This window comes from Neisseria dentiae (assembly GCF_014055005.1).
In the GTDB taxonomy this organism is placed as follows: domain Bacteria; phylum Pseudomonadota; class Gammaproteobacteria; order Burkholderiales; family Neisseriaceae; genus Neisseria; species Neisseria dentiae.
Genome location: NZ_CP059570.1, coordinates 1,669,876 through 1,727,546, shown reverse-complemented (window position 1 = coordinate 1,727,546; position 57,671 = coordinate 1,669,876). Strand labels below are relative to the sequence as shown.

The following is a 57,671-nucleotide window of genomic DNA, read 5'->3' as shown; positions in this document are numbered from 1 at the left end:
CGATAAACACTTGGTGGCCGAGCCGTTGCCCCATCAGCGCCAGGCGGATGAAATCGCGGTCTTTGTAGCCGTTGCACACGATGGTGCCGCCTTTGGGGGCGAACGCCAAAACAATCATCAGCTCGGGTTTGGAGCCGGCTTCGAGACCGATGGAAACCTCGTTGTTTTTCGGCACGATGATGTTTTTAACCACGCTTTCCTGTTGGTTGACCTTAATCGGATAAATCGCCGTGTATCTGCCCTGATAACTGTTTTTGCGTATGGAGCGGTTGAACGCCGCGCACAGCCGCGCCACGCGGTCTTGCAGGATATCGGGAAAGCGGAACAGCATGGGCAAATCCTGCCCGCGTTCGTTGAGTTGCGCCACCAAGCCGTATAAATCGACTTCTGCGCTGCTTTGGTCGTTCGGCCGCACCATCACGTGGCCGTTTTCACCCACCGAAAAATAGCGGTCGCCCCAATGGCGGATACCGTAAAGCGAAGCGCTGTCTGCTGCCGACCAAGACATAGTTTTGTCCTTCAAAAACAGGGTTGATAAACGGCGTGAATCATAGCACAAGCGGTTGTGGCGGCGGGGAAAATTCGGGCGGTTTTGGCGCGGCAACCAAACTTTTTTACAAAGCTTTCAGACGGCCTGAGGCCTGTGCAAAATTAGTCGATATTTAAAAGCCCTTACGTCATGCCCGGGCTTGACCCGAGCATCTCATTGTTTCGAAAGAAATAAAATAGAAGATACTCGGGTCAAGCCCGAGTATGACGACGGTTGGGTGTTTCAGACGGCTTTAACCGCTTGAATTGACAATCTAAGTGCAACAAATGCGAAGAGGTGCCCATAAAGCAGTATGATTTTGTTACCACACAAAAAGCATACAAGGAGGCTTTATGAACACCTACCGGCATCTTACACCATTGGAGCGCGAAAGTATCATGCTGATGCTCAACCAAGGCGTCAGCATCAGCCACATGGCACGGGTGCTTAACCGCAACAAATCCACCATTTCACGCGAGTTGCGGCGCAATGCAGCTGCCCGGCCATACAGTGCCTGCGAGGCAGAAGAACACTATCGGCAACGGCGAACCCGTTGCCGTCCCAAACCCAAGTTCGCCTGTACACTTCGCTTGGCCTGCGTACAGGAAATGCTGCTGGACCGGCAATGGTCACCCGAGCAGATTGAGGCGCGCATGAAACAGGAAAACAGTGCCCTCAGTGTGAGCTATGCCACCATTTACCGCGCCATCCGACAAGGTCGCCTGGATCGGGACGGGCAACAAGCCCGATGGCATCTGCGCCACAAAGGCAAACGGCGGCGCAAGTCTGCAGAGGTGGAGAAACGGGGCAAAATCGCCATCAGCCATCCATTGGCAAAACGCCCGGTTTCGGCACACAACCGTTCGCGCTTTGGCCATTGGGAAGCGGATACCGTAGCCGGCAAACAAGGAGGAGCGGTCTTGTTAACCCTGGTGGAACGCAAAAGCCGGTATTTGATGACGGTTTGGCTGCCCAAGAAAAATGCACAAGCGCTCAAAGCAGGAATGCTCGACGTACTGCGTGATATGCCATTGCGCTCGATTACGCCGGACAGGGGTAAGGAGTTTGCCTCGCATGCACAGCTGAGTGACGAATTGCAGGTACCGTTTTATTTTCCGGAGCCTGGCCAGCCGTGGCAGCGGGGCAGCAATGAAAACACCAACGGTTTGCTGCGTCAGTATTTTCCCAAGCGTCAGGACTTGGGCCAATACAGCGCAGCGCAGATTCAAGCGGTTACCGACAAAATCAACCTTCGCCCCAGAAAATGTTTGGGGTGGAAATGTGCTTATGAGGTGCTGTTTCGAAAAACGTTGCGCTTGGTTTGACAATTCAAGCGTAAAAAACGGCAGGGCGGTATTTTGCAGATAAAAAAAACCATTCATACCAAGGGAGAAGTATGAATGGCCAATACATTGCGGGAAAACGTCTTACCGGCACCCGCCTCAAGGGAGAGAAAAGGCGTTAGCGGTGCCAGCGGTTTGCATTCTAAACCAGTTAGCTTTAAATGGCGTTAATCTGTGCAATTATTTTCATAATTTACGTTCATTGTTGTTTGTTTGCAAACGGCATAACCGTTTTGAATATAATTTTCAGGAAGTTTTTGTGTTGTATGCGGTTTATTCAGACGGCTTGTTAAGGGCCGTTTGCAGGCCGTGCGCGGGGCAGGGCGGCGTTATTGGTTTTCGCGTATCCATTTCAGCCATTTTGTAAACAATTCATCCTGCAAACCCGCAATCACCGAACGCTTGAACACATGCTCGCCGCTCCAAAAGTCGTCGCCTTCCAGAGTGGCCAGTTTGCCGCCGGCTTCTTCAAAAATCAGCGCGCCGGCGGCGTAGTCCCATAACTTTTGGCCGCCGTGCACATAAATATCATAGCGGCCCGAAGCCAGATAGCACCAATCCAGCGTGCTGCTGCCCATGCTGCGTATGCTGCCGAACGGAGCCAAGGTGTTCATGCGGCTGGAAAGTTTGCCCGAGCGCAGGTATTTGATTTCCACGCCGGCGATGGCTTCGTGCAGCTGTTTACCCACATTGCGCAGCGGCAGCGGGCGGCCGTTGAGAAAAGCGCCGCCGCCGCGTTCGGCGTAAAAGCATTCGTCGCTTACAGGGTTGTAAATCACGCCCAGTTGCGGGCGGCCGTTGCGGATAAAGGCGCACGACAAAGCGAAATGCGGCAGGCCGTTGATGAAGTTGTTGGTGCCGTCGATGGGGTCGACCACCCATAATCCTTGCCCGTTGTGCCGCCACAGCTCGGTTTGGCGTTGCGCGGTCATTTCTTCGCCCAGCATGGGGCAGTCGATAATTTCGGGCAGTTTGGCTGCAAATGCCGCCTGTGCGGCCAAATCGGCTTCGGTCAGCAGCGAACCGTCGGCTTTGCGGCTGATGCCCACGTCGAGAAAACGGGGCATCACTTCGGTTTGCGCCACTTCACGCACCAGCATATGCAGTCTGTTTAACACGATGTATCCTTAAATATTAAATGCTTGCTATTTCGGCCTGAAAACGACAATATTAACTTTTTTCAGCCGACGATACCAACAGAATGCCACGCTTTTACGTCTCCGATACCTTGTCTTCCGGCCAACTGCTTGATTTGCCCGATAATGTGGTGCGCCACCTGAATGTGCTGCGCACGCGCGCGCATGAAGAAATCGTGCTGTTTAACGGCAACGGCAAGGCTTATCCCGCCCGTTTGGCACTTTTGGAAAAGCGCCGCGCGCAGGCCGAGATTTTGCGCGAAGAAGGGGCGGACAACGAATCGCCGCTGCGTATTACGCTGGTGCAGGCCGTTTCCAGCGGCGAGCGTATGGATTTCACCCTGCAAAAAAGTGTGGAATTGGGCGTTGCCGAAATCAGGCCGGTGTTGAGCGAGCGTTGCGTGGTGCGTTTGAGCGGCGAGCGGGCCGACAAGCGTTCGGCGCGTTGGCAGGATATTGTGGTGTCGGCCTGCGAGCAAAGCGGGCGCAACGTGGTGCCGAAAGTGCTGCCGCTGTTGCCTTACCGCGAAGCCTTGGCAGGTTTGCCCGAGGGTTCGCGCCTGCTGATGAGCCTTAACCGGGCACGCAGTTTGAACAGCATCAAGCCTGATCCGCAGGGTATTGTTTTGATGGCCGGCCCCGAAGGCGGTTGGACGGCGGCGGAAGAGCAGTCGGCGTTTGATGCCGGTTTCGAATCGGTCAAACTCGGGCCGCGCGTTTTGCGCACCGAAACCGCCGCGCTGGCCGCCATCGCCGCAGCGCAGGCATTATGGGGCGATTTCGCCTGAATTTTGTTTGAATGTTGCCGTTAGGTTTGCAGGCCGTCTGAAAACTTTTCAGACGGCCTGCTGCCTTTGTAAACCCCCCATCTGCGGCGCATTTCTGCGTTGTGTGTTTATGCCCTTTTAGGGTGCTGCCCGCCTGCTTGCCTAACTCCATGTTATGTCTGCGCCCGCTGCGCTGCTGCGTCTTGAACTGTATCCGCATCTGGGGGCAAAGGCTTCAGCCTCAAAGCAGATTATTCGTTTCATGAAAAATATGACGGGCAAACGGTTTGCGTTTAACCCAAATCCAGCAGCATTTCTTCTTTCACTTCTTCCATCACCACATAACTGCGGCTTTCTGCCGCTGCGGGCAGTTGCAGCAGGATATTGCCGAGCATATCGCGGTAGGCCGACATATCGGGCAGGCGCAGTTTGATTAGATAGTCGTATTCGCCCGAAACCAAATGGCATTCGAGAATCTGCGGGATTTTCGACACTTCGCGGCGGAAGTCTTCAAAAATATTGCCCGATTTGGAGCGCAGTTTGATTTCCACGAATATCAGCAGGCTTTGCCCCAACGCGTGCGGGTTGAGGCGTGCGTGGTAGCCGCTGATGATGTTTTCGCGTTCGAGGCGGCGCACGCGCTCGGTTACGGGCGTGGTGGATAGGCCCACTTTTTCGGCCAGCTCGGTCATCGGAATGCGGGCGTTTTGCTGCAACAGCTTCAAAATCTTGAAATCGGTTTTATCCAAATCTTTCATGTTTGATTTTTCACTTTTCTATGGATTATTTTAAGGATATTAATCTTTTTAAATATATAAATAAAGTGAAAAATGCTATTTTAAATGGGTTAGGCTTTACAATCTCACTACACATAAAAAAGAGGGCGGAAATGAAAGTGATCGTGTTGGGCGCGGGCATCGCGGGCGTATGCACGGCCTGGTATCTTTTGGAAGCAGGGCACGATGTTACCGTTATCGACCGCGCCGATGCGGCGGCGATGGAAACCAGTTTTGCCAACGCCGGCCAGCTTTCCTACGGCTACACCACGCCGTGGGCCGCGCCGGGTATTCCGAAAAAAGCCGCAAAATGGCTGCTGCGGCAGCATTCGCCGCTGATTTTCAGACCCGACGGCAGCCTTTTCCAACTGCAATGGCTGTGGCAGATGCTGGGCAACTGCAATAGCGGGCGTTACCACCAAAATAAAGAGCGCATGGTGCGGGTGTCGGAATACAGCCGCGAAATGTTCCGCCACTTTCAGGCGGAGCACGTTTTGGATTTTGAAGGGCGCAACAAAGGCACGTTGCAGATTTTCCGCACCGAAAAAGAAGTGAGCGCGGCAGAGGGCGACATCGAAGTGCTGCAAGCCTACGGCGTGCCGTATCAAAGATTGCAGCCCGAAGCGTGCCTGCAATACGAACCCGCGCTGAAAAACGCGCTGCACAAAATCGCCGGCGCGCTCCACCTGCCCAACGATGCCACCGGTGACTGCCACCTGTTTGCCCGCAAACTCGCGCAAATGTGCACGGAAAAAGGTGCGGATTTTAAATTCAACTGCGAAATCAGCCGCATCGAGCATTCAGACGGCCTGATTAAAGCCGTGCATGCGGGCGGCGGGCGTTTCGAGGCCGACCGCTTCGTGTGCGCGCTCGGCAGCTTCAGCCGCCCCGTGCTGGCCGGGCTGGGGTTGGATCTGCCCGTTTATCCCGTTAAAGGCTATTCGCTCACCGTGCCGGTTACCGACGGCAGCGCCGCACCCGTTTCCACCATAATCGACGAAACCTATAAAGTGGCCATTACCCGTTTTAACGAACGCATTCGCATCGGCGGTATGGCCGAGCTTTCCGGCTACAAGCTGCAACTTGCCCCCGAGCGCCGCGAAACGCTGGAGCTGGTGGTGAACGACCTCTTCCCCGGCAGCGGCGATTTGCGGCGCGCCGTTTTCTGGAGCGGCCTGCGCCCGATGACGCCCGACAGCACGCCCATCATCGGCGCCACCCGTTTTGACAACCTGTTTATCAACACCGGCCACGGTACGCTGGGTTGGACGATGTCGCTGGGTTCGGCCAAACTTACCGCCGATTTGGTGTGCGGCAGGGAAACGGAAATCCGCAGCGATGATTTGGGGCTGGCCCGGTACGAAAAATAAAAGCAGGATGGAGTCTTTGCAACACCACTATTGGTTTAAAACTCTTTTGTCATGTTTGGGGTAAGTTGAGAGCGACGGTAAATAAACTTCTTGTGCTATTTTTTGAGTTCTGCAAAAGCCCCGGGTCGTTTGAAAATTTCAGATGGCCTGGCTGCTCGAAAGAAATTGTAAAAAGCGAGGCACAGCCCCCGCTTTTTGCTGACAAATATTCAATGTTTGGCTTGAAGTTGTTTAGCGGCTTCTAAAGCGTAATAAGTCAGAATGCCGTCGGCGCCTGCGCGTTTGAATGCCAGCAGGCTTTCCAAAATCACCTTGCTGCCGTCAAGCCAGCCATTTTGGATGGCGGCCTGTAACATGGCATATTCGCCCGACACCTGATAAGCGTAGGTCGGTACGCCGAATTCGTCTTTTACGCGGCGGATAATGTCCAAATAGGGTAGGCCGGGCTTTACCATCACCATGTCCGCGCCTTCCTGGATATCCAGCGCCACTTCCTGCAAAGCTTCGTTGGCATTGGCGGGGTCCATCTGGTAAGTATATTTGTCGGCCTTGCCCAAATTGGCCGAACTGCCCACCGCATCGCGGAACGGCCCGTAAAACGCCGAAGCATACTTGGCCGAATAAGCCATGATGCGGGTGTGGATATGGCCGTGCTCTTCCAGTGCTTCGCGGATGGCACCGATGCGGCCGTCCATCATATCGGAAGGCGCCACCACCTGTGCGCCGGCTTCGGCATGGCAAAGCGCCTGCTTGATCAGCACGTCAATGGTTTCGTCGTTCAGCACATAACCTGTTTCATCGGTTAGGCCGTCTTGCCCGTGAACGGTGTAGGGGTCGAGCGCCACATCAGTCATGATGCCTAATTCGGGGAAGCTTTCACGCAGCTTGCGGACCACCGTCGGCACCAATCCGTCGGGGTTGTAAGCCTCTTCCGCCGTTTCGGTTTTATTCTGAGTTACAACAGGAAACAAGGCCAGCATGGGAATACCGAGTTTAACGGCCTCTTCTGCCGTATATAGTAGTTTGTCCAAACTCTGGCGTTTCACGCCCGGCATAGAAGCAACCGGTTCTTCTTGGTTGCAGCCCTCCAATACAAAAACCGGATAAATCAAATCATCGGCAGTGAGCGAGTGCTCGCGCATCAGGCGGCGGGAAAAATCATCTTTACGCATACGGCGCAAACGGGAAGAGGGAACAAAACGGTGGGGAAAATTCATAATGAATGCCTTAAAATTGTCGAACAGGCAGATTATACGTTCTTTTGCCTCTGAAGAGATGCCTCTGAAGAGAGGGGGCTGGTAGGCCGTCTGAAACCATTTTCAGGCGGCTTATTGTTTTCGGCGGGGTTGTGTCGAATTAAATATTAATTAAATATTGTTGTGAAACAGCCGGTTGTTGTTTTTGTTGTGGGATTTTTCGGTTTTTGTGTTGACTGTTTTGTTGGAGGTTGTGTATAGTTCGCGTTCTTCGCTGCTTTTGCGGCTGTTCTTTAACAACACAGATTACCGATAAGTGTGAGTGCCTTAGTGCCTCACACTGCGACAAAAAACAGACAAGATGTAGATATATCTATTCTTTGTCGGTTTCTTTGAAGCAGACCAGAAGTTAAAAGTTAGAGATTGAACATAAGAGTTTGATCCTGGCTCAGATTGAACGCTGGCGGCATGCTTTACACATGCAAGTCGGACGGCAGCACAGAGAAGCTTGCTTCTTGGGTGGCGAGTGGCGAACGGGTGAGTAACGCATCGGAACGTACCGAGTAGTGGGGGATAACTGTCCGAAAGGATGGCTAATACCGCATACGCTTTGAGAAGGAAAGCGGGGGCTCTTCGGGCCTCGCGCTATTCGAGCGGCCGATGTCTGATTAGCTGGTTGGTGGGGTAAAGGCCTACCAAGGCGACGATCAGTAGCGGGTCTGAGAGGATGATCCGCCACACTGGGACTGAGACACGGCCCAGACTCCTACGGGAGGCAGCAGTGGGGAATTTTGGACAATGGGGGCAACCCTGATCCAGCCATGCCGCGTGTCTGAAGAAGGCCTTCGGGTTGTAAAGGACTTTTGTCAGGGAAGAAAAGCTTCGGGTTAATACCCCGGGGTGATGACGGTACCTGAAGAATAAGCACCGGCTAACTACGTGCCAGCAGCCGCGGTAATACGTAGGGTGCGAGCGTTAATCGGAATTACTGGGCGTAAAGCGGGCGCAGACGGTTACTTAAGCAGGATGTGAAATCCCCGGGCTTAACCTGGGAACTGCGTTCTGAACTGGGTGACTAGAGTATGTCAGAGGGGGGTAGAATTCCACGTGTAGCAGTGAAATGCGTAGAGATGTGGAGGAATACCGATGGCGAAGGCAGCCCCCTGGGATAATACTGACGTTCATGCCCGAAAGCGTGGGTAGCAAACAGGATTAGATACCCTGGTAGTCCACGCCCTAAACGATGTCAATTAGCTGTTGGGGTACTTGATACCTTAGTAGCGTAGCTAACGCGTGAAATTGACCGCCTGGGGAGTACGGTCGCAAGATTAAAACTCAAAGGAATTGACGGGGACCCGCACAAGCGGTGGATGATGTGGATTAATTCGATGCAACGCGAAGAACCTTACCTGGTCTTGACATGTACGGAACCCTCCAGAGACGGAGGGGTGCCTTCGGGAGCCGTAACACAGGTGCTGCATGGCTGTCGTCAGCTCGTGTCGTGAGATGTTGGGTTAAGTCCCGCAACGAGCGCAACCCTTGTCATTAGTTGCCATCATTTGGTTGGGCACTCTAATGAGACTGCCGGTGACAAGCCGGAGGAAGGTGGGGATGACGTCAAGTCCTCATGGCCCTTATGACCAGGGCTTCACACGTCATACAATGGTCGGTACAGAGGGTAGCCAAGCCGCGAGGCGGAGCCAATCCCAAAAAACCGATCGTAGTCCGGATTGCACTCTGCAACTCGAGTGCATGAAGTCGGAATCGCTAGTAATCGCAGGTCAGCATACTGCGGTGAATACGTTCCCGGGTCTTGTACACACCGCCCGTCACACCATGGGAGTGGGGGATACCAGAAGTAGGTAGGCTAACCGCAAGGAGGCCGCTTACCACGGTATGCTTCATGACTGGGGTGAAGTCGTAACAAGGTAGCCGTAGGGGAACCTGCGGCTGGATCACCTCCTTTCTAGAGAAAAGAAGGGGTGCTTGGGCATTCACACTTATCGGTAAACTGTGAGACGAAGATGCGGGCAAGGGTTTCGGATGGCGGATGGAGACATTTGTTGTTCGAGGCACGACCTGGGTTTGTAGCTCAGCTGGTTAGAGCACACGCTTGATAAGCGTGGGGTCGGAGGTTCAAGTCCTCCCAGACCCACCAAGATTGGGGGCATAGCTCAGTTGGTAGAGCACCTGCTTTGCAAGCAGGGGGTCATCGGTTCGATCCCGTTTGCCTCCACCAAAAAACGCTGCAAATGAAAGCGAATTGAAGAGTTTGCTTTGATTTGCGCCGTTAGGAATAAAGCATTCCGAATAACGCATCGATCTTTAACAAATTGGAAAGCCGAAATCAACAAACAAAGACAATGTTGGTCGGATTGGGAAGCGTCAAAGCGCGGCCCGCAGGCGGTTGAAGCCGTCTGAAAAGAATCCGGCCACAGTATTTGGGTGATGATTGTATCGACCGTATCCTGAAAGACAAAAGGCGGGATACGGTACACAACAAAGCAGTAAGCTTTATCAGATTAGGGAATCTAAGCTAGCCGGCTAGTCAACGGTTGGGTTAGCGAAGTCAGAAGGTTCTTCAAATGATAGAGTCAAGTGAATAAGTGCATCAGGTGGATGCCTTGGCGATGATAGGCGACGAAGGACGTGTAAGCCTGCGAAAAGCGCGGGGGAGCCGGCAATAAAGCAATGATCCCGCGATGTCCGAATGGGGAAACCCACCGTATTCTGTACGGTATCCTTATCTGAATACATAGGATAAGAGAAGCGAACCCGGAGAACTGAACCATCTAAGTACCCGGAGGAAAAGAAATCAACCGAGATTCCGCAAGTAGTGGCGAGCGAACGCGGAGGAGCCTGTATACGATAGCCGTTGGGATAGAAGAACAAGCTGGAAAGCTTGGCCATAGTGGGTGATAGCCCCGTATTCGAAATCCGAATGGTGGTACTAGGTATACGACAAGTAGGGCGGGACACGAGAAATCCTGTCTGAAGATGGGGGGACCATCCTCCAAGGCTAAATACTCATCATCGACCGATAGTGAACCAGTACCGTGAGGGAAAGGCGAAAAGAACCCCGGGAGGGGAGTGAAAGAGAACCTGAAACCTGATGCATACAAACAGTGGGAGCCCTAAGGGGTGACTGCGTACCTTTTGTATAATGGGTCAACGACTTACATTCAGTAGCGAGCTTAACCGGATAGGGGAGGCGTAGGGAAACCGAGTCTTAATAGGGCGACAAGTTGCTGGGTGTAGACCCGAAACCGAGTGATCTATCCATGGCCAGGATGAAGGTGCCGTAACAGGTACTGGAGGTCCGAACCCACGCATGTTGCAAAATGCGGGGATGAGCTGTGGATAGGGGTGAAAGGCTAAACAAACTCGGAGATAGCTGGTTCTCCCCGAAAACTATTTAGGTAGTGCCTCATGTATCACTTCCGGGGGTAAAGCACTGTTATGGCTAGGGGGTCATTGCGACTTACCAACCCATGGCAAACTAAGAATACCGGAAAGTGCAATCATGGGAGACAGACAGCGGGTGCTAACGTCCGTTGTCGAGAGGGAAACAACCCAGACCGCCAGCTAAGGTCCCCAATGACAGATTAAGTGGTAAACGAAGTGGGAAGGCCCAGACAGCCAGGATGTTGGCTTAGAAGCAGCCATCATTTAAAGAAAGCGTAATAGCTCACTGGTCGAGTCGTCCTGCGCGGAAGATGTAACGGGGCTCAAATCTGTAACCGAAGCTGCGGATGCGCTTGGCGCATGGTAGGGGAGCGTTCTGTAGGCCGTAGAAGGTGTGTTGTAAAGCATGCTGGAGGTATCAGAAGTGCGAATGTTGACATGAGTAGCGATAAAGCGGGTGAAAAGCCCGCTCGCCGAAAGCCCAAGGTTTCCTACGCAACGTTCATCGGCGTAGGGTGAGTCGGCCCCTAAGGCGAGGCAGAAATGCGTAGTCGATGGGAAACGGGTTAATATTCCCGTACTTTGATTCAATGCGATGTGGGGACGGAGAAGGTTAGGTTAGCAAACTGTTGGAATAGTTTGTTTAAGCCGGTAGGTGGAGTGTTTAGGCAAATCCGGACGCTCATAACACCGAGAAGTGACGACGAGTATCTACGGATACGAAGTAACCGATACCACGCTTCCAGGAAAAGCCACTAAGCTTCAGTTGGATCAGAACCGTACCGCAAACCGACACAGGTGGGCAGGATGAGAATTCTAAGGCGCTTGAGAGAACTCGGGAGAAGGAACTCGGCAAATTGATACCGTAACTTCGGGAGAAGGTATGCCCTTCGATGTTAAGCCCTTGCGGTGTAAGCATTGGAGGGTCGCAGAGAATCGGTGGCTGCGACTGTTTATTAAAAACACAGCACTCTGCTAACACGAAAGTGGACGTATAGGGTGTGACGCCTGCCCGGTGCTGGAAGGTTAATTGAAGATGTTAGCGCATCGGATCGAAGCCCCAGTAAACGGCGGCCGTAACTATAACGGTCCTAAGGTAGCGAAATTCCTTGTCGGGTAAGTTCCGACCCGCACGAATGGCGTAACGATGGCCACACTGTCTCCTCTCGAGACTCAGCGAAGTTGAAATGGTTGTGAAGATGCAATCTCCCCGCTGCTAGACGGAAAGACCCCGTGAACCTTTACTGTAGCTTTGCATTGGACTTTGAAGGCACTTGTGTAGGATAGGTGGGAGGCTGAGAAGCAGAGACGCTAGTCTTTGCGGAGCCGTCCTTGAAATACCACCCTGGTGTCTTTGAGGTTCTAACCCAGGTCCGTGATCCGGATCGGGGACCGTGCATGGTAGGCAGTTTGACTGGGGCGGTCTCCTCCCAAAGCGTAACGGAGGAGTTCGAAGGTTACCTAGGTCCGGTCGGAAATCGGACTGATAGTGCAATGGCAAAAGGTAGCTTAACTGCGAGACCGACAAGTCGAGCAGGTGCGAAAGCAGGACATAGTGATCCGGTGGTTCTGTATGGAAGGGCCATCGCTCAACGGATAAAAGGTACTCCGGGGATAACAGGCTGATTCCGCCCAAGAGTTCATATCGACGGCGGAGTTTGGCACCTCGATGTCGGCTCATCACATCCTGGGGCTGTAGTCGGTCCCAAGGGTATGGCTGTTCGCCATTTAAAGTGGTACGTGAGCTGGGTTTAAAACGTCGTGAGACAGTTTGGTCCCTATCTGCAGTGGGCGTTGGAAGTTTGACGGGGGCTGCTCCTAGTACGAGAGGACCGGAGTGGACGAACCTCTGGTGTACCGGTTGTGACGCCAGTCGCATCGCCGGGTAGCTAAGTTCGGAAGAGATAAGCGCTGAAAGCATCTAAGCGCGAAACTCGCCTGAAGATGAGACTTCCCTTGCGGTTTAACCGCACTGAAGAGTCGTTCGAGACCAGGACGTTGATAGGTGGGGTGTGGAAGCGCGGTAACGCGTGAAGCTAACCCATACTAATTGCTCGTGAGGCTTGACTCTATCATTTGAAGGACTTTGGACGGAAACGTAAACAAAGCATCAAAGAGAAAGCTTACTGATGAAGATACTTCGTCACCGAAAAGTTGATTAAAGAATAAATAAGCGGAGCAAAAGCTCCGTAACGGCTTACCGATTTGTACAGTTTAAGTCTGGCGGCCATAGCGGGTTGGTCCCACGCCTTCCCATCCCGAACAGGACCGTGAAACGACCCAGCGCCGATGATAGTGTGGATACCCATGTGAAAGTAGGTCACTGCCAGACACCCATTCAGAGCCCCCGGTACGGAAGTATCGGGGGCTTGTTCCATGGGAAGTGTTGCCGGGCGGCGACAACGGTTACCATAGTTATTAATTGAGGGGGTGGAAGTGTTTGAAAAGCGGCAGTCATCGCTTATGATAGACGGCGTGCCGGAAAAGACCGGCACGGTTTAGAGACATTCATTACGGAGGAAAAGCATGAAACTGAAACATTATCTCTTCGGTGCCCTGGCGGCACTGGCGGCACCGCTGCTGCTGGCGGCGGTGAACATCAACACCGCGACGGCGGAGGAGCTGAAGGCGCTGCCGGGGATAGGGCCGTCGAAGGCGGCGGCGATCGTGGCGTACCGTGAGCAGAACGGGCCGTTCAAGAGCGTGGACGATTTGCAGAACGTGAAGGGGATAGGCGCGGGGATACTGGCGAAGCTGCGTGAGGAGGCGACGGTGGGGGCCGGGGCGGCGAAGAAGGCGCAGCCCGCGGTGAAAAAACCGGCCGGTAAGTAGTGAAGCTGCCGGCAGGCTGCGTATGGTAACAGATGCTGAGGCCGTCCGGACGTATCGTTTCGGACGGCATCTTCGCAGTTATATTTTGTATATGAGACTTTTGTAAAATTCACTCAGGCCGTCTGAAAAATATCTCACTGCCGTTATTCCTGTCTATACGGGAATAACGGCAAATAAGTTTTTAGGGATATGCTCTGAGTTTGGCAAAGGTTTTACAAGTGCAGGCGGCCGTGCGTGCTTTGGGATGCTATTATGTTTTCGGTTTTAGGGTGATTGCTTTTATCCAGCAATGATATCATTTTTTAAGCAATGAAATTAGGAGAGGATATGGATCAGCACATCAATTTCATCACGTTGGGGTGGCCGATATTCATGTTTCCCGTTGTTTTTATCGGGATGTTTTCGGTTGGGAACCAAACGAAAGCAGCAATGAGCATATTGCGTTTTATCAAACGGGTAGTGCGCTGCTTTTTGCGTTGTTCGGCAAGCATACTTTGGCAGAAGATGCGGGGGTAAGTGCGGAAGGTAGTGGTTTTGCACGTTTCACGCTGGCGCATAATGTTAGCAGTGAAGCTGAAGTAGACGAGTTGTTTCGCACTTTTTCTAAGAAAAACGTTACGGTTGTGAAGCAGCCGCAAACGGTATTTTGGGGTGGTTATAGCGGCTATATTGTCGATCCGGACGGCTTTTTATGAGAAATCTGTTACAACCCGTTTTTAGAAAAGTTGCGTTAAGGCGGAATTCGGGAGAAATGATAAGTTATAAATAAAAATTTATTTACCCCTTTCGGTTGAGCATATCAGCGATTACAATACACTACATTCAAACGGCCTGAGGCCGTCTGAAAAATAACAGTTAGCTTTGAACGCTGTTTAAACAAGAAAAATATTCACAAAGGATTAAACTCATGAGCACCAACCAAATCTACCGCAAACCCCTGCCCGGCACTAATTTGGAATACTACGACGCGCGCGCGGCGTGCGAAGCCATCAAACCGGGTTCTTACGATACCCTGCCTTATACGTCGCGCATTTTGGCTGAAAACTTGGTCAACCGCGCAAGTGATGTTGACTTAGAAACGCTTAATTCCTGGCTCTCGCAATTAATCGAACGCAAACAGGAAATCGATTTTCCGTGGTTCCCTGCGCGCGTGGTGTGCCACGATATTCTGGGGCAGACGGCATTGGTGGATTTGGCCGGTTTGCGTGATGCGATTGCCGAAAAAGGCGGCGATCCGAGCAAGGTCAATCCTGTTGTGCAAACCCAATTGATTGTCGACCACTCGTTGGCGGTGGAATGCGGCGGTTACGATCCCGATGCCTTCCGCAAAAACCGCGAAATCGAAGACCGTCGTAACGAAGACCGTTTCCATTTTATCAATTGGACCAAAACCGCCTTTGAAAATGTGGATGTGATTCCGGCGGGCAACGGCATCATGCACCAAATCAATCTGGAAAAAATGTCGCCCGTTATCCAAGTGAAAAACGGCGTCGCTTTCCCCGATACCTGCGTCGGCACCGACTCGCATACACCGCATGTGGATGCGCTGGGCGTGATTTCGGTGGGCGTGGGCGGTTTGGAGGCCGAAACCGTGATGCTCGGTCGCGCTTCGATGATGCGCCTGCCCGATATTGTGGGCGTGGAATTGACGGGCAAACGCCAGCCCGGCATTACCGCTACCGATATCGTGCTCGCGCTGACCGAATTTTTGCGTAAAGAGCGTGTGGTCGGCGCATTTGTCGAATTCTTCGGCGAAGGTGCCGACAGTTTGTCGATCGGCGACCGCGCCACCATTTCCAACATGACGCCCGAATTCGGCGCCACTGCCGCGATGTTCTCCATCGACCAGCAAACCATCGACTATCTGAAACTCACCGGCCGCGACGACGAGCAAGTGAAACTGGTAGAAACTTATGCCAAAACCGCCGGTTTGTGGTCTGATGCACTGAAAACCGCCGTCTATCCGCGCGTGTTGAAGTTCGATTTATCCACCGTTGTGCGCAATATGGCCGGCCCCAGCAATCCGCACGCCCGTTTCGCCACTGCCGACTTGGCTGCCAAAGGCATTGCCGCGCCTTACGAAGAGCCTTCAGACGGCCAAATGCCCGACGGCGCGGTGATTATCGCGGCGATTACCTCGTGCACCAACACTTCCAACCCGCGCAACGTGGTCGCTGCCGCCTTGCTGGCGAAAAAAGCCAACGAATTGGGCTTAACCCGCAAACCGTGGGTGAAATCATCGTTTGCCCCGGGTTCCAAAGTGGCGGAAGTCTATCTGAAAGAAGCCGGTTTGCTGCCTGAATTGGAAAAACTCGGCTTCGGCATCGTTGCCTTTGCCTGCACCACGTGTAACGGTATGTCGGGCGCGTTGGATCCGAAAATCCAACAGGAAATCATAGACCGCGATTTGTACGCCACTGCCGTATTGTCGGGCAACCGCAACTTCGACGGCCGCATCCACCCCTATGCCAAGCAAGCGTTCTTGGCGTCGCCACCGTTGGTGGTGGCCTATGCGATTGCCGGTTCAATCCGTTTTGATATTGAAAACGATGTACTCGGTATTTCAGACGGCAAAGAAATCCGCCTGAAAGACATTTGGCCGAGCGATGAAGAAATCGACGCCATCGTGGCCGAATATGTGAAACCGCAGCAGTTCCGCGATGTGTATATCCCGATGTTCGACACCGGCGCGGCGGAAAGAGCACCATCGCCCTTATACGAATGGCGGCCGATGTCCACCTATATCCGCCGCCCACCTTACTGGGAAGGTGCATTGGCGGGCGAGCGCACGCTCAAAGGCATGCGCCCGCTGGCGATTCTGCCCGACAACATCACCACCGACCACTTGTCGCCCTCCAATGCCATTTTGCCGACCAGCGCGGCCGGCGAATATCTGGCCAAAATGGGCTTGCCTGAAGAGGACTTCAACTCTTACGCCACCCACCGCGGCGACCACTTAACCGCACAACGCGCCACTTTCGCCAACCCGAAACTGTTTAACGAAATGGTGAAAAACGAAGACGGCACGGTGAAACAAGGCTCGTTGGCGCGTGTGGAGCCGGAAGGCCAAGTGATGCGGATGTGGGAAGCCATCGAAACCTATATGAACCGCAAACAGCCGCTGATTATCGTGGCCGGCGCCGATTACGGCCAGGGTTCGAGCCGCGACTGGGCCGCCAAAGGCGTGCGCCTCGCAGGCGTGGAAGCGATTGTGGCCGAAGGTTTCGAGCGCATCCACCGCACCAACCTGATCGGCATGGGCGTGCTGCCCTTGCAATTCAAAGAAGGTGTGAACCGCCACACGCTGGCACTAGACGGCACCGAAACCTACGATGTGGTCGGCAAACGCGAACCGCGCTGCGATTTAACGCTGGTTATCCACCGTAAAAACGGCGAAACGGTCGAAGTGCCCGTTACCTGCCGTTTGGATACTGCCGAAGAAGTGCTGATTTACGAAGCCGGCGGCGTGCTGCAACGCTTTGCGCAAGACTTCTTAGAGGGCAATGCGGCATAAAAAAACCGTTTGAAAATAGTGCCATCGTGCAACATAACAGGCCGTCTGAAATCATTTCAGACGGCCTGTTGTTCAAGATAAGGTGCTCAGGTTGTGGTTATAAAAAATCTTTCGTTTGTTCTTTGCCTGTATTGATCGACTGTATCAATATAAGCAGGAAGTTTTTCCAACGGTTCAAAAGCTTAATTTTGTATTGCCCCATTTGGGCATAGGCTAATATAATTACAGGTTCAGGCGGGGCTGTCGGCAACCTTAACGGGTTTTCCACAGCCCTTAGAAATTTCCATGCTGCCCGTGCGCTTTTTAAAGAAAACCGTTTTGTTTGGATGCGTTTTAAAACGGTTTTCATCAGGCAATCAAACAGCTTTATTTTCACCCTTTGCGAAACCCGTTTCGCCGGTACCCGTTATCGATTGGAGTATTGCTTATGAACGCAACCACTGCGTCTTCCACCCAGCCTTATCTGCAAATTCAAGGTTTGGTGAAAAAGTTTGGTGACAATTATGCTGTCGATCACATCGACTTAGATATTGAAAAACATGAAATTTTCGCCCTGTTGGGCAGCTCGGGCAGCGGCAAGTCCACACTGTTGCGTATGCTGGCGGGCATGGAAACGCCGAATCAGGGCAAAATCATTCTCGACGGCCAGGACATTACCCGCCTTGCACCCTATGAGCGCCCGATTAATATGATGTTTCAAAGCTATGCGCTGTTTCCGCACATGACGGTGGAGCAGAACATCGCTTTCGGTTTGAAGCAGGACAAAGTGCCCAAAGGCGAAATCATCGACCGCGTCGAAGAAATGCTGCGTTTGGTGCAAATGACCAAATTCGCCAAACGCAAACCGCACCAACTTTCAGGCGGCCAGCAGCAACGCGTGGCTTTGGCACGCAGCTTGGCCAAACGCCCGAAAATCCTGCTGCTCGACGAACCTTTGGGCGCATTGGATAAAAAACTGCGCCAACAAACCCAGCTCGAGCTGGTTAACACGCTGGAGCAAGTGGGCGTAACCTGCATTATGGTAACGCACGACCAAGAGGAGGCCATGACCATGGCTACCCGCGTGGCGATTATGTCGGAAGGCAAACTGCAACAAGTCGGCACGCCCAGTGATGTGTATGATTTTCCCAACAGCCGCTTTACTGCGGAATTTATCGGGGAAACCAATATTTTCGAAGGCGTGGTTTTGGAAGATCATGCCGATTATGCCGTTATCGAATCGCCCGAATTGGAAAACAAAGTGCGCATCGACCACGGCTTAGGCGGACGTGCCGAGCAGAATTTGTGGATCAGCATCCGCCCCGAGGATATCGACGTGCATAAAGAGCAGCCGGCAGAAGAGGGCGGCTTCAACTGGGAAAAAGGCATCATCAAAGAAATCGCCTATTTGGGCAGTTTCACCATCTACCACATACAGCTGGCTAACGGCCGCGTAATTAAGAGCCAAGTGCCTGCGCCTTATTGGTATGTGCGCAATATCACGCCGCCCACTTGGGATGAAACCGTTTATGTAAGCTGGCCTGAAAACCAACCTACCCCTCTGTTCAGCTAAGTTGCAAGGATACGCGATGAAACTGAAAAAACTGAAACGCAAACTGCTGCGCCGGCCGGGGCAGCGGGCGGTGATTGCCGTTCCGTATATCTGGCTGCTGGTGCTGTTTTTGGTGCCATTTGCGATTGTGCTGAAAATCAGCTTTGCCGAGCAGGAAATTGCCATTCCGCCTTATTCGCCGCTGATTACCACCGATCCCGATATGGGAAGGATGAATATCGCGCTGAGTTATCAAAACTATTCGGATATTTTCCAAAACTTCTGGAGCAGCTTGGGGCAGATGCTCAACCCGTTTGCAGCGGGAAACGGCAACAATATTTACCTGCTCACTTATTGGCTGTCGATTAAAACCGCGCTGACCACCACCTTAATCTGCCTTGTGCTCGGTTATCCGATTGCCTACGCCATTTCGCGTGCCAATCCCGCTTATCGGAACGGCTTGCTGCTGGCGATTATGCTGCCTTTCTGGACTTCGTTCCTGTTGCGCGTTTACGCTTGGATGGGGTTGTTGGGGCATAACGGCATCATTAACAACTTTCTGTTGAAATACGGTGTGATCAGCGAGCCGCTGAACCTGTTTTACAACTCGTTTTCGCTGAATCTGGTGATGGTTTACGCCTATCTGCCGTTTATGATCCTGCCGCTCTACACCCAACTGGTGAAGCTTGACGGCAGGCTGCTTGAGGCCGCATCCGACTTGGGCGCAGGGCCGCTGAAAGCCTTTTTCGCGATTACCCTGCCGTTGTCGAAAACCGGCATCATTGCAGGCTCGATGCTGGTGTTCGTGCCGGCGGTGGGCGAATATGTGATTCCCGAACTGGTCGGCGGCTCGGAAAACCTGATGATCGGTAAAGTGTTGTGGCAGGCGTTCTTCGATCAGAACAACTGGCCGCTGGCTTCAGCCGTTGCCGTGGTGATGGTGATCCTGCTGGTGATTCCGATCGTGCTGTTCCACCGTTATGAAAACCGTGAACTTGAAGAAGGGGCCAAATAATGTCGTCAAACAGATTGTCTTGGTTTCTCAAATTGATGCTGGGTTTGGGTTTGGCCTTCCTGTATATCCCGTTGGTGGTATTGGTGGTTTATTCGTTTAACGAATCCAAGCTGGTAACTGTTTGGGGCGGCTTTTCAACCAAATGGTATGGCGCGCTGATGAATAACAGCACCATTCTCGAAGCGGCCTGGCTGTCGTTGCGGATTGCCGTAGTGTCGTCGTTGGCCGCCGTTGTGCTCGGCACATTGGCAGGTTATGCGCTGGCACGCATCAAGCGGTTTCGCGGCAGCACCTTGTTTGCCGGCATGGTGTCGGCGCCGATGGTTATGCCCGATGTGATTACCGGCTTGTCCATGCTGCTGCTGATTATTCAGGTGCAGATGTTTTTGCAAAGCAGCGATTTGCTGAGCTGGCTGTATTTCGACCGCGGCTTTTTCACCATTTTTCTGGGACACACCACCTTGTGTATGGCCTATATCACCGTGGTGATCCGCTCGCGTTTGATCGAGTTGGACCAATCGCTGGAAGAAGCGGCTATGGATTTGGGCGCCCGCCCGTTGAAAATCTTTTTTGTGATTACCCTGCCGCTGATTGCACCGGCCATCGCTTCGGGCTTTTTGCTCGGCATTACTTTGTCGCTGGATGACTTGGTGATTACCTCGTTCCTCTCTGGCCCCGGTTCTTCCACCTTGCCGCAAGTGATTTTCTCTAAAATCAAACTCGGCCTCGACCCGCAGATGAACGTGTTGGCAACCATCATGATTACCATCGTCGGCACATTGGTGATTCTCATCAATTACTACATGATGCGCCAAGCCACCAAACGCGAACGCGAAGCCGCCGAAGCCTATCGTCAGGAAAAGCTGGCGTTGGAAAAAGTGGGCCGCTGATTTATCGATAATCTAAGTACGGATGGAAAAACCGAACCGCCTGAAGATATGGGCGGTTCGGTTTTTTTGTTGATGGGAATAAGCGGGGTAGGGCGGGAACGGTATTAATTAAACTAAGCTTAAAGAGACTTTGGGCAGACCGCAGGCCGTCTGAAAATATTTTGCAGCTTTATGGTGTTTGAGCCAAATTTATTTTCAGACGGCCTGTATTGACACGGCTTAACCTTGCTGTACAGGGTGGCCTTGCAGCAGATATTGAATGGTTTCCCGTACGCTTTTAATGGCATTGCCGAAAGGAAGCGGGTCTTTGCCTCTGAAGAACAAGCCCTTATCGACTTCGCCGCGCCAAGCGGCGGCCAGTTGGATGTCGATGCAGAACTGGCCTACTTTTTCCAAGCCGTCGCGCAAGCCGCATACCGACAAACAATTGATGCCTTGCGTGCAGCGGCGCGGGTCGGCTTTGGCATTGGCCTGAAGCTTGGCTTCACGCTTGATGTAGCTGTCGAGAAATTTGGTGCGCACACCGCGCGCAGGCAGGCCGGCCACCGACATAAACTCCACCACTTGCTCTATCGGCGCGCCCGCCAGCGTTTGTTTGAAGTTCAAATGGGCATCGCCTTCTTCGGTAACGGCGAAAGCGGTGCCGATTTGCACGGCGGATGCCCCCCAGCTTTTCAGCGCTGTGGTGATTTTTTCGAAATTGGCCATGCCGCCGGCCAGCACCAACGGGATTTTTTCGCTTTCCAACCCGAGTTTTTTAAACACTTCAAACGTTTCTTCGATCACACGTTTAAACTCGAATTTTTCATCGTTTACACCATCCACCGTCATCGCGCCCAAGTGTCCGGCGGCGTGGGCAGGGTGTTCGATAACGATGGCATCGGGCAGAATGCCTTTTTTCATCCAACGTTTCAACACGATGTTGATACCGCGCGATTCGGAAAGAATCGGCAGCAGGGCAACGTTTTTGTGGTAGCCCTCGGTCATTTCGGGCAAATCAAGCGGCAGCCCCGCGCCCATCACAATGGCATCGGCACCCGATTCGCAGGCTTGGCGCACCAGGCGCTGGTGGTCTTTCACCGCTTTCATCACATTCACGGCAATCATGCCTTTGCCTTGCGCGTCTGCCTTGGCTTTTTGGATTTCACGGTCGAGCGCAATGTGGTTGAGCTTGGCGTATTTTTCTTCGGAAGGGTTGATTTTGGATTCGGCCAGCAGGTCGTCGTGCAGATGGCGCAAGTCCACGCTGGCGATGGTGCCCAAGCCGTTTTCCCGGGCTACGGCGCTGGATAATTTGGATGCGGATACGCCTACGCCCATGCCGCCCTGTACGATCGGAATCAGCGATTTGCCGCGGATAACCAAAGGGTCGAAGCTGTGCTGCATATATATTTCCTTAGTTGTTCAATGTGTTGCAGAAACTTGAGCAGTTGTTTGCCGTTGGCCGGCAGTGCAACGCATCAATGTGTGCGTATGATGTTTAGGCATTATACTCTAGCTTTGCTTAAAATTAGAGTAAAACTATAGTTATTTTATTGCAAGTTGCAGTAAAACCTCTTTGTTCAAATAAAACAAAGGTTTTGTTGTGGTATGCGCACAAAGGCCGTCTGAAATATTTCAGACGGCCTTTGTTTGGCGGGCAGATTTGCGTTGTGCTTAAGAGCGGCGCTGCAACATCCACGATTCGATTTTGCGCGCATCGTTTACGCGGCTGAGGGAGGAAGGCGCATTCAGCAAAACGATGGTAACCGGCTGGTTTTGCACATTGGCGCGCACCACCATCGAGCGGCCTGCTTCGCGGATATAGCCGGTTTTCTGCAATTCGATATTCCAGCCGCCTTCGCGCACCAGCGAGTTGCTGTTTTTATAGCTGGTTTGGCCGCGGTTGGTGTAAACCGAGCGGTAGTTGGAAGTGCTGTCGCGGCGGATAACCGGATATTTGCTGGCGGCCTGCACCAGTTTGTTCAAATCGTTGGCGGTGGAAACGTTGCGGAAATCCAAGCCGGTCGGTTCGTAAAAACGGGTGTTGGTCATGCCGAGGCTTTGGGCTTTGCGGTTCATGGCGCTCACAAACGCGCCCATGCCGCCGGGATAGCTGCGGCCGAGTGCGTGGGTGGCGCGGTTTTCGCTGCTCATCAGGCTCAGGTGCAGCATTTCGGCGCGCGTCAGCGTGGTGCCCACGGTTAGGCGGCTGCCGGTGCCTTTGAGGCGGTCGATTTCGGCTTCGGTGATGGTGATGCGCTCGTTCATGTTTTGGTCGGCATCAAGCACCACCATTGCCGACATCAGTTTGGAAATCGAAGCGATGGGCATCACGCGGTTGGGGTTTTTCTGAAACAGGATTTCGCCGGTTTTGTTGTTCACGATCAGGGCCGATTGAGAAGCGAGCAGCGGGCCGGCATAAGCGGCTTGCGCTTCCACCTGCTCGGCGGCGTTCATGGCGGCAAACGCGCCTATCGGATCGCTTTCTACCGGAAAGTTTTGTTCCAAAAACTGGCCGAGCACATCCAAATCATCGGCGGCGGCGGGCAGGGAAAACGCGGCCAGCCCGATGCTCAGGCAGGCGGCGGCGATTTTTTTGCTGAAATTCATTTTTGCAGGATTCCGTATGTGTTTCGTGGAAAGGTTCGAAAGCAAACAGCGCGGCCAAGCCCAAAAATATATGCGGCGCAAGCGGCGGCAGGGGTGCGGGTTTATGACAAATCGGCGCTGTTTTGAAATGATTGACGGATTATCACGGAGCAGGGAATGCTTGTAAAGTAAATAAAGTATATTTTTCATTAGTTTGCGCCATTTTTTACGTTTCCGTTGCATTTTTTTATGCAAAAAAGGCCGTCTGAACGGTTTAAAAGGCAAATTAAGCGGCGCGGTTTGATAAACGGGCGGATAGTATTTATACTAAACCGTTTTGGGGCGGTTTGCGCCGGCAGGCGGCCCCGCATACAGTTAATGGTTGAAGAATAGAATATGTCTGACGAAAAACGTTATTGCTCGTTTTGCGGCAAGCCCGAGCATGAAGTAAAAAACCTGATTGAAGGCGAACACGCCTACATCTGCAACGAATGTGTGGAAACCTGCGGCATCATGCTGCAAAACCCTAACGATGATTTTATGCAGGAAGCGGGCGCGGGAGAAGACAAACTGCCCACGCCCGCCGAAATCGTGGCCAATCTCAACGACCACGTTATCGGGCAGGAACAGGCGAAAAAAGCGCTGGCGGTGGCGGTGTATAACCACTATAAACGTTTGCGCCACCCCAAAAGCAGCGACAAAGTGGAATTGTCGAAAAGCAATATTCTGCTGATCGGCCCCACCGGCTCGGGCAAAACCCTGCTGGCGCAATCGCTGGCGCGCAAACTCGACGTGCCGTTTGTGATGGCCGATGCCACCACGCTCACCGAAGCGGGTTATGTGGGTGAAGACGTGGAGCAGATTATCACCAAGCTTTTGGGCAAATGCGATTTCGATGTGGAAAAAGCCCAGCGCGGCATTGTGTATATCGATGAAATCGACAAAATTTCACGCAAGAGCGACAACCCTTCGATTACCCGCGACGTATCGGGCGAAGGCGTGCAGCAGGCGCTGTTGAAGCTGATCGAAGGCACGGTGGCTTCGGTGCCGCCGCAAGGCGGGCGCAAGCACCCGAATCAGGAATTTATCAATGTCGATACCACCAATATCCTGTTTATCTGCAGCGGCGCGTTTGCCGGTTTGGAGAAAGTAATCCGCCAGCGCACCGAAAAAGGCGGCATCGGTTTCGGTGCGGTGGTGAGCAGCAAAGACGAAAACGCCGACATCACCGCCCTGTTTGAAACCGTGGAACCGGAAGATTTAATCAAATTTGGCCTGATTCCCGAATTGATCGGCCGCCTGCCTGTGATTGCCACGCTGGCCGAGTTGGACGAAGATGCTTTAATCAATATCCTCACCGAGCCGAAAAACGCTCTGGTGAAGCAATATCAGGCGTTGTTTGCGATGGAAGGCGTTGAGTTGGAAGTGCTGCCTTCCGCCTTGCGCAGCATTGCCAAGCAGGCGATGGAGCGTAAAACGGGTGCGCGCGGTTTGCGCTCGATTGTCGAACGCTGCCTGCTCGATACCATGTATATGCTGCCTGATTTGCAGGATGTGAAAAAAGTGGTGGTAAACGAAAACGTGATTGAAAAAGGCGAGGCGCCCAAACTGCTGAAAGCGGACGGCAGCGAGTATCTGCAAACCGCCGCCTAGGCTGCAAAAACGGTATGGGCAAGCCGAGACCGTTACACAGTCCAAAAAAGCACCGCCGTTTTAAAATGCAAAAACATCAGGCCGAGACCTTTGCAAAAAAGCTGTTTTAATCCTGAATCTATGATATTTCGTCATACCCGGGCTTGACCCGGGTATCTCTTTTTCTTCTAAAACAAACAGATGCTCGGGTCAAGCCCGAGCATGACGCAAGTGTTTTAAGGTGTCTAAAAGAATTTTGCAAAGGTCTCAGGCCGTCTGAAAGGTTTTCAGACGGCCTGATGTTTTTGCAACGTATTCCGGCAATATTACGGATTCCGGTATGAAGTTTGGAGCAGGCTCAAACCGCCACATCCACGCTTTGCGGATTCAGCGTTTTCAGGGCGGCGCTCGGCACCGCTACCAAAAAACCGCGTTTGCCGCCGTTGATATAAATCGTTTCCAAATCCCAAATGCTGCGCTCCACATACACGGGCAGCGCGGTTTTTGTGCCGAAAGGGCTGGTGCCGCCCACCAGATAGCCCGTCCATTTGTTGGCCTGTTTCGGGTCGGCCGGTTCGATGTGTTTCATGCCTAATTGCCGCGCCAGATTGCGGGTGGAAATCTGTTTGTCGCCGTGCATCAGCACAATCAGCCCCTGCTTTTGCTCGTTTTGCAGCACGATGGTTTTGATAACCTGATGTTCGGGCACGTCCAAACAGGCGGCCGAATGCGCGGTGCCGCCGTGTTCTTCGTAGGGGTAAAGCTGCGGGATGAAATCTGTTTGGTGCGCGCGCAGAAAACGCACGGCAGGGGTAACGGGGTAGTCGGTTTTGCTCATAACGGGCCGTCTGAAATGAAAAGTAGCGGTTGTGGTGGAATATTTTGCCATATCGGGCGCGAAACCGTGCGGGCAGAGAAAGAGTTGCTGCCGCCTGTGCTACCATACGCTTTTTCAACACACTCTGCAAAGGAAGCAAAATGACTGTGCAATATTTCGGCCAAACAGCGCGCTTGTCGGAAGCCACCGTGGCCAACGGTTTCGTTTTTCTGGCTGGCATGGTGCCCGAGCGCACCGATGTGGGCGTAACCGAGCAAACCCGCGATGTGCTGGCGCAGATCGACGGCTGGCTGGCGCAATGCGGTTCCGACAAGGAACATATTCTGGAAGCCACTATTTTCCTGCCCGATTTGGCTGACTATGACGCGATGAACGAAGCTTGGGACGCTTGGGTTGCCCCCGGCCACGCCCCCGCCCGCGCCTGCGTGCAGGCGAAATTGGCCAAACCGGAATGGAAAGTGGAAATCAAGGTTTCTGCGGTGCAAACCGGCAAATAGGCAAATAGGCAAACATGGCTTGCATGGGGATGCGGGCGGAAATGGCGGATTTTTTGCTTGTTGATTTTCACCCAAAATCCCCCCGCAATACTTTCTGACTACACGCCCTTGATTAACCGTGTTTGATGTTGCTGACTGACGAGTCGGCAACACAGTTGCTAAAATGCGGGATAAAAATTCAGGCCGTCTGAAACATGGGTTTTCAGACGGCCTTAAGGTATTCTTGCAAAGGTCTCAGGCACAAATATTTTCAGGATTAAAGCGAATTTCGCAAGGTGTTTGATTGGTCTGCCTGCCGTATCCGGTGCCGGTTATTCCGCCGCCAGAGCCAGCATTTCTTCGGCGTGTTTGCGGGTGGTGTCGGTGATGACTTCGCCGCCGAGCATACGGGCGATTTCTTCGATGCGGCCGCTGTTGTCCAATACTTTGATTTCGCTAACGGTTTGCCCGCCTTCGCTGTGTTTGTGCACCTGCCAGTGGTTTTCGCCGCAGGCGGCCACTTGCGGCAGGTGGGTAACGGCCAGCACTTGGTGCCGTTTGCCTAGTGCGCGCAGGGCGCGGCCTACGGTTTCGGCCACGCCGCCGCCGATGCCGGTGTCCACCTCGTCGAAAATCAGCGTCGGCACTTGGGTGTACCGGCTGGTAACCACTTGGATGGAAAGACTGATGCGGGCAAGCTCGCCGCCCGAGGCCACTTTGTTGAGCGGGCGCAGGGGGCTGCCTTTGTTGGCGGCCACTTGGTACTGCACTTGTTCCAAACCGTGCGGCGCAGGCGGGCAGGGCGGCAGTTCGATGTGGAAGGTTGCGCCTTTCATCGATAAATGCTGCATATTTCCGGTGGTTTCGGCGGCCAGTTTGGCGGCGGCCTCACGACGCATGGCCGACAATTTCTGCGCGGCTGCGGTGTATTCGGCTTCGGTGCGCGCAACGGCGGCTTCGAGGGCGGCGATGTCGGCGGCTTCGTGCAGGCTTTGCAGGGTGCGGTTCAGCTCTTCGAGTTTGGCGGGCAGCTCTTCGGGTTCGACACGGTATTTGCGCGCCATACCCATCAGCTCGCCCATGCGCCGTTCTTGTTCGGCCAATTCGTTGGGGTTAATTTCGACGCGGTTGGCTACGTCGCGCATATTGGCGCCGATTTCGCCCAATTCGGCTTCGACGGCGGCAAGCATTTCTAGGCTTTCGGCAAAGCGCGGTTCGATGTTTTGCAGGCTGCCCAAGAGTTTTTGGCATTGGTAGAGTTGGCGCTGCATACCGTTGTCGCCGTCGATGTGTTCCGAAACCTGTTCGGCGGCCTGCAACAGCTCGGCGGCGTGGGCGAGGCTGTGGTGGCTTTGGTTGAGGCTTTCCCATTCTCCGTGGCGCAAATCGAGCTGGTTCAGTTCGTTATACTGCCATTCCACCCGTTCGCGTTCGATGGCGATGTTTTCGGCGTGGTTTTGCGCTTCGTGCAGGGCTTTGCGGGCGTCGCTCCAGTTTTGGTAAAGCTTTTTTACCGAGTCGGCCTGCTCTTGGGCGCCGGCGAAGGCATCGAGCAATTGCCGCTGGGCGGATTCTTGGTTGAGCGAATGGTGTGCGTTTTGGCCGTGGATATCGATGAGTTGGCTGCCGATTGCTTTCAATTGCGCCAGCGTGGCGGCCTGGTTGTTGATGAAGCTGCGGCTTTTGCCTTTGGCGTCGATGATGCGGCGTATGCTCAGCTCTTCGCCGCCTTCTTCCAGCAAACCCTGCTCATACAGTTGCGCCTGCAATGCGGGCAGGCCGCCGATGTCGAACAGGGCGGAAAGTTGGGCTTCTTGGGCGCCGGTGCGCACTTGGCCGAAGTCGGCTTTGTCGCCCAACAATAAGCCGAGCGCATCGAGCGTGATGGATTTGCCCGCACCGGTTTCGCCGGTGAGCACGGTGAAGCCGGTTTGGAAGTTGAGGTTGAGTTTTTCTACAATCACGAAGTCGCGTAATGAAAGCGCCAGCAGCATGGGTGTTCCTCGGTTGGGGCCGTCTGAAACGGTGATGGGATAGTGTGCGGGATTATAGCTAAGATTTTCCGTAGTTAAAATAAGATTTTTTATAGCTGTTTTAGAATTTGTTTATTTTTTGATTGATATGGTTGATTTTATTGTGTTTAGGCCGTCTGAAAGGTGTGTTCAGACGGCCTGAGCATATATCACTCAATCTTCACCCGTTTCAGCCGCAAAGCATTGCCGAGCACCGAAATCGAGCTTAAGGCCATCGCCGCGCCGGCAATCACCGGGCTGAGAAAGCCCAAGGCGGCCAGCGGGATGCCGAGTGTGTTGTAGAAAAAGGCGAAAAACAGGTTTTGTTTGATGTTTTTCAGGGTGGCGCGCGAAATCAGCAGGGCATCGACCATTTGGTCGACCGAGTGCTGCATCAGGGTGGCCGAGGCGGTGTGTTCGGCCACGTCGGCTCCGCCCTTCATGGCGAAGCTGACGTCGGCGGCGGCGAGTGCGGGGGCGTCGTTGATGCCGTCGCCGGCCATCGCCACGGTTTTGCCTGCGGCTTTCAGCTTCTGCACTTCGGCGGCTTTGTCGCGCGGACTCATGTTGCCGAAAGCGCGGTCTATGCCCAGTTGCGCGGCGATGTAGCCGGCCACGCCCTGATTGTCGCCGCTCATCATATACACTTCGATGCCGTGTGCTTTCAGACGGCCTATCGCTTGTTTGCTGTCGGCTTTGAGGCGGTCGGCCAGCGCGAAGGCGCCGAGGGCGCGGCCGTTTGCCGACACGGCGACGATGCTGGCGATTTGCCACACGGAATCAAGGTTTTCGGGCAGCGCGAGGCCGCAATAGGCGGGTTTGCCCACTTTCACTTCGCCGATGCCGCCGATATCGGCTTTCACGCCCGCGCCGGCTTCGGTTTGCACATTGCGGGCTTCGGGCAGGGCAATACCGCGTGCCAAGGCCGTTTGAACGATGGCGCGTGCGAGCGGGTGGGCGGCGTTTTGCTCGACGGCGGCGGCAAGGCGGTAGAGTTCGTTTTCGTCGGTGTGTTCAGACGGCCTCAGATATACCGCCGCCACTTCGGGTTTGCCTTCGGTGAGGGTGCCGGTTTTATCGAGCACCACCGCATTCACGCGGGCGGCGGCTTCCATCGCGGCGGCGTCTTTAAACCAGATGCCGTGCCGCACCGCCTTGCCCATGCCGACCATAATCGCGGCGGGCGTGGCCAAGCCGAGCGCGCACGGGCAGGCAATCACCAGCACCGCCACGGCGTTCATCAGCGCAACGTCCCAAACGCCTTTTACCAGCCATGTCGAAACAAAAGTGAGCGCGGCGATGCCGACCACGGCGGGCACGAACACCGCCGCCGCTTTGTCGGCCACCCGCGCAATCGGCGCTTTGCTGCCCTGCGCTTCGGAAAGGGCGGCCATCATGTCGCCGAGCAGGGTTTGGCTGCCGAGCTGGCGGGCGCGGTAAACGATGCTGCCGTCGGTGATCATGGCGCCGGCCAGCACTTTGCTGCCGGCGGTTTTTGCTTCGGGCTGCGATTCGCCGGTCAAATGGCTCTCGTCGGCCCAGCCGCTGCCGCTCTCGACGATGCCGTCTGCCGCGATGCGCTCGCCGTGGCTGGCGCGGATCAGGTCGCCGATCTGCACTTGGTTGAGCGGCAGGCTCTGCCACCGGCCGCCGCGTTCCATATTCACTTGGCGCGGCGTGAGTTTCAGCAGCAGACCGAGGCTGTTGAGGCTGGATTTTTTCGCGCGGTGCTCGAGAAATTTGCCCAGGCTCACAAAGCCGACCACCATCACGCCCGCTTCGAAATAAACGTGCGCCATGCCGTCGTGGCCCATCGCGCGGTGGGCAAACATCATATAGGTTGAATAAAGGTAAATCGCTGCCGTGCCGACGGTAACCAGCACGTCCATATTCGCCAGCCCGCCTTTGATGCTCGCCCATGCGCTTTTGTAAAACGGAACGGCCAGCCAAAGCTGCACCACGCTGGCCAGCGCAAACTGCCACATAACGGGCATCATCCAGTCGTGCCGGCCTGCCATCATGCCCGCCATGCCGATGAGAAACGGCACGTTGACGGCCAACAGCAGCCACAAACGCCAGCCGGTATGGTTTTCAGACGGCATAGTGGCGGCGGCATCGGTTTTTTCCACCGCTTCAAAGCCTGCTTTGGCGATGATTTCGGCCAGCGCGGCGGCGTTGGTGCGGCTGCCGTCGAACACCACCTGCGCTTCTTCGCTGGCGAAGTTCACCGAAGCCGCTTCAACGAAATCTTTTTTGTTCAACACTTTTTCGATGCGGCTGGCGCAGGCTTGGCAGGTCATGCCGCCGATTTGGAAACGGGCTTTCTGCTGCATGGTTTTTCTTTCTGCTGCGGGCGTTTCAGACGGCCTGTTGCAACGAGGCATCGAAGCCTGCGTCTTCCACCGCTTCGATTAGGGCGGCGGTTCGGATTGTGCCGGCATCGTAAGTAATCACGGCATTGGCGTTTTCCAAACTCACTTCGGCTTTTTCCACGCCGTTTAGATTTTCCAAAACTTTGGTAACGCTGCGGACGCAGCCGCCGCAGGTCATGCCGCCGATGTTGAGGGTGATGGTTTCCATGATGTTCTCCGTGAAAAGTGGGGTGTGGGTTTAACTATAAACCTTAACGTATGGTGAAGGTCAAGCGGGCAGGGTAATGTTAAAGGCCGTCTGAAAACTGTGAACTGCACCCCAAAAGTTGGACACCCCCTTCAACTTTAAAAGGTGCAGTTTTCTTATGTCCAAATATAACCTACACTTCAAATACCGAGCCGTACTCCATTACCACCAGGTGCACAGCCAACAGCGCACTGCAGAGCACTTCAACGTCTCACGCACCCACCTGCGCCGTTGGATAGCCGCCTATCGGCAAGGCGGCATCGCCGCACTCCGGCACCCGCAGGCTAACCCCATGAAGACCAAACGCAAAAACCCGTTTACCGCCGACAAACCCGACCACGAAAAAACACAGGCCGAACTGATTGAAGAATTGCGATACATGAGGGCGGAGAACGACTACCTAAAGCACATGAAAACCCTCAACGAAAAGGAAGCGGCCGCCGCCAAAGCTGCGAAACCGTCCAAACGCTGAGGGCAAAGCACCCGCTGAAATACCTGCTGCACAGTGCCGGCATTCCCAAAAGCAGTTTCTACTACCACACCGGCAAAACCGATCCCGATACGGCGGCCAAAACCGCAGTGAGCGAAGTCTACCGCCGACACAAAGGCCGTTACGGCCACCGGCGGATTGCCGCCGTATTGTCGTGGAACAAAAAGAAAGTACAGCGCATTATGGGTTTGTTGGGACTGAAAGCCAAAGTCCGCAGTAAAAAAACCTACCGTCCGCAAACAGTGGGAGAGGCTTCGGACAATATTCTCAATCGAGAGTTTACCGCCGGCAAACCGGCAGACAAATGGCTGACCGATGTGACGGAGTTCAAATGCACAGACGGGAAGCTGTACTTATCGCCGATATTGGATGTGTTTAATCGGGAGATTGTGGCCTATTCTTTAGGCCGCAGAGCAAACAGTAAAATGGTGGCGCAAATGTTGGACCAAGCATTCGGCCGTCTGAAAGGCCAAACGCCGCTGCTGCATTCCGACCAGGGTGTGCTTTACCGCACCGAGGCTTATCGAACGAAATTGGCTGAGAAAGGGATTGTGCAAAGTATGTCGCGCAAAGGCAATTGTTGGGACAATGCGCCGATGGAGAGTTTTTTCGGTACACTGAAAACGGAGAGTTTCTATCAGGAAGGTGCGCTGTCGGTGGCGGAGCTGACAGAGGTAATAGATGATTACATACATTACTACAATCATGAACGGATTAGTTTAAACTTGAAAAAGCTGAGTCCTGTCGGCTACAGAACCCAGCTTGAAAAGGCTGTTTGATAAAGATTCTTAACTTGTCCAAGTATTGGGGGACAGTTCAAAATTTTCAGACGGCCTTTCGATATCCAATCAAGATTCAGTCAGAACCCGAAATGTTGGTTTAATGCGGATTCGATAGACTGCCGTACGGCTTCGCGCTCGCGGTTGCTGTCGATAACCGCGTAGCGCTCGGGCGCGGCGGCGGCGCGGCTGAGGTAAACATCGCGCACGCGGGTGAAGAAGGCGGCTTCTTCCTGCTCGAAGCGGTCTTTTTCGCGGTTGCGGCTGATGCGTTCCATAGAAACTTCCAGCGGCACGTCGAGCAGGATGGTCAGATCGGGGCGCAGGCCGCCCTGAACCCAGTTTTCAAGCGCGGCAATGTCGGCAAGCGGCACGCCGCGGCCGCCGCCTTGGTAGGCGAAGGTGGCGTCGGTAAAGCGGTCGGACACCACGTTCACGCCGCCGGAGAGCGCGGGGGCGATAACGCTTTCGATGTGCTGGCAGCGGGCGGCGAACATCATCAGCGTTTCGGTGCGCAAGCCGGCTTGGGTGGCGGGGTTGAGCAGGATTTCGCGCAAAGCCTCGCCCACCGGCGTGCCGCCCGGCTCGCGGGTAAATAAAACCGGCAGGTTGCGGGTTTCAAACCAGTTGCGGATAACGGTGAGATTGGTGGATTTGCCCGCGCCGTCGATGCCGTCGAGCGTGATGAATTGTGCCTGCATGGTGTTCGCTTTGCGGAATGATGAAATATAGGGCGGCATTATAAAAGAAATCGCGTTAAAGGCCGTCTGAAACGTTTTGCAAGGCAAAACCAAAGTGTTTCAGACGGCCTTTGCGGCAAGATGCCTTATCTTTTCAGAATATATTTGCGCACGGCGGCGTTGTGTTCGTCGAGCGTGTGGCTGAACTGGCTCAAACCCGTGCCGTCCATTCTCGAAACGAAATACAGGTATTTTTCGGCGGAAGGATGGGCGGCGGCTTCGAGCGCGGCTTTGCCGGGCAGCGCAATCGGCGTGGGGGTGAGGCCCGCGCGGGTGTAGGTGTTGTAGGGGGTGTCGCGCTGCAAGTCGGCTTTGCGGATGCGGCCTTTATAGGCATCGCCCATGCCGTAAATCACGCTGGGGTCGGTTTGCAGGCGCATGCCGATGGCAAGGCGGTTGGTAAATACGGCGGAAACGTGGCGGCGGTCGTTTTCGTGGGCGGTTTCTTTTTCGATGATGCTGGCCATAATCAGCATTTCATAGGGGTTTTGATAGGGAAGGCCGCTTTGGCGCTCGTCCCACGCGGCTTGCAGGTTGCGCTGCATGGTTTGGTAGGCGGTTTTGTAAATCTGGATATCGCTGCTGCCTGCGTCGATTTCGTAGCTGTCGGGGAAAAACAGCCCTTCGGGGTTGCTGCTCGGCGCGTCGGGGGCGATTTCCTGCAGCAGTTTTTCATTGCTCCAGCCGCGTGTGGCGTGTTCGATGTCGTCGGTTTCGTTGATGATGCGGCGCATCTGCGAAAAACGCATGCCTTCCACGATACGCACCGTTACCGAATCGGGGCGGCCGCCGCGCAGGCGTTGCAGAATCTGCCAGGCGGAAACCTGTTTGGGCAGGCGGTAGGAGCCGGTGTGCAGGCGGTTGTGCACGCCCAACACATAAGCGGCGGCCAGCAGCGCATGGCGGCTGTAAACCACGTTGTCATTGGCAAGCTTGCGGCTCACCGAGGAGATGCCCTGGTTTTTTTCCACTTTCAGGCGATAGGTTTTTTCGTTGTTTTTCGGCGTAAACAACAGGCCGGCCCAAACGGCGGCGAGCAAAATAAAAGCGGCCGAAAGCCATTTCAACAATTTTTTCAGCATGGTAGGATTCATGTGTGTCGGTTCAGGCGGCAGTATAAAGCGAAAACGGCATTTTTTGCAGCGCCGCAGTTTAGCGGCGGCGTTAAAAGTATGAAAGGCCGTCTGAAAAAAGCGTAAAAACATTTCAAAGAACATTTATGAACAATTGGCAACAGGGCTGGTGGCTGCCCGCGCGGCGCACCGATTCCCCCAACTTTGCCCCCAGGGAAAACGGCGAAACCGTTTCGCTGGTGGTGCTGCACAATATTTCGCTGCCCCCGTTCGAATACGGCACGGGCGCGGTGGAGAAGCTGTTTACCAACCGCATCAACCCCGCAGAGCACCCGTTTTTTAGCGTGATACACGAATTGCGCGTGTCCAGCCATTTCTTTATAAGCCGCGCGGGCGAAACCGTGCAGTTCGTTTCGTGCGACGATGTTGCCTACCACGCCGGCGTTTCATCGTTTCGCGGGCGCGAAAAGTGCAACGCGTTTTCAATAGGCATCGAATTGGAAGGCTGCGATTTTGAACCTTTTACCGATGCACAGTATCAATCATTAAACACCCTTTTGCGCGCGCTGGCGGCACGCTACCCGATAGAGGCGGTTACCGGCCACCAGCACATCGCCCCGGGCCGCAAAAGCGACCCCGGACACTTTTTCGATTGGGAGCGGGCGAAGGAGGGCGGCATCGCAATCGTGCACTGAAAGATGCTGCCAGAGCAGGCGATTTTCGTTATAATCGCCGCATTAAACCAAACCCCCACGGATTAACGGATTATTACATATGAGTGAAACCACACTGATTATCGTCGTGCTCGTGCTCGCTGTTATTTTGGGCGTGATTGCCTACAATATGTATCAAGAAAACAAATACCGCCAGCAGGTGCGCGAGCAGTTCGGCCATTCCGATAAAGATGCCCTGATGGGCAGCAAAACCGATTTTGTGCGCGACGGCCAATCGCAAGACCAGGCCGGCGCGCCCATCCGCCCCTTGCGCCGGAAAGATATTTCCGAGCAGCAGGAAACCCTGCCCGCCAAAGACGATTTGTTTGCCGCCAAAGTTTCCGAAGCGGCTGCGGGCAAGCCCGACGTGGAGTTTGAAATGGAAGACGATTTCACCGAAACCGTTATCCAACCCGAAGTCAAACCCGCCGATGCCGCTTTCGATTTCAAAAAAATGGCCGCGCCGGTGTTTTCGCAAACCAAGCTGCAAGGCAAACGCAAACTGCTGCTGGATTTGAACGACCTCACCAAGCTCGAGCTGCCGTGGTTCGACCACCGTTTCGACTATATGGCCTATATCTCGCTGCACGAAGCGCAGGAGCTGCATTCGATTCCCCGCCTTTCCAGCCGCCACCGCTTCCAAATCGCCGGCTGCACCATGGACGACCGCTTCCAAATCGCCGAGCCGATTCCCAGCGTTTACTACCAGGGTTTCGTTATCGGCCTGCAAGCCATCAGCCGCAGCGGCCTGGCCACCGTGCAGGAGCTTGAAAACTTCGGCGACCAGGTGAACCAGTTTGCCGAAAAAATGAACGGCGGCCTGCTGCTCACCGATGTGGAAACATTCTTGAACGTTGCCCGCCCGCTCGACGAATTGTGCGCCCGCGTCGACCAAACCATCGCTATGCACCTCGTTTCGCGCGGCACCGTCAGCGGCACCGAGCTGCGCGCCGCCGTGGAAAACCTCGGTTTCGAGCTGGGCGTGGACGGCGCTTTCCACCTGCCCAACGAGCAGGGCGAGCCGCTGTTCAGCATCATCACGCTCGACAATTCGCCTTTCACTTCCAGCCTGCTTGCCAACCAAGCCTACCGCGGCTTCAGCATGCTGTTCGACATCACCCACGTGCCCGCAGGCGAAAAACAGTTCAACCGCTTTATGGATTTGGCGGTGAAACTTTCCAGCACGCTGGGCTTGGATTTGGTGAACGACAAACTCGAAGAGCTTTCCACCCAATGGCTCAAAGACGTGCGCAGCTATGTGCTGGCGCGTCAGGAAGAAATGCAGAAAGTGGGCATCGAGCCGGGCGGCACATTGTCGAAACGCCTGTTTTCATAACGCTGTTCCCGATATATAAAGGCCGTCTGAAAAATCTTTCAGACGGCTTCTTGTTTCAGGCGTTCCGTTTGCGCTATCGCAAACAACCCGCAGGCAGCCGCAGATGAAAACCGGCGGAGGTGTGGCAGCATGCCCCTTTTTCTATACAATACGGTTTATTTTTTCAGACGGCCTGTTTCTTCACCGCAGGCCGTCTGAAACCCGTTTCAAACCTCAAACTCAACGCTAAGGAAACGCAACATGAGCAATTCAGTGATTACCGTTATCGGCAAAGACCGCGTCGGCATCGTTTACGACGTATCCAAAATCCTTGCCGAACACAAGCTCAACATCCTCAACATCAGCCAGCAGCTGATGGATGATTTTTTCACCATGATTATTCTGGTGGATACCGCCGAATGCCCGAAATCGCGCCAAGAGATGCTGGATTTGTTTGCCGAAGAGGGCAAAAGGCTGGCGTTGGACATCCGCATGCAGAACGAAGAAATCTTCAATGCCATGCACCGCATTTAAAGGGGCTGAATCATGAGCAAAAGCATACAGTCCAACGAAATTCTCGAAACCGTGCGCATGGTGGCCGACCAGAATTTCGACGTGCGCACCATTACCATCGGCATCGACCTGCACGACTGCATCAGCAGTAATATCGACGAACTCAACCGCAACATCTACAACAAAATCACCCGCACCGGCAAAGATTTGGTTCAGACGGCCGCCTATCTTTCGGCCAAATACGGCGTGCCGATTGTGAACCAGCGCATTTCGGTAACGCCCATCGCCCAAATCGCCGCCGCCACCAAAGCCGATTCGTATGTGAGCGTGGCGCAAACCCTCGACCGCGCCGCGAAAGCCATCGGCGTATCGTTTATCGGCGGCTTTTCCGCGCTGGTGCAGAAAGGTATGTCGCCCGCCGATGAAACCCTTATCCGCTCGATTCCCGAAGCCATGAAAACCACCGACATCGTGTGCAGCTCCATCAATATCGGCAGCACCCGTGCGGGCATTAATATGGATGCGGTGCGCCTGGCGGGCGAAATCATCAAAGAAACCGCCGAAATCACGCCCGAAGGCTTCGGCTGCGCCAAAATCGTGGTGTTCTGCAACGCGGTGGAAGACAACCCCTTTATGGCGGGGGCGTTCCACGGTTCGGGCGAGGCCGATGCGGTGATCAATGTGGGGGTGTCCGGCCCCGGCGTGGTAAAGGCCGCGCTGGAAAATTCCAACGCGCGCACCCTAACCGAAGTGGCCGAAGTGGTGAAGAAAACCGCCTTTAAAATCACCCGCGTAGGCGAGTTAATCGGCCACGAAGCCGCCAAACGCCTGAATATCCCGTTCGGCATTCTCGATTTGTCGCTCGCGCCCACACCCGCAGTCGGCGATTCGGTGGCGCGCATTCTCGAAGAAATGGGCTTGAGCGTGTGCGGCACGCACGGCACCACGGCGGCTTTGGCCTTGCTGAATGACGCGGTGAAAAAAGGCGGCATGATGGCTTCCAGCGCGGTGGGCGGCTTGAGCGGCGCGTTTATCCCCGTTTCGGAAGACGAAGGCATGATTGCCGCCGCCGAAGCGGGCGTGCTGACGCTCGACAAACTCGAAGCCATGACTGCCGTTTGTTCCGTGGGTTTGGACATGATTGCCGTGCCGGGCGATACCCCTGCCCACACCATCAGCGGCATCATCGCCGACGAAGCCGCCATCGGCATGATCAACAGCAAAACCACCGCCGTGCGCATCATTCCCGTAACCGGCAAAGGCGTGGGCGAATCGGTGGAATTCGGCGGCTTGCTCGGCTACGCACCAATTATGCCCGTGAAAGAAGGCTCGTGCGAAGTGTTTGTGAACCGCGGCGGCCGCATTCCCGCGCCCGTGCAGTCGATGAAGAATTAACTGCAAGCCGGGTTCTCCAGGGATATGGGAAACCTGCCGGCAGTATGAAGAATTATCAAAATAAGGCCGTCTGAAAGCAGTTTTTCAGACGGCCTGTTAATCCGTTCAATTATCTCCCCAAAACAAAAATCCCAGCACGCTTAATCCGAAAATGTCGAATGCACCATGTGCCAGGAAGAACGGGACCAACATCGGGATTTTTCGGCGGAACAGCCAGAATGACACTCCTAAGGTGGTGATGGTCAGTGCGCCTGCCAAGCCCTGATAAGTATGGAATATAAAGCGCACGAACAGGCTGAATACAACGGCCTTGGGAAGGGTTTGCGGTTTGACGGCAAATACCAACCCCATAAAGAAGATTTCTTCGAAAAAGCCGTTAAACAGCGAAGTTATGATCAGTTGGGGGGTATAGTGCACTCTTTGGTAATAATTCTGTTCCGCTTCGGGATAGTGCTGGGGCGCGATGAAGGCTTGCAGATACTGGTATAGGTCGGTGAAAAGCCCGGCACCGAGTATCAAAAGTAGGGTTAACGGCAGTGTGTAGCGGTTTACCTTGAAATTCAGTACGCTGAAATCAAACCTGCGCCAACGCAGATACAGCCAAGCTATAACCAATAAAACCGCCTGCATGGCGGTGGTTTGCCAGCTGGCCAAATCGTTGATTGAGAGGTTTTCGGGCATCACCCGGTTTTCCTGCAGCAATTCAAAGTATCCTATTGAGGAAGAATAAGCGGCAGTGCCGAAAAAGATGAGGGCTAAAACGGCGATGTCGGCAAAAGTAAGGTGCTTTGTTTTTGATTCGGGCATAATCATTCTCTGTTATGTTATTAAAGAAAGTAAGGCGGAATCATAGGCCTTGGTAAAATTTGTCGATACCGCCCGAAACATTTCAGACGGCCCTAGTTTATTTTTAATAATAAATGTTATATTATAACAATAATAAATTAAAATTGTTTTCAACCAAGTGAGAAAATCATGAAAAAAACAGCTTTGTTTACTTTGGCCGCTTTACTTTGTTCAACCGCAGCCCACGCCCACCGCGTTTGGGTGGAAAGCGCCCACACCCACGGCGGCGAAATCCTTAAAGCCGAGCTTGGCTACGGCGAGTTTCCCGATATGGAGCCGATTGCCAAAGACCGCCTGCACATTTTTAGTAAACCCATGCAGCTTGTTACCGAAAAGGGCAAAGAAGATTTGGTGCAGAAAGGGCAGTATAACTATCAATACCAAAGCAAAAAGCCCGTGAAAGAAGGCAGCTATTTGGTTACCGCCGAATACCGGCCCACTTTCTGGTCGAAAAACAAAGCCGGCTGGAAGCAGGCCAGCATTAAAGAAATGCCCGATGCCGAGTATTGCGAGCAAACCCGTATGTACGGCAAAAACATTGTCAACGTCGGCCATGAAAGCGCCGGCACCAAAGTCATCACCCGCCCGGTAGGCCAGGGTTTGGAAATCGTGCCGCTCGACAACCCCGCCAATGTGCATGTGGGCGAGCGTTTCAAAGTGCGCGTGCTGTTTAACGGCGAGCCGCTGCCCGGTGCCGTTGTTACCGCCACTTTCGACGGCTTCGATACCAGCGACCGCAGCAAAAACCACAAAGTGGAAGCGCAGGCGTTTTACGATAAAACCGGCGACGACGGCAGCGTAGATATTATCCCGCTGCGCCAAGGCTTTTGGAAAGCCAATGTCGAGCATAAAGTCGATTTCCCCGACCAGAAAACCTGCCAGAAACAAGCCAGCTACACCACGCTCACGTTCCAAATCGGCCACCAGGCACACTAAATAACGGCGTGATTGCCCGCCCCAACCGTTTTCAGACGGCCTCTGTTTTAATAAACACTTGGAGGCCGTCTGAAATCATTTATAATGCGCCATACTGAATTTGCTTAAACGTTAATAGATGAATAATAAAGAAAACCGTTTTGTTCCGCCAGATTTCAGCAACCACAGTCCGCTTACCTGGTATCAGGCCGCCTCGGAGCAGCCCGCATTTATCCGCGACGCCGCCCAAGCCAAAGCCATCGAATATCTCGACCGGCTGTGGACGGAATTAATGATGTTCAAACGCAAGCGCAACCGTTTTCTGGGCCGCAGCCTGCGTTCGCCGCAACTGCCCAAAGGGCTGTATTTTTACGGCGGGGTAGGGCGCGGCAAGAGTTTTCTGATGGACGTGTTTTACGGCTGCCTGCCTTACCGCCGCAAACGCCGCGTACACTTCCACGCCTTCATGGCCGAAGTGCACCAGCGTATGAAAGCCCTGAAAAGCGAAGCCAACCCGCTCAAAGCGGTGGCGGCGGAAATCGCCAAAGAAACCCGCGTGCTGTGTTTCGACGAATTTCACGTCAGCGATATTGCCGACGCCATGATTTTGGGCCGTTTGTTGGAAAACCTGTTTGAAGGCGGCGTGGTGCTGGTGGCCACTTCAAACTACGCGCCTTCGGAACTCTACCCGCAAGGGCAGAACCGCAGCAGCTTTCTGCCCACCATCGCGCTAATCGAAAGCAAGCTCACGGTATTGAATGTGGACGGCGGCGAAGACTACCGCCTGCGCACCTTGAAACCCGCCGAGGTATTTTATGTGCCCGACAGCGAAGAAAACGAAGGCAAACTCGCCTCGCTGTTTGCACAAGTGGCGCACGGGAAAGCCAAAAATCCCCGCCCGATTACCATACACGGGCGCGAATTGATGTGTAACGCGCACGACGACAAAGCCGTCTGGTTCGACTTCCGCGCCCTGTGCTTCGGCCCCCGCTCGCAGGCCGATTACCTTTATCTGGCCGAACGCTACGAAATGGTGTTTGTGTCGGGCATCGAAAAACTGAGCGAAGCTGAAAAAGCAGAAGCCCGCCGCCTCACCTGGCTGATAGACGTGTTATACGACTTCCGCGTTAAATTTTGCGCCACCAGCAAAGTTCCCGCCGAAGAAATCTATGTGGAAGGCGACTTCGCCCACGAATTCGTGCGTACCGTCAGCCGTATGGTGGAAATGCAGTCGGAAGAATATCTGGCGCTGCCACATTTAACGTTCGGCAAAAAAAATGCCGATATTTAACAAAATATTGGCAGAGTTTGATAAAATATGCGCCCCGATTTTTGTTTAAATCAAGAATAAAGAAAAGCAGGTGTTTTTTGCCTGTTGGGAAACTTCATTAATTAAAGGAATTTTTCATGGCTATTGAACGTACCATTTCCATCATCAAACCCGATGCAGTTGCCAAAGATGTTATCGGCCAAATCTACAGCCGTTTTGAAAACAACGGCCTGCGCATCATCGCCGCCAAAATGAAACACCTGAGCACCAAAGAAGCCCAAGATTTCTACGCCGTGCATAAAGAGCGCCCGTTTTTTGCCGACCTGGTTGCCTTCATGACCAGCGGCCCCGTTATGATCCAAGTGCTCGAAGGCGAAAACGCCGTGGCCAAAAACCGCGAATTGATGGGTGCGACCAACCCGAAAGAAGCCGCCGTCGGCACCATCCGCGCCGACTTTGCCGAATCTATCGATGCCAACGCCGTACACGGTTCCGACAGCCTGGAAAACGCCGCTAAAGAAATCGCCTATTTCTTCAGCGAAAGCGAAATCTGCGCCCGCTAAGCGGCCGTGCAACTCTTCGGGCTGTCTGAATCCTTTCAGACGGCCTGAAGGTTTTTAGCTTTTAAATGGCAGCTTTTGCAACGCTTGCTGCAAACCCATGATAAAGCTTTCATTTAAAAGCTTGTAACGAACATGAAAACCAATCTGCTGAATTTCGATTTAAACGGACTCACCGAACATTTCGCGCAAATGGGCGAAAAGCCTTTCCGCGCCAAACAGGTGATGCGCTGGATACATCAGGCCGGCGCCGCCGGTTTCGACGAGATGACCGACCTGGCCAAATCCCTGCGCGCCAAATTGCAAGAGCAGGCCGAAGTGGCCGTGCCCGCTTTGATGGCCGCGCAAGAATCTTCAGACGGCACCCGCAAATGGCTGCTCGACGTGGGAACCGGCAACGGTGTGGAAACCGTGTTTATTCCCGAGGCCGAGCGCGGCACCCTGTGCATTTCGTCGCAAGTGGGCTGCGCGCTGGAATGTACGTTCTGCTCCACCGGCAGGCAGGGCTTCAACCGCAACCTGAGTGCCGCCGAAATCATCGGCCAGCTTTGGTGGGCAAACAAAGCCATGGGCGTTACCCCGAAAAACGAGCGGGTTGTTTCCAATGTGGTGATGATGGGCATGGGCGAACCGCTGGCCAATTTCGATAACGTGGTAACCGCCTTAGGCATTATGCTCGACGACCACGGCTACGGCCTGTCGCGCCGCAGGGTAACGGTGTCCACTTCCGGCATGGTGCCGCAGATGGACAGGCTGCGCGACGTAATGCCGGTGGCGCTGGCCGTGTCGCTGCACGCCTCCAACGATGCCGTGCGCAACGAAATCGTGCCCCTGAATAAAAAATATCCGCTCAGCGAACTGATGGCGGCCTGCCGCCGTTATCTCGAAAAAGCCCCGCGCGATTTCGTTACTTTTGAATACGTGATGCTCGACGGCATTAACGACAAAGCGCAGCACGCAAGGGAGTTAATCGAACTGGTACGCGATGTGCCGTGCAAATTCAACCTGATACCGTTCAACCCGTTTCCGAATTCGGGTTACGAGCGTTCGAGCAACGAAAACATCCGCGTGTTCCGCGATATCCTGCAACAGGCAGGTTTTGTGGTTACCGTGCGCAAAACCCGCGGCGACGATATCGACGCCGCCTGCGGCCAGCTCGCCGGCCAAGTGAAAGATAAAACGCGCCGCCAGGAAAAATGGCAGCAGATTACCATGCAACCGAAGGGGGTAGTATGAACATCAAAACAACAGCGGGAATCATCATAACGGCTCTGGCATTGGGCGCCTGTGCAGGCGGTGCGTCGAAGCCGAGCGCGCGCGAACGCGCCGAGCAGATATCCAATATCAAAACGCAGCTTGCCGTGGAATATCTGCGCGGAAAAGATTACCGCCAAGCGGTTAACAGCATCGACGAAGCCTTGAAGGAAAACCCGAAAAACGAAAACGCTTGGCTGATCCGCGCCCAAATCTACCAATATCTGAAAGTTAACGACAAAGCCCAGGAAAGCTTCCAAAAAGCCCTGTCGATCAAACCCAACAGCGCGGAAATCAACAACAACTACGGTTGGTTTTTATGCAGCACGCAAAACCGCCCGGGTGACGCGATGCCTTATTTCGACAAGGCACTGGCCGATCCCACTTATCCCAACCCGCACGTTGCCAACCTCAACAAAGGTATATGCAGCACCAAAACGGGCCAGTATGCTCTGGCGGAAGCCTATTTCGAGCGCGCTTTGGCTGCTGCGCCGCAGTTTTATCCCGTTTTGAAAGAAATGGCGCGCACCAAAATGCTGGCCGGCAATTTAAGCGACGCCGATTATTATTTCCGGCAATATCAAAGCAAGGTCGATGTGTTGGGCGCCGACGACCTGCTTTTGGGCTGGCGCCTGTATAATGCCTTGGGCAACACGCAGGCGGCCTACGAATACGAGGCGCAGCTGCGTGCCAACTACCCCTATTCCGATGAACTGCAAACAATTACAACAGGACGTTTGTAATGACCGATAACCAGCAATCAGAACAACACGCTTCCAACGGTGCTGCGGCCGAGTTGGGTTTGAAACTGCGTCAGGCACGCGAGCAGAAAGGTTATTCGATCGGCGAAGTGGCCGAACGCCTGAAACTGTCGGCCCGCCAAATCGAAGGTTTGGAAAGCGGCAACTACGAAGGTATGCCCGAGCTGGTGTTCGTGCGCGGTTTTTTACGCACCTACGGCCGTTTTCTGGATTTGGACGATAACGAAGTCGCCGCATTTTTAGACCGCATCATGCCGCAGAACCGCAATAACCTGTATGCGGTCGACCGTAGCGGCAGCCAAGCCCTGAATTACCAGCAAACCGAAGTGAAAAAATCGTTTCCCACTTGGATTTTGGGCGTGCTGACGGCGGTGGTTATCGGCGGCGGTATTTATGTGTGGCAGAGTAAGTCCAACCAAGAATACGCCAAGCAGAGCGACAATATGGAGCGCCCCGAACCGGCAGGCTCGGCGGCCGGCAATCTTCAGGCCGACAATATTTCGGTGGTGGCGATGGGCAGTGATGCAGCGGCGTCGGCTGTTCCCGCTGCTTCCGCTCCGGCGGCAGTTCCGGCTCAGGCAATGGCTTCGGAACCTGTGGTTGCCGCCAGCGCTGCTTCCGGTGTGGTGCCGGTTGCCGCCGACGAATTGGCGGTTAAGGTGTTATACCGCTCCAATTTGGTTATCAAAGACAAAAACGGCGCCTTTGTCATCAACCGCATCGTGCCCGCCGGCAGCGAGCACCGCTTCAGGGGCGGCGCGCCGTATGAAGTTTGGATCGGCTATTCGCTCGGCGCCACCGCCAATTACGGCGGCCGGGAAATCAACGTGCGCCAACACTTAACCGGCAAAACCACTTCATCTTTCACCGTAGGCCAGCAATGAGCAACCCAACCCCCAACCGCCGCCAAACTCATCAAGTCCGCATCGACCATTTAACCGTAGGTTCCGATGCGCCTGTTGTGGTGCAGTCGATGACCAACACCGATACCGCCGATGCGGCGGGCACGGCGCAGCAGGTTAAAGAATTGAGCGATGCCGGCTCGGAGATGGTGCGGATTACCGTAAACAGCCCCGAAGCCGCCGCCAAAGTGGCGGAAATCAGAAGCCGCCTGGACGACATGGGCTGCAACACGCCGCTGGTGGGGGATTTTCACTTCAACGGCGAACGCCTGCTGCAAGAGTTTCCCGACTGCGCCCGCGCATTGTCGAAATACCGTATCAACCCCGGTAATGTGGGCAAAGGCGCGAAAGGCGACGAAAAATTCGCCTATATGATCCGCACCGCCGCTGAACACGATAAAGCCGTACGCATCGGCGTGAACTGGGGTTCGCTCGACCAAAGCCTCGCCAAACGCATGATGGATGCCAATTTGGCTTCGGCAACACCTAAGCCGCCCGAAGAGGTAATGAAAGAGGCGCTGATTGTGTCGGCGTTGGAATCCGCCCAAAAAGCGGTGGATTTGGGATTGCCCGAAAACAAAATTATCCTGTCGTGCAAGGTTAGCGCCGTGCAGGATTTGATTCAGGTTTACCGCGATTTGGGCGCACGCTGCGCTTACCCGCTGCACTTGGGTTTAACCGAAGCAGGCATGGGCAGTAAGGGCATTGTGGCTTCAACCGCCGCATTGGCCGTTTTGTTGCAGGAAGGCATAGGCGACACCATCCGCATTTCGCTCACCCCCGAGCCGGGCAGCCCGCGCACGCAGGAAGTGGTGGTGGCGCAGGAAATTCTGCAAACCATGGGTTTGCGCTCGTTTACGCCCATGGTTACCGCCTGCCCGGGCTGCGGCCGCACCACCAGCACGGTGTTTCAAGAGCTGGCGCGCGATATCCAGCAATATCTGCGCGACAGAATGACGGTTTGGCGCAGCCAATACCCCGGCGTGGAATCGTTGAACGTTGCCGTGATGGGCTGCGTGGTTAACGGCCCGGGCGAGAGCAAACTGGCCGACATCGGTATCAGCCTGCCCGGCACGGGTGAAACGCCCGTCGCCCCCGTGTATGTGGACGGCGAGCGCAAAGTAACGCTCAAAGGCGACAATATGGCCGCCGAATTTTTGGCTATTGTGCAGGAATACGTAGAAACCAATTATGGCGAAGGCGGCAAAAAACGCAACGAAAGCCGGGTGATTCCCATCAGCCCGGTATAAAACCTGCCGTTATGTTTTCAGACGGCCTCAATATCCAAACCAGCGAGGTGGAAAATGGCACCCGATTTACGCGAATTGCTGTTACAGCTTTATCTGCTCAACAACCCGAAAGCGGAACACAAAGTGTTTATCTACACCTATCAGGGCGTGAGCGATATGGCCGTGAATCCGTTTCAGTTTGTGGGCGCGGATCTGCTCGACAACGTTAAAAAAAGCCTGATTTTGCAGAACCTGCCCTCGGGCGAGATGATACAGGCCTTTGTTTCACCGGCCGCTTCAGGTAAAAAGCAGGCTTGGGAAGTTGAAAACACCATGCTTTACGGCAACAAAAGCGGCGTGTTGGTTTCTGTCGACCTCGATAAAGAAAGCATCGGCCAATCCGAAAAATACAAACAGTTTGCCGGATTGACCACCAGTATGCTGCGTCAGTTTATCAACAGCGGCATCGAATAACAGGCCGTCTGAAAAAAGAATGTGAAAATCAGAAAACTATGGGACAAAAAATCCAAGCCGTTAAAGGCATGAACGATTTGCTGCCGGTGGAGCAGAAAGATTTCAAACTTACCGCCGCTTTCTGGCAGGCGTTTGAAGACACCGTTACCCGCTGGGCACGCAGCTACGGCTACAACCAAATCCGCACCCCCATTGTGGAGCAGACCGGCCTGTTCGTGCGCTCCATCGGCGAAGAAACCGATGTGGTCGGCAAAGAAATGTATACCTTTGCCGATTCCAACGATTCGCTCAGCCTGAGCCTGCGCCCCGAAGGCACGGCATCCTGCCTGCGCGCGGTGGTGGAGCATAACCTGCTGTATAACGGCCCGCAGAAATTATGGTACATGGGGCCGATGTTCCGCCGCGAACGCCCGCAGAAAGGGCGTTACCGCCAGTTCCACCAAGTGGGCGCGGAAGCCTTGGGCTTTGAAGGCCCCGATATCGACGCAGAAATCGTCGCCATGTCGGCCGACTTATGGAACGAATTGGGCATACGCGACCATCTGGTTTTAGAAATCAACAGCTTGGGCAACCGCGAAGAGCGTGCCGCCCACCGCGCCGCGCTGGTGGCTTATCTGGGCAGCCACCAAGACAAGCTCGACGAAGACAGCAAGCGCCGCCTGCACACCAACCCCCTGCGCGTGCTCGACAGCAAAAATCCCGATTTGCAGGAAATCTGCAACAAAGCCCCGCATTTAACCGAATATTTGGGCGAAGCCTCGCGCACGCACTATGCCGGCTTCAAAGCCATGCTCGACGGCTTGGGTATTGCCTATGTGGAAAACCCCCGCCTGGTGCGCGGTTTGGACTACTATAACCAAACCGTGTTCGAATGGACAACCGACAAACTCGGCGCGCAGGCCACCGTTTGCGGCGGCGGCCGCTACGACGGCCTGATTGAAGAGCTGGGCGGCAAACCCGCGCCGTCCATCGGCTTTGCCATGGGCGTGGAACGCCTGCTGCTGCTGGTGCGCGACTACGGCTCGCTGGCGTATCAGGCCGCGCCCGACGTTTACGCCATGCACCAAGGCGAAGGCGCCGCTTTGCAGGCGATGAAACACGCCCAAACCCTGCGTGCCGCCGGATTCGACGTGTTACAGCACGCCGGCAGCCAAAGCCTGAAAGCGCAGATGAAAAAAGCCGATGCCAGCGGCGCGCGTTTCGCCCTGATTGTGGCGCAGAACGAGCTTTCAGACGGCACCGTTACCCTTAAAGACTTGCAGGGCACCCACGGCCAAACCACCCTCGACGCCGCCCTGTTAACCTCCACCCTACAACAATGGAAGAATGCTTAAATGGCTGCACACATTCAAGAGCAGGAAGAACTCGAAAATTTCAAATATTTCTGGAAAAGCTGGGGCCGCTGGCTGTTTGCCGCGCTGGTAGCCGCCGCAATCGGCTATTTGGGCTATGTGCTTTATCAAAGCCATCAGGTTAAAAAAGACCAGGAAGCCGCCGGCGTGCTGACGCAGCTGGTTGAAAAAGCGCAAAGCAACGCCGATGCCAAAGCGGTAAACGCCGATTTGCAGAATCTCCAGCAGAATTACAGCGGCACGATTGCCGCCGCGCAGGCCACGTTTATGGTGGCGGGCACCGAGTTCGACAAAGGCAGCTACGATACCGCCGCCAACCATTTGAACTGGGTGCTGAAAAACCAGCCGGACCCGGTTGTGCAGGCGATGGCCGCCCAACGCTTGGCGGTTGTGCGTTTGCAGCAAAACAAATACGAAGAAGCGCTGGCCGCCTTAAACACCAAAGTCGCCCCCGCCTTCGAGCCGCTGCTGCTGGAAACCAAAGGCGACGTTTATCTGGCGCAAGGCAAAAACAAAGAAGCCTTGCAGGTTTACGAGCAGGTTCTGGCGCAGTTGCCCAAAGATGCCGCCAACAGAGAGTCGGTGCAGTTTAAAGCCGACCAATTGAAATAAAGGCCGTCTGAAAACAGCAAGCAGGCTTGCAGGAAGCTTTCTGCAAGCCTGCTTGTTTGACGGCGTATAATCTTAAATACCCAAATACCCGTGCTGCGGAAAACAGCACCTGCTTGCCGCCCGAAACCCTTTCAGACGGCCTGACACAGAAAGAAAGCCTATGAAACCCACCATCGCCCTAGTCGGCCGCCCCAACGTGGGCAAATCCACCCTGTTTAACCGCCTCACGCGCAGCAAAGACGCGCTGGTACACGACCTGCCCGGCCTCACGCGCGACCGCCACTACGGCCACGGCCGAGTGGGCAGCAAGCCCTATCTGGTTATCGACACCGGCGGTTTCGAGCCGGTGGTCGACAGCGGTATCCTGCACGAAATGGCCAAGCAAACCCTGCAAGCGGTGGACGAAGCCGACGCCGTTGTGTTTCTGGTTGACGGCCGCACCGGCCTCACGCCGCAAGACAAAATCATCGCCGACCGCCTGCGCCAAAGCCCGCGCCCCGTTTATCTGGCCGTGAACAAAGGCGAAGGCGCCAATCAGGCCGTGCTGGCCGCCGAGTTTTACGAGCTGGCGCTGGGCGAGCCGCACGTGATTTCCGGCGCGCACGGCGACGGCGTGTATTACCTGATAGAAGATATTTTAGAAAACTTTCCCGATGCCGAAGAAGAAACCGCCGCGCCCAAACACCCCGTGTTTGCCGTTATCGGCCGCCCCAACGTGGGCAAATCCACGCTGGTGAACGCCATTCTCGGCGAAGAACGCGTGATTGCCTTCGATATGGCCGGCACCACCCGCGACAGCATCCACATCGACTTCGAGCGCGACGGCAAACCGTTTACCATCATCGACACCGCCGGCGTGCGTCGTCGCGGCAAAGTGGAAGAAGCGGTGGAAAAGTTTTCGGTAATCAAAGCCATGCAGGCCACCGAAGCGGCCAACGTGGCGGTGCTGGTGTTGGACGCGCAGCAGGATATCGCCGACCAAGACGCCACCATCGCCGGTTTCGCACTCGAAGCGGGCAGGGCGCTGGTGGTGGCGGTGAACAAATGGGACGGCATCAGCGAAGAGCGGCGCGAACAGGTGAAACGCGACATCGCCCGCAAACTCTATTTTCTCGATTTCGCCAAGTTCCACTACATTTCCGCGCTGAAAGAGCGCGGCATAGACGGCTTGTTCGAGAGCATCCAATCGGCCTATAACGCCGCCATGATTAAAATGCCCACGCCGAAAATCACCCGCGTGCTGCAATCGGCGATCGAACGCCAAGCCCCGCCGCGCGCCGGTTTGGTGCGCCCGAAAATGCGCTATGCCCACCAGGGCGGCATGAATCCGCCCGTTATCGTGGTGCACGGCAATTCGCTGCAAGCGATTTCCGACAGTTACACCCGCTATCTCACCCAAACCTTCCGCAAAGCCTTCAATTTGCAGGGCACGCCGCTGCGTATCCAATACAACGTGTCGGAAAACCCCTACGAAGAAGCGCAAGACAAGCCCAAGAAAAAACCGCTGCGCCGCGTGGCATTGAGCAACCGCATCGAAAAACGCGAAGGGCGCAAAGAAGAAAAAAACCGCTTGAAAAAGAAAACCAAGGTGAGCGTGAAAAAGCTGCACAACAAATAAACGCAGGCTGAGACCTTGGCAAAATTCGCCGGTATTTTAAAACTTCTGCGTCAAGCCCGGGTATGACGCCGTTAAGGTATTGGTAAAGTCTCAGACTTTAGGCCGTCTGAAAACCGAAGCGCCGCAAAAACTGCACCTGTTTTCAGACGGCCTGAGACCTTTGCAAAATAACCAATTCAAACCTGAAAACGTTCGTATCCCGTCATTCCCGCGCAGGCGGGAATCCAGTCTTAAAACCATCAAGTATTTTATTTCAATAACTTATGAAAAAAATGACTGGATTCCCGCCTGCGCGGGAATGACGATAATCGGATGTTTCAGACGGCCTAAAAGAATTTTGCAAAGGTCTCGGCTTCGGTTTTAATCACCACCACCACGCTGCCGAAGATGTAAAACCCATACCGGTTTCGGGTTACAATACAGGCCGTCTGAAAAACAAACACTGAAGCCGCCATGCAATATCTGATTGTGAAACACAGCCACATGCTGTTTGTGGCCATTACCGTGCTGCTGTTCAACCTGCGCTTCTGGCTGCGCGCCGCCAAACCCGAAAAGCCGCTGTCGAAAATTCTGAAAATCATCCCCCATTTCAACGATACGCTGCTGCTGTTTACCGGATTGTGGCTGATGAAAATCACCCGTTTCACCCCGTTTGGCAATGCAGACTGGCTGGGCGTGAAACTGTTGCTGCTGCTGGCCTATATCGGTTTCGGCATGATGACCGTGCGCGCCGCGCCGAGAACCGGCAGGGCATGGGCGGGCTATGCCCTGTCGATGCTGTGCGTGGCGGCGATGGTTTATCTGGCGCGTTACAAACCGTTTTAACAAGGCCGTCTGAAAAATTATGCCTGCATCTTTTGCCGACACCGCCGTGATCGCCCTGGGCAGCAACCTGCAAAACCCCGCGCGGCAGATAAAAACCGCCTTACAAATCATTGAAGAACACCCGCAGATTGAACTGCGGCGCGTATCTTCACTCTATACCACTGCGCCCGTGGGCTACACCGACCAGCCCGATTTCGTTAACGCCGTCTGCATTGTGTCCACCAACTTGGGCGGCGCCGGTTTGCTGGCCGTGCTCAACGGCATCGAACAAGACTTCGGGCGCGAGCGCAGTTTCCGCAACGCCCCGCGTACGCTCGATTTGGATATTATCGACTACAACGGCGAATCCAGCAGCGACCCGCACCTCACCCTGCCGCACCCGCGCGCCCACGAGCGCAGTTTCGTGATGCGCCCGCTGGCCGAAATCGCCCCCGATTTCCGCATAGGCAGCCACGACCGCGCGGCAGATTTGGCGGAACAATTGGGCAGCGGCGGCATCGCCGTAACCGAAGCTGCGCCCGTGTTTTCAGACGGCCCCGACAATCAGGCCGTCTGAACCGTTATCGTGAATTCAATTACTTCGGTGCAAGGCAGCAAGCCGCAGGCCACAGATAGTGCGGCAAGGCACAGCAACGCCGTAACGGAGTAAGTGGATCCACGATAGCAGCCAACAATCAAACCCCAAAGAAAGACCACCCATCATGCACCACCGTTATATCGTAGTAGAAGGATCCATCGGCAGCGGCAAATCCGAGCTGAGCCGCCGTTTGGCAGAATATTTCGATGCCCTGCACTTAACCGAAAGCCCCGAGCGCAATCCCTTTTTGGAGCAGTTTTACCTCAATGCCGCCAACCACGGCCTGGCCACCGAGCTGTATTTTCTGATGCGCCGCGCCGAAGCGGTGGAGCTGATTAACACCGAAGAAGAAAAAAACGAGCGCATCATCGCCGACTTCCTGCTCGAAAAAGACCAGATTTTCGTGCCCGTGGTGCTCAAAGGCAGCGACCCGGCCAACGAACAAACCCTGTTTTGGCAGATGAAGCGCAAAATCATGCCCGAATACCCCGTGCCCGATTTGGTGATTTATTTGCAAACGTCTGACGAAAACGCCCAAAAACGCCTGCAAAAGCGGCACGGCAACATGATGAACGTTTTCCCGCCCGGCTATTTGGGGCAGATCCAAGACGAATACCGCCGCTTTTTCCACCTTTACCAAAACTCGCCGCTGTTGATCGCCAATGCCGACGAGTTGGACTTCATCAACAACGACGACCACTTCGAAATGCTGCTGCGCGCCATGAGCGATATGCAGGGCAGCCGCCATTATCTGAACTTGAGCGAAGTGTAGATTGCCGGCTTGGGTGGGGCAAAATGACAGGCCGTCTGAAAATATTTCAGACGGCCTGATACCTTTGTAAAATGCTTTTCGATACCTTGCAACGCTTACGTCATGCTCGGGCTTGATCCGAGCATCTTTTTGTTTTGGAAGAAAAAGAGATACCCGGGCCAAGCCCGGGTATGACGAAAGGGTTTGGAAAACTGGTATGATTTGCAAAAGTTAGGCCGTCTGAAAAATATTTTCAGACGGCCTGTTCACAACACCATCAAACGCTTAGGCAAACACCAGCTTATTGCCGTCGGCTTTCACATGAATCTCGCTGTCGGGCCGGTAAGCGCCTTCCAACAGTTTGACCGACAGCGGGTTTTCGATTTCGGCCTGAATCGCGCGTTTGAGCGGGCGGGCGCCGTAAACGGGGTCGAAACCGGCTTGGGCGATCACATCCAGCGCGGCGTCGTCGACGCTGAGGCGCAGGTTCATGGCTTCGAGGCGTTTTCTCAAGCCTTCGAGTTGGATTTTGGCGATGTTGCGGATATTCGCCTGATCCAAGCCGTGGAACACCACCACTTCGTCGATGCGGTTGATCATTTCGGGGCGGAAATGGTCTTTCACGTCTTCCATCACCACTTCTTTAATCGCATCATAATCCGTTGTGCCCATTTGCTGGATGTGCTGGCTGCCGATGTTGGAAGTCATCACAATCACGGTGTTTTTGAAATCCACCGTACGGCCCTGACCGTCGGTGAGGCGGCCGTCGTCGAGCACTTGCAGCAGAATGTTGAACACGTCGGGGTGGGCTTTTTCCACTTCGTCGAGCAGAATCACGCTGTAAGGTTTGCGGCGCACCTGTTCGGTGAGGTAGCCGCCTTCTTCGTAGCCGACGTAGCCCGGGGGCGCGCCGATTAAGCGGGCGACGGCGTGTTTTTCCATGTATTCCGACATATCGATGCGGATTAAATGGTCTTCGCTGTCAAACAGGAAATTGGCCAGCGCTTTGCACAATTCGGTTTTGCCCACGCCGGTGGGGCCTAAAAACAGGAAGCTGCCGTAAGGTTTGTTGGGGTCGGCCAAACCGCTGCGGCTGCGGCGGATGGCGTTGGATACGGCGCGCACGGCCTGGTCTTGGCCGACCACGCGTTTGTGCAGCACTTCTTCCATTTTCAACAGTTTGTCGCGCTCGCCTTCCATCATTTTGCTCACGGGAATGCCGGTCATGCGCGAAACGATTTCGGCCACTTCGTCGGCACCCACTTTGGTGCGGAAGAGTTTGTTGGCCTGCTTCGCTTCGGGGTTGCTCTCGATGGCCTGCAACTGCTGGCCGAGCTTGGGCAACTCGCCGTATTCCAGTTCGGATGCGCGGGCGAAATCGCCTTGGCGTTTGGCCTGCTCGATTTTCACCTTGATTTCGTCGATTTGTTTTTTGATGTCGGCGGTGCCGGCGGAAGAGGCTTTTTCGGCTTTCCAGATTTCGTCCAAATCGGCGTATTCTTTTTGCAGGCCGCCGATTTCTTCGTCGATCAGCTCCAAACGTTTTTTGCTGGCATCGTCGCTTTCTTTCTCAACGTGCATCCGCTCCATTTTTAATTGGATGATGCGGCGGTCGAGTTTGTCCATCTGCTCGGGCTTGGAATCCAGCTCCATTTTGATGCGGCTGGCGGCTTCGTCGATTAGATCAATCGCTTTGTCGGGCAGGAAGCGGTCGGTGATGTAGCGGTTGCTCAATTCCGCCGCGGCAACAATCGCCGGGTCGGTGATGTCGATGCCGTGGTGGATTTCGTAACGCTCCTGCAAACCGCGCAGAATGGCGATGGTGTCTTCCACACTCGGTTCGCCCACCAACACTTTCTGAAAGCGGCGCTCCAGCGCGGCGTCTTTTTCGATGTATTGGCGGTATTCGTCGAGCGTGGTGGCGCCGATGCAGTGCAATTCGCCGCGCGCCAGCGCCGGTTTGAGCATATTGCCCGCGTCCATTGCGCCGTCGGCTTTGCCCGCGCCCACTAAAGTGTGGATTTCATCGATGAAAATCAGCGTGTTGCCGTCGTCTTTCGCCAAATCGTTCAACACGGCTTTTAAACGCTCTTCAAACTCGCCGCGGTATTTGGCGCCGGCAATCAGCGCGGCCAAATCGAGCACCAGCAGGCGTTTGTTGCGCAGGCTCTCGGGCACTTCGCCGTCGACGATGCGTTGCGCCAAGCCTTCTACGATGGCGGTTTTGCCCACGCCGGGTTCGCCGATGAGCACGGGGTTGTTTTTGGTGCGGCGCTGCAACACTTGGATGGCGCGGCGGATTTCGTCGTCGCGGCCGATAACGGGGTCGAGCTTGCCTTCGCGGGCGCGCTGGGTTAAATCGAGGGTGTATTTTTTCAGGGCTTCGCGTTGGTCTTCGGCGTTGGGGTTGTCCACGGCCGCACCGCCGCGCACCGCATCAATGGCGGCGTTGATGTTTTGTTCGGTGGCACCGGCGTTTCTCAGGATTTTGCCGGTGGTGTCGTTCTGCTGCACCAGCGCCAGCGGGAACAGTTCGCTGGCAATATAGGCATCGCCGCGTTTGGCGGCGGCTTTGTCCATCAGGTTCAGCACGGCCTGCAATTCGCGGCTGGGCAGGATTTCGCCGCCCTGGCCGGACACTTTCGGCAGGCTGTTTAAGGTTTGCTGCAACTGCTGTTTCACTTGGGCCACGTTTACGCCGGCATGGGCGAGTAGGGCGGTGATGCCGCTGTCGTCGTCGAGCAGGGCTTTGAGCACATGGCCGGCTTCGAGATAGCCGTTGTCGGCGGCAAGCGCCAGGCTTTGGCCGTCGGCAAGGGCTTGTTGGAATTTTGCGGTTAGTTTGTCGAATCTCATCTGTTTGCTTTCTTTGATTATCAATCGGAAATATGTTTGGAATAGCAGCTATATGGGTCTGCCTGTGGGTAAGTCAAGTTTTGTTTCGGCCGGTTTTTTATTATTTTTTGATAACTCATTGAATTGTTTGTTTAATAATTTTATTTTGGTTGTGGATAAATCGGCGGGGCGTTTTTACCGCAGGCCGTCTGAAAAGGTGGGGCTTTGATGTATAATCCCGCTTTTATTCCAAACCGGCTTTCAGACGGCCTCAATAATCAACAAGGCCGTCTGAAAAGCTTTTTGCCAAGAGACAAAATATGAGCAAAAAACGTGTTTTAACCGGCGTAACCACCACCGGCATTCCGCATTTGGGCAATTATGTCGGCGCCATCCGCCCCGCCATCCGCGCCGCGCAAAACGAACAAACCGAATCGTTTTTATTTTTGGCCGACTATCACGGCATCATCAAATGCCACGATCCGGCGATGATCCACGAATCCACCCAAGCCGTTGCCGCCACCTGGCTGGCTTGCGGCTTAAACCCCGAGCGCACCACGTTTTACCGCCAGAGCGATATTCCCGAAATCATGGAATTAAACTGGATACTCACCTGCATCACCGCCAAAGGGCTGATGAACCGCGCCCATGCCTATAAAGCCGCGGTGCAGGAAAATCTGGACAAAGGGCAGGAAGACCAAGACCACCAAATCGAGATGGGCTTATACAGCTACCCGATTCTGATGAGCGCCGACATTCTGATGTTTAAGGCAAACGAAGTGCCGGTGGGGCGCGACCAGATCCAGCACGTTGAGATGGCGCGCGACATTGCCGGCCGCTTCAACCACCGCTTTAAAGAGGTGTTTACCCTGCCGGAAGTGAAAATCGACGAAAATGTCGAGCTGTTGGTGGGTTTGGACGGCCGCAAAATGAGCAAAAGCTACGGCAACACCATTCCGCTGTGGGAGAGCGACAAGAAAACCCAAAAATCGGTGAACAAAATCATCACCAACCTCAAAGAGCCGGGCGAGCCGAAACAGCCCGACGAAAGCCCGCTGTTTGAAATCTACAAAGCCTTCGCCACGCCGCAGGAAACCGCTGATTTTACGCAAATGCTGGCCGAAGGGCTGGCTTGGGGCGAAGCGAAAAAACTGCTGGCGGCGAAAATCAACGCCGAATTGGCCGAACCGCGCGAACGCTATGCCGCACTCACCGCCAACCCCGCGCAAATCGAAGAGATTTTGCAGGCAGGTGCGGCCAAAGCCCGAAAAGAAGCCCGCGTGTTGCTCGACCAAGTACGCGATGCGGTGGGTATACGCGCGCTGGGATAGGCGTTGGTTGGGTGGGTTGCCCGCTGCTTATAAATACATCAGGCCGTCTGAAAATGGTTTCAGACGGCCTGATGCTTTGCAAAATGGCTTGTAACCATTTAAAACTACCTAACTGCCTAACTGCCGTCATACTCGGGCTTGACCCGAGTATCTTTTTGTTTCAAAAGAAATAATAGATACTCGGGTCAAGCCCGAGTATGACGCGATATGATGACGCAGGCATTTGATTCGGCCTGCACGGATTTTGCAAACCCTTCGGTTTCCATCAAGGCTGCCCCTTCACGTCGATAATCCACACTTCCGATTGCGAACCCAAGCGCAGCGGCACGCCCCAGAAGCCGTAGCCGGAAGTAACGAAGAAATGGCCGTTGCCGATTTGTTCGTAGCCGTAGGAAATGCGGTTGAGCAAGCGCACAATCAGGTTGGCGGGGGCAACCTGGCCGTTGTGCACATGGCCCGACACCTGCACGTCGACCGGCAGTTTGGCGTGGGTTTCAATATCGGTGGGGCGGTGGTCGAGCAGCAAAACGGGCAGGGCGGTGTTTTGGTTTTTCAGCAGTTCGGCGGTGGCGGGGCGTTTTTTGTCCAAATCGTCGTTGCGGCCCACCACCAACAGGCGGTTGCCGATAACCACACTTTCATTGGCGAGCACGCGTATGCCTGCTTTGGTTACTTCTTCGTAGATTTCGCGTTCGTGGCCGAACAGGTCGTGGTTGCCCAATGTGGCATACACGCCCAGCGGCGCGCGCAGTTTTTCAAGGCTGGGGCGCATGTTTTCGGCGCGGTAGGCGATAACGTTGTCATCCATCAAATCGCCGGGCAGCAGGATGATGTCGACTTTTTCGCGGTTCATGATGGCGGCCAGCTCGTCCAGCCGTTTGGCGCCGAACAGAATGCCTAAGTGCATATCGCTGGCCATGCCGATGCGCAGCGGCTGTTCGAGTTTTTTGTTGATGTTGATTTCGGCATGGCGGATAACCGGCGTGTAGGCGTTATACAGCGCCACGCCGAACAGGCCGGCAACGAACAGCGGTGCAAACAGCCGCAGGCTGCGCGACATCGGCTTTTGCGGCATAAAGCGGCGCAGCACGAGATAGAGCAGAAACGTGGCCATCGCGGCATACATCACAAACAGCAAAACCACCATCCACAGCGCCGTCCAGCGGAAAACGGCATGACCAAGCTGCAACAACAGGCCGGCAATCAGCGAATTGGTTACCAGAAACGCAGCGCCCATCAGCCAGCGCCTGCCGCGCGCGCCGATAACGGGGGCGAACAGCCATTGCAGCGACCGCCCCAGGCCGAACGTGAAAAGCTGCATAACCAGCAGCACGGCAACAAAAATCACACTGCGCATGAATCACCCCGTATCAATAATGGCGGCGGATTTTAACACGGCGTTCGAGCAGGAAAACGCACGCGAAAGTAAAGAAAAGCAACCGCCGCATTTGTTATAATTCATCATCAGATTTCAGACGGCCTCTATCATGATGAGGCCGTCTGAAAAAAAACATTATGCAAGGAACACTCACCATGAACCAGCCGCAAAGCGCCATCATTCCCGAAAACAGCAAAGCCGCCGTTTTTATCGAAGCCGACATCGTGCCGGGCAGCCTCGGCCGTATCAAAACCGCCTGTGCGCAAAGCCTTGAAGCCTTGGCCGGGTTGCAAGCGCAATATCCCGATGCCGTGTTGGGTTTGACGATTGCTTTCGGCAGCGAAGCATGGGCGGCGTTCGGCCATGCGGGAGAAGGCAGCGAAATCAAACCCTTCCGCGCGCTCGGCAACGGCCTGGCGCCCGCCACCCAACACGACATTATGTTCCATATCCAATCGCTGCGCCCCGATGTCAATTTCACGCTGGCGATGGCGCTTTTGGAAATTTTCGGCGGCAGCATCAAAGTGGCCGACGAAACCCACGGTTTCCGCTGGATTGAAAACCGCGGCCTCGAAGGCTTTGTGGACGGCACCGAAAACCCGCACGAAACCGACGACATCCGCCGCATCGGCACCATCGCCGCAGACAAGCCCGACGCGGGCGGCAGTTATGTGCTGCTGCAAAAATACCGCCACGATTTGAAAAAATGGA

Annotated in this window: 49 protein-coding genes, 2 tRNA genes and 3 rRNA genes (2 of these 54 only partly in view); 38 read left to right on the top strand and 16 right to left on the bottom strand. The window is 54.5% G+C overall.

Annotated features, from left to right (window positions below; translation table 11 throughout):
- Positions 1-508, bottom strand: the start of a protein-coding gene (speA, locus tag H3L92_RS08205) for an arginine decarboxylase (protein ID WP_085366353.1). 1,397 nt of this gene lie to the left of the window's left edge; only the first 508 of its 1,905 coding nucleotides appear in the window; the start codon lies at positions 506-508; the stop codon falls past the left edge of the window.
- A 374-nt stretch (positions 509-882) separates the two neighbouring features.
- Here speA and H3L92_RS08200 point away from each other — a divergent pair, with 374 nt between their 5' ends.
- Complete coding sequence (locus H3L92_RS08200) at positions 883-1,854, top strand: IS30 family transposase (RefSeq protein WP_085366335.1); 972 nt, start codon at positions 883-885, stop codon at positions 1,852-1,854.
- Between the two features lie 347 nt (positions 1,855-2,201).
- Here H3L92_RS08200 and H3L92_RS08195 read toward each other — a convergent pair whose 3' ends face one another.
- Positions 2,202-2,990: an inositol monophosphatase family protein gene (locus H3L92_RS08195; RefSeq protein WP_085366347.1), complete on the bottom strand. Its 789-nt coding sequence runs from the start codon at positions 2,988-2,990 to the stop codon at positions 2,202-2,204.
- A gap of 83 nt (positions 2,991-3,073) precedes the next feature.
- Between H3L92_RS08195 and H3L92_RS08190 the strand changes: the two genes are divergently transcribed.
- Positions 3,074-3,796: a 16S rRNA (uracil(1498)-N(3))-methyltransferase gene (locus tag H3L92_RS08190; protein WP_085366348.1), complete on the top strand. Its 723-nt coding sequence runs from the start codon at positions 3,074-3,076 to the stop codon at positions 3,794-3,796.
- 272 nt (positions 3,797-4,068) lie between these two features.
- Here the strand turns inward: H3L92_RS08190 and H3L92_RS08185 are convergent, their stop codons facing one another.
- Complete coding sequence (locus H3L92_RS08185; RefSeq protein WP_085366349.1) at positions 4,069-4,533, bottom strand: Lrp/AsnC ligand binding domain-containing protein; 465 nt, start codon at positions 4,531-4,533, stop codon at positions 4,069-4,071.
- 131 nt (positions 4,534-4,664) lie between these two features.
- Here H3L92_RS08185 and H3L92_RS08180 point away from each other — a divergent pair, with 131 nt between their 5' ends.
- The gene (locus H3L92_RS08180; protein ID WP_085366350.1) at positions 4,665-5,921 is read left to right on the top strand and encodes a D-amino acid dehydrogenase; all 1,257 of its coding nucleotides are present in this window, start codon (positions 4,665-4,667) and stop codon (positions 5,919-5,921) included.
- A gap of 209 nt (positions 5,922-6,130) precedes the next feature.
- Here the strand turns inward: H3L92_RS08180 and hemB are convergent, their stop codons facing one another.
- Entirely contained in the window at positions 6,131-7,138 is a 1,008-nt protein-coding gene (gene hemB / locus H3L92_RS08175; RefSeq protein ID WP_085366351.1) for a porphobilinogen synthase, read from the bottom strand.
- Between the two features lie 404 nt (positions 7,139-7,542).
- Here hemB and H3L92_RS08170 point away from each other — a divergent pair.
- The 8 genes from H3L92_RS08170 to acnD all read left to right on the top strand — a co-directional run bounded on the left by H3L92_RS08170 (position 7,543) and on the right by acnD (position 16,868).
- Positions 7,543-9,083 (top strand): 16S ribosomal RNA (locus H3L92_RS08170).
- Positions 9,084-9,198: 115 nt separating this feature from the next.
- Positions 9,199-9,275 (top strand) — tRNA-Ile (locus H3L92_RS08165).
- Positions 9,276-9,280: 5 nt separating this feature from the next.
- Positions 9,281-9,356: transfer RNA gene (locus H3L92_RS08160), tRNA-Ala, on the top strand.
- A gap of 353 nt (positions 9,357-9,709) precedes the next feature.
- Positions 9,710-12,593: ribosomal RNA gene (locus H3L92_RS08155) — 23S ribosomal RNA — on the top strand.
- 148 nt (positions 12,594-12,741) lie between these two features.
- A 5S ribosomal RNA gene (gene rrf / locus H3L92_RS08150) occupies positions 12,742-12,854 on the top strand.
- The 16S, 23S and 5S rRNA genes sit together here with 2 tRNA genes alongside, the layout of an rRNA operon.
- A gap of 200 nt (positions 12,855-13,054) precedes the next feature.
- Positions 13,055-13,354, top strand: coding sequence for a ComEA family DNA-binding protein (locus tag H3L92_RS08145; RefSeq protein ID WP_085366598.1), 300 nt, complete (start codon positions 13,055-13,057; stop codon positions 13,352-13,354).
- A gap of 359 nt (positions 13,355-13,713) precedes the next feature.
- Positions 13,714-14,049 (top strand): VOC family protein, encoded by a 336-nt coding sequence (locus H3L92_RS08140; RefSeq protein WP_245945411.1) that lies wholly within the window; start codon positions 13,714-13,716, stop codon positions 14,047-14,049.
- Between the two features lie 212 nt (positions 14,050-14,261).
- Positions 14,262-16,868: a Fe/S-dependent 2-methylisocitrate dehydratase AcnD gene (acnD, locus tag H3L92_RS08135; protein ID WP_085366977.1), complete on the top strand. Its 2,607-nt coding sequence runs from the start codon at positions 14,262-14,264 to the stop codon at positions 16,866-16,868.
- A 97-nt stretch (positions 16,869-16,965) separates the two neighbouring features.
- On the opposite strand, the gene H3L92_RS08130 is transcribed toward acnD, so the two are convergent.
- Positions 16,966-17,217, bottom strand: a complete 252-nt coding sequence (locus H3L92_RS08130; protein ID WP_085366976.1) for a hypothetical protein — start codon at positions 17,215-17,217, stop codon at positions 16,966-16,968.
- Between the two features lie 78 nt (positions 17,218-17,295).
- Here H3L92_RS08130 and H3L92_RS08125 point away from each other — a divergent pair, with 78 nt between their 5' ends.
- The 3 genes from H3L92_RS08125 to H3L92_RS08115 are packed head-to-tail and all read left to right on the top strand — an operon-like array spanning position 17,296 to position 20,304.
- On the top strand, positions 17,296-18,420 hold the full coding sequence (locus H3L92_RS08125; protein ID WP_085366975.1) for an ABC transporter ATP-binding protein: 1,125 nt from the start codon (positions 17,296-17,298) through the stop codon (positions 18,418-18,420).
- A 16-nt stretch (positions 18,421-18,436) separates the two neighbouring features.
- Positions 18,437-19,414, top strand: coding sequence for an ABC transporter permease subunit (locus H3L92_RS08120; RefSeq protein ID WP_085366974.1), 978 nt, complete (start codon positions 18,437-18,439; stop codon positions 19,412-19,414).
- Complete coding sequence (locus tag H3L92_RS08115) at positions 19,414-20,304, top strand: ABC transporter permease subunit (RefSeq protein WP_085366973.1); 891 nt, start codon at positions 19,414-19,416, stop codon at positions 20,302-20,304. Before H3L92_RS08120 ends, H3L92_RS08115 begins: the two co-directional genes overlap by 1 nt.
- Positions 20,305-20,523: 219 nt before the next feature.
- Here H3L92_RS08115 and H3L92_RS08110 read toward each other — a convergent pair whose 3' ends face one another.
- Positions 20,524-21,690, bottom strand: a complete 1,167-nt coding sequence (locus H3L92_RS08110) for an NAD(P)H-dependent flavin oxidoreductase (protein ID WP_085366972.1) — start codon at positions 21,688-21,690, stop codon at positions 20,524-20,526.
- Positions 21,691-21,960: 270 nt separating this feature from the next.
- Positions 21,961-22,896, bottom strand: coding sequence for a serine hydrolase (locus H3L92_RS08105; RefSeq protein WP_085366971.1), 936 nt, complete (start codon positions 22,894-22,896; stop codon positions 21,961-21,963).
- Positions 22,897-23,271: 375 nt separating this feature from the next.
- Between H3L92_RS08105 and clpX the strand changes: the two genes are divergently transcribed.
- The gene (gene clpX / locus H3L92_RS08100) at positions 23,272-24,528 is read left to right on the top strand and encodes an ATP-dependent Clp protease ATP-binding subunit ClpX (protein WP_085366970.1); all 1,257 of its coding nucleotides are present in this window, start codon (positions 23,272-23,274) and stop codon (positions 24,526-24,528) included.
- A 337-nt stretch (positions 24,529-24,865) separates the two neighbouring features.
- On the opposite strand, the gene H3L92_RS08095 is transcribed toward clpX, so the two are convergent.
- Complete coding sequence (locus tag H3L92_RS08095) at positions 24,866-25,345, bottom strand: aminoacyl-tRNA deacylase (RefSeq protein WP_085366969.1); 480 nt, start codon at positions 25,343-25,345, stop codon at positions 24,866-24,868.
- A 140-nt stretch (positions 25,346-25,485) separates the two neighbouring features.
- Between H3L92_RS08095 and H3L92_RS08090 the strand changes: the two genes are divergently transcribed.
- Positions 25,486-25,842 (top strand): RidA family protein, encoded by a 357-nt coding sequence (locus H3L92_RS08090; protein WP_085366968.1) that lies wholly within the window; start codon positions 25,486-25,488, stop codon positions 25,840-25,842.
- A gap of 311 nt (positions 25,843-26,153) precedes the next feature.
- Here H3L92_RS08090 and recN read toward each other — a convergent pair whose 3' ends face one another.
- The 3 genes from recN to H3L92_RS08075 form a co-directional block, all read right to left on the bottom strand.
- Positions 26,154-27,815, bottom strand: a complete 1,662-nt coding sequence (gene recN / locus H3L92_RS08085) for a DNA repair protein RecN (protein WP_085366967.1) — start codon at positions 27,813-27,815, stop codon at positions 26,154-26,156.
- A 188-nt stretch (positions 27,816-28,003) separates the two neighbouring features.
- A complete protein-coding gene (locus H3L92_RS08080; RefSeq protein ID WP_085366966.1) occupies positions 28,004-30,166 on the bottom strand; it encodes a heavy metal translocating P-type ATPase in 2,163 nt (720 codons plus the stop codon).
- 25 nt (positions 30,167-30,191) lie between these two features.
- Complete coding sequence (locus H3L92_RS08075) at positions 30,192-30,413, bottom strand: heavy-metal-associated domain-containing protein (protein WP_085366965.1); 222 nt, start codon at positions 30,411-30,413, stop codon at positions 30,192-30,194.
- Between the two features lie 157 nt (positions 30,414-30,570).
- On the opposite strand from H3L92_RS08075, the gene H3L92_RS08070 reads away from it, so the two are divergent.
- Positions 30,571-30,924 (top strand): helix-turn-helix domain-containing protein, encoded by a 354-nt coding sequence (locus tag H3L92_RS08070; protein WP_115336199.1) that lies wholly within the window; start codon positions 30,571-30,573, stop codon positions 30,922-30,924.
- On the top strand, positions 30,822-31,721 hold the full coding sequence (locus H3L92_RS08065; protein ID WP_115336201.1) for an IS3 family transposase: 900 nt from the start codon (positions 30,822-30,824) through the stop codon (positions 31,719-31,721). The genes H3L92_RS08070 and H3L92_RS08065 overlap by 103 nt, the downstream gene beginning before the upstream one ends.
- Positions 31,722-31,801: 80 nt before the next feature.
- Here H3L92_RS08065 and tmk read toward each other — a convergent pair whose 3' ends face one another.
- Both tmk and mltG read right to left on the bottom strand, forming a co-directional pair.
- The gene (tmk, locus tag H3L92_RS08060; protein WP_085367011.1) at positions 31,802-32,422 is read right to left on the bottom strand and encodes a dTMP kinase; all 621 of its coding nucleotides are present in this window, start codon (positions 32,420-32,422) and stop codon (positions 31,802-31,804) included.
- Positions 32,423-32,547: 125 nt separating this feature from the next.
- Positions 32,548-33,543, bottom strand: coding sequence for an endolytic transglycosylase MltG (gene mltG / locus H3L92_RS08055; protein ID WP_085367012.1), 996 nt, complete (start codon positions 33,541-33,543; stop codon positions 32,548-32,550).
- Positions 33,544-33,680: 137 nt separating this feature from the next.
- Here mltG and ampD point away from each other — a divergent pair, with 137 nt between their 5' ends.
- The 4 genes from ampD to H3L92_RS08035 all read left to right on the top strand — a co-directional run bounded on the left by ampD (position 33,681) and on the right by H3L92_RS08035 (position 37,470).
- Complete coding sequence (gene ampD / locus H3L92_RS08050) at positions 33,681-34,229, top strand: 1,6-anhydro-N-acetylmuramyl-L-alanine amidase AmpD (protein ID WP_085366995.1); 549 nt, start codon at positions 33,681-33,683, stop codon at positions 34,227-34,229.
- A gap of 79 nt (positions 34,230-34,308) precedes the next feature.
- Complete coding sequence (locus tag H3L92_RS08045) at positions 34,309-35,583, top strand: cell division protein ZipA C-terminal FtsZ-binding domain-containing protein (protein ID WP_085366996.1); 1,275 nt, start codon at positions 34,309-34,311, stop codon at positions 35,581-35,583.
- A gap of 240 nt (positions 35,584-35,823) precedes the next feature.
- Positions 35,824-36,096 (top strand): ACT domain-containing protein, encoded by a 273-nt coding sequence (locus H3L92_RS08040; protein WP_085366997.1) that lies wholly within the window; start codon positions 35,824-35,826, stop codon positions 36,094-36,096.
- Positions 36,097-36,108: 12 nt separating this feature from the next.
- Entirely contained in the window at positions 36,109-37,470 is a 1,362-nt protein-coding gene (locus H3L92_RS08035) for a PFL family protein (RefSeq protein ID WP_085366998.1), read from the top strand.
- Between the two features lie 105 nt (positions 37,471-37,575).
- Here H3L92_RS08035 and H3L92_RS08030 read toward each other — a convergent pair whose 3' ends face one another.
- Positions 37,576-38,277 carry a CPBP family intramembrane glutamic endopeptidase gene (locus H3L92_RS08030; protein WP_158088180.1) on the bottom strand — a complete coding sequence of 234 codons (702 nt, stop codon included), beginning with the start codon at positions 38,275-38,277 and terminating at the stop codon, positions 37,576-37,578.
- A gap of 168 nt (positions 38,278-38,445) precedes the next feature.
- On the opposite strand from H3L92_RS08030, the gene H3L92_RS08025 reads away from it, so the two are divergent.
- The 14 genes from H3L92_RS08025 to H3L92_RS07960 all read left to right on the top strand — a co-directional run bounded on the left by H3L92_RS08025 (position 38,446) and on the right by H3L92_RS07960 (position 51,437).
- Complete coding sequence (locus H3L92_RS08025) at positions 38,446-39,252, top strand: DUF4198 domain-containing protein (protein ID WP_085367000.1); 807 nt, start codon at positions 38,446-38,448, stop codon at positions 39,250-39,252.
- Between the two features lie 118 nt (positions 39,253-39,370).
- Positions 39,371-40,522: a cell division protein ZapE gene (gene zapE / locus H3L92_RS08020; RefSeq protein WP_085367001.1), complete on the top strand. Its 1,152-nt coding sequence runs from the start codon at positions 39,371-39,373 to the stop codon at positions 40,520-40,522.
- A 116-nt stretch (positions 40,523-40,638) separates the two neighbouring features.
- Positions 40,639-41,064 (top strand): nucleoside-diphosphate kinase, encoded by a 426-nt coding sequence (gene ndk, locus H3L92_RS08015; protein ID WP_085367002.1) that lies wholly within the window; start codon positions 40,639-40,641, stop codon positions 41,062-41,064.
- Positions 41,065-41,196: 132 nt separating this feature from the next.
- Complete coding sequence (gene rlmN, locus H3L92_RS08010) at positions 41,197-42,297, top strand: dual-specificity RNA methyltransferase RlmN (protein ID WP_085367003.1); 1,101 nt, start codon at positions 41,197-41,199, stop codon at positions 42,295-42,297.
- Positions 42,294-43,058, top strand: coding sequence for a type IV pilus biogenesis/stability protein PilW (pilW, locus tag H3L92_RS08005; RefSeq protein ID WP_085367004.1), 765 nt, complete (start codon positions 42,294-42,296; stop codon positions 43,056-43,058). The genes rlmN and pilW overlap by 4 nt, the downstream gene beginning before the upstream one ends.
- Positions 43,058-43,960 (top strand): helix-turn-helix domain-containing protein, encoded by a 903-nt coding sequence (locus H3L92_RS08000; protein ID WP_085367005.1) that lies wholly within the window; start codon positions 43,058-43,060, stop codon positions 43,958-43,960. The genes pilW and H3L92_RS08000 overlap by 1 nt, the downstream gene beginning before the upstream one ends.
- Positions 43,957-45,228: a flavodoxin-dependent (E)-4-hydroxy-3-methylbut-2-enyl-diphosphate synthase gene (gene ispG, locus H3L92_RS07995; protein ID WP_085367006.1), complete on the top strand. Its 1,272-nt coding sequence runs from the start codon at positions 43,957-43,959 to the stop codon at positions 45,226-45,228. The genes H3L92_RS08000 and ispG overlap by 4 nt, the downstream gene beginning before the upstream one ends.
- Before the next feature lie 54 nt (positions 45,229-45,282).
- The gene (locus H3L92_RS07990; RefSeq protein ID WP_085367007.1) at positions 45,283-45,681 is read left to right on the top strand and encodes a hypothetical protein; all 399 of its coding nucleotides are present in this window, start codon (positions 45,283-45,285) and stop codon (positions 45,679-45,681) included.
- Positions 45,682-45,719: 38 nt separating this feature from the next.
- Positions 45,720-47,015, top strand: coding sequence for a histidine--tRNA ligase (gene hisS / locus H3L92_RS07985; RefSeq protein WP_085367008.1), 1,296 nt, complete (start codon positions 45,720-45,722; stop codon positions 47,013-47,015).
- Positions 47,016-47,645 (top strand): YfgM family protein, encoded by a 630-nt coding sequence (locus H3L92_RS07980; protein WP_085367009.1) that lies wholly within the window; start codon positions 47,016-47,018, stop codon positions 47,643-47,645.
- Positions 47,646-47,805: 160 nt separating this feature from the next.
- Entirely contained in the window at positions 47,806-49,263 is a 1,458-nt protein-coding gene (gene der / locus H3L92_RS07975; RefSeq protein WP_085367010.1) for a ribosome biogenesis GTPase Der, read from the top strand.
- Positions 49,264-49,716: 453 nt separating this feature from the next.
- Positions 49,717-50,088 (top strand): SirB2 family protein, encoded by a 372-nt coding sequence (locus H3L92_RS07970; protein ID WP_085366226.1) that lies wholly within the window; start codon positions 49,717-49,719, stop codon positions 50,086-50,088.
- 19 nt (positions 50,089-50,107) lie between these two features.
- Complete coding sequence (folK, locus tag H3L92_RS07965; protein WP_085366227.1) at positions 50,108-50,644, top strand: 2-amino-4-hydroxy-6-hydroxymethyldihydropteridine diphosphokinase; 537 nt, start codon at positions 50,108-50,110, stop codon at positions 50,642-50,644.
- Between the two features lie 145 nt (positions 50,645-50,789).
- Positions 50,790-51,437: a deoxynucleoside kinase gene (locus H3L92_RS07960; protein WP_085366228.1), complete on the top strand. Its 648-nt coding sequence runs from the start codon at positions 50,790-50,792 to the stop codon at positions 51,435-51,437.
- Between the two features lie 264 nt (positions 51,438-51,701).
- Here the strand turns inward: H3L92_RS07960 and clpB are convergent, their stop codons facing one another.
- Positions 51,702-54,272, bottom strand: coding sequence for an ATP-dependent chaperone ClpB (clpB, locus tag H3L92_RS07955; RefSeq protein WP_085366229.1), 2,571 nt, complete (start codon positions 54,270-54,272; stop codon positions 51,702-51,704).
- Between the two features lie 299 nt (positions 54,273-54,571).
- Between clpB and trpS the strand changes: the two genes are divergently transcribed.
- Positions 54,572-55,582, top strand: a complete 1,011-nt coding sequence (trpS, locus tag H3L92_RS07950) for a tryptophan--tRNA ligase (RefSeq protein ID WP_085366230.1) — start codon at positions 54,572-54,574, stop codon at positions 55,580-55,582.
- A gap of 265 nt (positions 55,583-55,847) precedes the next feature.
- Here trpS and H3L92_RS07945 read toward each other — a convergent pair whose 3' ends face one another.
- Entirely contained in the window at positions 55,848-56,939 is a 1,092-nt protein-coding gene (locus H3L92_RS07945; RefSeq protein ID WP_085366231.1) for a metallophosphoesterase, read from the bottom strand.
- A gap of 176 nt (positions 56,940-57,115) precedes the next feature.
- Here H3L92_RS07945 and H3L92_RS07940 point away from each other — a divergent pair, with 176 nt between their 5' ends.
- Positions 57,116-57,671, top strand: partial view of a Dyp-type peroxidase gene (locus tag H3L92_RS07940; protein WP_085366232.1) — the 5' portion only. It continues 353 nt past the right edge of the window; only the first 556 of its 909 coding nucleotides appear in the window; the start codon lies at positions 57,116-57,118; its stop codon lies off the right edge, out of view.

Bases quoted from the DNA above. Each gene is read 5' to 3' on its own strand.
- H3L92_RS08200 (WP_085366335.1), top strand. From the start codon at position 883: ATGAACACCTACCGGCATCTTACACCATTGGAGCGCGAAAGTATCATG.
- H3L92_RS08190 (WP_085366348.1), top strand. From the start codon at position 3,074: ATGCCACGCTTTTACGTCTCCGATACCTTGTCTTCCGGCCAACTGCTT.
- H3L92_RS08185 (WP_085366349.1), bottom strand. From the start codon at position 4,533: ATGAAAGATTTGGATAAAACCGATTTCAAGATTTTGAAGCTGTTGCAG.
- H3L92_RS08180 (WP_085366350.1), top strand. From the start codon at position 4,665: ATGAAAGTGATCGTGTTGGGCGCGGGCATCGCGGGCGTATGCACGGCC.
- hemB (WP_085366351.1), bottom strand. From the start codon at position 7,138: ATGAATTTTCCCCACCGTTTTGTTCCCTCTTCCCGTTTGCGCCGTATG.
- acnD (WP_085366977.1), top strand. From the start codon at position 14,262: ATGAGCACCAACCAAATCTACCGCAAACCCCTGCCCGGCACTAATTTG.
- H3L92_RS08130 (WP_085366976.1), bottom strand. From the start codon at position 17,217: ATGAAAACCGTTTTAAAACGCATCCAAACAAAACGGTTTTCTTTAAAA.
- H3L92_RS08125 (WP_085366975.1), top strand. From the start codon at position 17,296: ATGAACGCAACCACTGCGTCTTCCACCCAGCCTTATCTGCAAATTCAA.
- H3L92_RS08120 (WP_085366974.1), top strand. From the start codon at position 18,437: ATGAAACTGAAAAAACTGAAACGCAAACTGCTGCGCCGGCCGGGGCAG.
- H3L92_RS08115 (WP_085366973.1), top strand. From the start codon at position 19,414: ATGTCGTCAAACAGATTGTCTTGGTTTCTCAAATTGATGCTGGGTTTG.
- H3L92_RS08110 (WP_085366972.1), bottom strand. From the start codon at position 21,690: ATGCAGCACAGCTTCGACCCTTTGGTTATCCGCGGCAAATCGCTGATT.
- H3L92_RS08105 (WP_085366971.1), bottom strand. From the start codon at position 22,896: ATGAATTTCAGCAAAAAAATCGCCGCCGCCTGCCTGAGCATCGGGCTG.
- clpX (WP_085366970.1), top strand. From the start codon at position 23,272: ATGTCTGACGAAAAACGTTATTGCTCGTTTTGCGGCAAGCCCGAGCAT.
- H3L92_RS08095 (WP_085366969.1), bottom strand. From the start codon at position 25,345: ATGAGCAAAACCGACTACCCCGTTACCCCTGCCGTGCGTTTTCTGCGC.
- H3L92_RS08090 (WP_085366968.1), top strand. From the start codon at position 25,486: ATGACTGTGCAATATTTCGGCCAAACAGCGCGCTTGTCGGAAGCCACC.
- recN (WP_085366967.1), bottom strand. From the start codon at position 27,815: ATGCTGCTGGCGCTTTCATTACGCGACTTCGTGATTGTAGAAAAACTC.
- H3L92_RS08080 (WP_085366966.1), bottom strand. From the start codon at position 30,166: ATGCAGCAGAAAGCCCGTTTCCAAATCGGCGGCATGACCTGCCAAGCC.
- H3L92_RS08075 (WP_085366965.1), bottom strand. From the start codon at position 30,413: ATGGAAACCATCACCCTCAACATCGGCGGCATGACCTGCGGCGGCTGC.
- H3L92_RS08070 (WP_115336199.1), top strand. From the start codon at position 30,571: ATGTCCAAATATAACCTACACTTCAAATACCGAGCCGTACTCCATTAC.
- tmk (WP_085367011.1), bottom strand. From the start codon at position 32,422: ATGCAGGCACAATTCATCACGCTCGACGGCATCGACGGCGCGGGCAAA.
- mltG (WP_085367012.1), bottom strand. From the start codon at position 33,543: ATGCTGAAAAAATTGTTGAAATGGCTTTCGGCCGCTTTTATTTTGCTC.
- ampD (WP_085366995.1), top strand. From the start codon at position 33,681: ATGAACAATTGGCAACAGGGCTGGTGGCTGCCCGCGCGGCGCACCGAT.
- H3L92_RS08045 (WP_085366996.1), top strand. From the start codon at position 34,309: ATGAGTGAAACCACACTGATTATCGTCGTGCTCGTGCTCGCTGTTATT.
- H3L92_RS08040 (WP_085366997.1), top strand. From the start codon at position 35,824: ATGAGCAATTCAGTGATTACCGTTATCGGCAAAGACCGCGTCGGCATC.
- H3L92_RS08035 (WP_085366998.1), top strand. From the start codon at position 36,109: ATGAGCAAAAGCATACAGTCCAACGAAATTCTCGAAACCGTGCGCATG.
- H3L92_RS08030 (WP_158088180.1), bottom strand. From the start codon at position 38,277: ATGCCCGAATCAAAAACAAAGCACCTTACTTTTGCCGACATCGCCGTT.
- H3L92_RS08025 (WP_085367000.1), top strand. From the start codon at position 38,446: ATGAAAAAAACAGCTTTGTTTACTTTGGCCGCTTTACTTTGTTCAACC.
- zapE (WP_085367001.1), top strand. From the start codon at position 39,371: ATGAATAATAAAGAAAACCGTTTTGTTCCGCCAGATTTCAGCAACCAC.
- ndk (WP_085367002.1), top strand. From the start codon at position 40,639: ATGGCTATTGAACGTACCATTTCCATCATCAAACCCGATGCAGTTGCC.
- rlmN (WP_085367003.1), top strand. From the start codon at position 41,197: ATGAAAACCAATCTGCTGAATTTCGATTTAAACGGACTCACCGAACAT.
- pilW (WP_085367004.1), top strand. From the start codon at position 42,294: ATGAACATCAAAACAACAGCGGGAATCATCATAACGGCTCTGGCATTG.
- H3L92_RS08000 (WP_085367005.1), top strand. From the start codon at position 43,058: ATGACCGATAACCAGCAATCAGAACAACACGCTTCCAACGGTGCTGCG.
- ispG (WP_085367006.1), top strand. From the start codon at position 43,957: ATGAGCAACCCAACCCCCAACCGCCGCCAAACTCATCAAGTCCGCATC.
- H3L92_RS07990 (WP_085367007.1), top strand. From the start codon at position 45,283: ATGGCACCCGATTTACGCGAATTGCTGTTACAGCTTTATCTGCTCAAC.
- hisS (WP_085367008.1), top strand. From the start codon at position 45,720: ATGGGACAAAAAATCCAAGCCGTTAAAGGCATGAACGATTTGCTGCCG.
- H3L92_RS07980 (WP_085367009.1), top strand. From the start codon at position 47,016: ATGGCTGCACACATTCAAGAGCAGGAAGAACTCGAAAATTTCAAATAT.
- der (WP_085367010.1), top strand. From the start codon at position 47,806: ATGAAACCCACCATCGCCCTAGTCGGCCGCCCCAACGTGGGCAAATCC.
- H3L92_RS07970 (WP_085366226.1), top strand. From the start codon at position 49,717: ATGCAATATCTGATTGTGAAACACAGCCACATGCTGTTTGTGGCCATT.
- folK (WP_085366227.1), top strand. From the start codon at position 50,108: ATGCCTGCATCTTTTGCCGACACCGCCGTGATCGCCCTGGGCAGCAAC.
- H3L92_RS07960 (WP_085366228.1), top strand. From the start codon at position 50,790: ATGCACCACCGTTATATCGTAGTAGAAGGATCCATCGGCAGCGGCAAA.
- clpB (WP_085366229.1), bottom strand. From the start codon at position 54,272: ATGAGATTCGACAAACTAACCGCAAAATTCCAACAAGCCCTTGCCGAC.
- trpS (WP_085366230.1), top strand. From the start codon at position 54,572: ATGAGCAAAAAACGTGTTTTAACCGGCGTAACCACCACCGGCATTCCG.
- H3L92_RS07945 (WP_085366231.1), bottom strand. From the start codon at position 56,939: ATGCGCAGTGTGATTTTTGTTGCCGTGCTGCTGGTTATGCAGCTTTTC.